Genomic DNA, 57,671 nt, shown 5'->3' on the forward strand with positions numbered 1-57,671 from the left:
GCGCAACGCCCGGCGGCCGTGCCGCGCCTGCGCCGGGCGACGTGCTCGCGGCTGCGCAAGCGCTCGCCGGCGTAGGCGCCTGGGCCGCATGGCTGCGCCTGCTGCCAGCCCTGCCGCCCCGCGGCGCGCTGGCGTTGCTCGCAGCGCTTCCGCCTGCGGCACGCTGCGGGCTGCTGCGCGCACCCGCGAGCGTCCGCGAAGGGCTGCTTGCGCTGTGCGGCACGCCTGACAGCGCGCAGCAGCCCCACGCGGACGAAGTGCCCGCCCCGGTGCGCACCGCTCATGCGCTCCTCGCGGGCACGCTCGCGCTGCTCGCCGGGCGGCAGAACCTGGCGCGTGAATGGGCCGAATCGGCCCAACTCACTGCGCGGCAATCTGCCGCCACAGGTTGCCAGGCGACAGCCATCCCGCCGGGCCTGCAAACCCTGCTGCGCCTGACAGCACCCGGCGCAGCCTCTGCTGATGAATACACCAACCAGTGCAACATGTTACTGGTACACCTATAATTTTTACTAATCCCTAATCCCTAATCCCTAATCACTAATTTCTGATTTCTAGTCACTAGTCCTCAACCCCTGTATATCCCCACATATTCCCGCAATAGCCCATCCGATTGAAATTGCAAAAGCAACGGAGCTACAGGTAATCGGAGCATTCCCGAACCGTGTATTGTTCCGTTGCCACTAATTAATGGGTTTAGCCCTCAAGCCCGCAATTTTCCACTCTGAACTTAACTCAACGTAACCCAATTCGTCTCAACCTTTGCATATCACCGCTCGAAAACAGCGGATCGGCGTGCCGTACATGTCAGACCAGATGGCATCGTCCGGCTCTACCACATTCAGCTTATCTTCAATGGTTAATCCGGTGACAGCCATGATCGTCTCCAGTAGATCAGGGCGCATCTCGGGTACATCGAAGGTGGCGATCAACTGTCCGTTTGGCTTCAGCACCCGGGCGAATTCACGAAATGCCCGCAGCATTGTGCCCGTATCCAGATGCTCCAGTACAGAGATACAAAATACCCGATCAAACTTACCCGACTCATACGGAAGCTGGGCCAGATCAGCCTTTGCACGGTGCAATCGGGCGAGAGTTGATTCTGGCAGATCCTGAGCAGCCTGCTCGCCAAAATCAGAAACAATATCCAGCCTGATCGCTTCTTCAGACAAAATGCGTTCATCCCAGTCGCAGGCATGAACCTCGCGGCAGTGTTCGGCAAGCCAGAATTTGAACGGATGGGAGATGCCGCAGGCTGCATCAAGGACCACATCGTCCGGACGTGCAAACCACCGGGCCCATTCATATTCGTAGGGACGGCTCCACCATGCCGGATGCAGCGGGAAGACCAATGTGTCCGTTTTAGGGTCACTTTGCCGAATGTATCTTGATTCCATGAATTCCGTTGCCTTGGGCATATCCATCATCCCCGAATTCCCTCCTTTAATCCTGTCTCTGCCAAAAAAGATTCCAACACCGTGCTCCACCGGCTCCGCCACCGGGCAAGATCATAGGACAGTGCAGTCTCTCGCGCATAGATTCCCAGTCGTTCTCGCTCGGCCCGATCCTGTACAAGACGTACCAGTGCAGCGGTTAGTTCCTGCTCACCAGGAGGTACCAGTAGCCCATTAAAACCATCCTGAATCAGATCATTTAACCCACCAACATTGGAGGCAATTACCGGAAGTCCACAGCTCATCGCTTCCAGACAGGCATAGGAGGTGCCTTCCGAGAACACGGTTGGAATTACGGCGATATCTGCCTGATGGTAGGCCTCCCGAATATCCCGGAAATCATACGTGCGCTGGTTAATTCGCTCCGCATGTGGATGAGTACGATGCCAGTAACGAAAGACTCTCCCGACCGTACTGCCTTCGACCAGTTCCCCGGCAAATTCAACCTCCAGATCCGGGAAGGCTCCAAGTAGTTTATCTGCTGCCAGCATCATTGGAATAATACCCCGTTCCATGCTGATGCGGCGTGGATAGATAATGCGAATTGGGCGGGGTGAGGTCACATGAGCATCAATAGCTTTCTTTTCAACCTGCCCTTGAATCGGACCATTAACCTGATGCTCAGCATCTGCTTCTGTTAGAATATCTGTAGCCCAATCCTTTGAATTTCGGTGGTTATGAGCAAACCTATACGTTTCGCCATCTGCCTCGACTTCTTCCAGTTTCGATAACTGCAAATGGAGATCTACCGTTTCCTTCCCCTCTGGTTCTTGATCGCTATCTGTATCCCCACCTCCATCTCCGTTAGCCTTACCACTGTTCGCTCCAGCACAACTCGTTCCGCCCTGGCCTTCTACAGTTTGCACTCCTGATATAACTGCACCAACATTTTCTTCATGACTCGCCAGATCATTCTTCCATGCGACAAGCCATTCGTCTTCCTGTTCTTGCTCAAAGGTTCGCGTTGGTGGGGCAGGTGTGAAATAGGACGTATCCACTGCGTTGGGAATCAGGACAACCTGTCTTGGGTCGGTATAGGTGCATGCAGCCCGGCAAAAGGTCTGGAAATGAGAATCCACGGATACAATGCGCACGAGTCCGTCCAGAGCCAGTTGAATATGTTCCGCCACTTGTTGTTTGGTCTCCAGTGGAAGTCCGGGACGATCCCAGTTAATGCCGTGACAGATGCCAAGACTGCCGGGTTTATAGGTGATGGGTTGCCACAGACAGCTGGCATAGATCACTGGGCCACGCGCTGCTGCTGCCATCCGATCAAAGGCTTCCGGTACATTATCCATGTCGTACGAATAACCAAATACGTCAATCTGCTCCGTCCGAGTCTGGAATGCTTCAAAATAGGACAGTTGATGAACCTCGGGAATATGCCCGAGTCCACGGATGACACTGCACAGATCCAAAATATATCGTTCCAGCCCACCGCCAAATACTCGACCAAATTCCCGGTTATACCCGTCGGTGAAGCTATGCGTCAGGATACTCACCACGCCCATCTCACGGTCCCTCCTTCCAGGGAATCAGCCGAGGTTCCGGATCAAGGATCGACTCGTAATGTGCAAGATTGCCCCACTCACCGCTAGGATCAATGCGCTTGTAACGCAAATATTTACGAACCCGGTCCTCCAGACTGCCTGCCCAGCCGAGATGCTGAACCTTCAGTTCCGTACTGACTCCAGGCAATACAGTGCAGGACAAGGGAAGACGGGGAACGTGATGATTCTGTTGTGGATAAAAATAAGGATATCCAGGCATATACCGTACAAGTGAAGCGGTATGCCGCTTGTGCAGACACCAGAGATCATCTTCCCGGTAGTGGGTCCGGCCACCCCACATATCGTAGAATCGAAATGCAAACCAGTCCGCATACTCCTGATTAATCAGAGTGCGTATGGCTTTCTTGGCCTCTGTGCTATACAGCTCATCCGCATCAACCGAGAGCAACCAGTCGGGACGTGTTCCTGCTGCCGCTTGCCATAAGGTGTTGCGAAGCCGCCATTCCTCGGCGAACAGCGGTTTCTCCAATACTTCCAGACGGACCACCTTTGGATAGGCTTTGCATAGATCCGGGGTTCCGTCTGTGCTGGCATCGTCCACAATCACGATCTCATCCACGAACTCACTCAGATCATGCAATACTTCTTCAAGGTATCGGCCGCGTTCATTGCGAACCTGGAGCATAGCGGTCAGCTTGTTGCCTTTGCTTTTGCGAACCCGACGAATGGAGAAGGGCTCTTTGAATACACTTGTTTCCTCTTGTGTTATAGCAGCATTCTGTTCTTCTTGACCTTGTGTGTCGCCCCAGTGATGCACTTGGCTTCGGATGTCCTGCGTTGGTTGCGCATGATCCGGGGTGTGATCTCCATTTTCCAATGCGTCTGTATGTGTTCGATCGACTGTTTCGGTTGGCGTGTAGGTGGTTTCGGTTCGGATATCCCTGTGCACCATTGGCCCATTCAACTGTTGTCTACGCTTCTTTGGGTCCAGCATCATGGCACCTCCCCAAGCAATTGCTGTACAGCATGATCCAACAACTCCAGCTCGACAATCCGGGCGAGGGCATCTTCATCCTCCAGTGCCATTTCGAGAAAATGTCTGACTGCGCCGTGTCTTTCCCCTCTTAGAGCCAGCGCGCTGCCGGATAATTGCTGATAATCCCGGCGACTGGCATCATCCTGAATATCGACTGCATGCAGGAGCGCCAGTGCCTCTTCCACACGTCCTGTCTCCTGATAAATGCGGAATTTCCAATGTCTCGCGGTTTCTCCGCCCAGTTCGTCCAGGATGCGTAGCGCGGTTCCGTAATCATCATTAATACGCAATAATTCCGCTCGTACAAGTTGATCTTCTCCAGCCTCAAACCAGCGACATAACTGTTCATAATGATGCCGTTCCTGTTCATCGGCTGCACTAATTCCGTACACCCGTAGGGCGTCCTCCAACTGTCCGGCCCGGGCATGAATGGCAGACAAGAATCGATAGTGGGAGATCACACAGTCACTTCGGGCATTCATGACTGCATGGGTGAAGGCCTCTTGCAACGAATGGACGGCCCGCGGATCTTCAAGCAAGTACTCATAGGCTGCCAGCAAAAAGGATATCGTCTCATGTGCACCTGCTTTGGCACGAAGCTGACGGTAGAAGTCGGCACGTACACTGCTTTGAAGCAGGGTGACGCTATCCGGAGTGCCTGACAGGATCTGCCGCAGCGCATGCAGGAAGAACAGTTCGTAGTCGCGGAGAGGGACTTCGAGATCATCCTTTTGCATCGTACCCGCAGGTGCAGGGTCTTCGCCGCCCAGCCAGATAACACGTACGCCTTGGAATAACAGCTTCATATAACGTGTTTCGGAGGATGTACCTACCAGATCGGCAATACCGACCAGTTTGGAAATACTGCTCTCCCATAGCGGAGATTCTGCTTCGTTTCCAGCAGGCTCAGGGAGCAGGGCAATACATAGCTCAGGCTCAAGCGAAGCTGCAGCCATTAGCCAGTAGGGATGGGCGACCACGGCTACGGTGCGAGGTTCCAGTAATAGCTGCTCTGCCTCAGGGAGGGAGATGACGGTGATGACCGGAGGTACATCCTCTGTTTGCGTCAGGCTGCTGACATAATAGACATCTCCCTCGATCGACAGCAGCGCAGCAATATCGGGATAGGGAAAGGATGACCAGCCTCCTTTGCGAGGGAAGAGAACATATCGGACAGGGGGCTGTGCCGTAGTAGCCTCATCCGGGCTGACTTCAGGGGCTGTATCCGGTAACGGCGCAGGATTTTCCATGAATTGTTCACCTCACCTTGACTGTAATATGGAGCGTCATTCTCTCTGCATGTGCTTCATGCTTTCAATTCATATGTAAAGCCCTCACGGCACTTTGCATGATATGCCTGAGACTAACATATGGGCATTCCGTCCCAAACATGAGTATCTTCCATGAATAGATGAAGTTGGCAGGCTGTGATAATAGGCTGAATTTTATCTTTTGTGTGACCAGGATCACTTTTTTTTGCTCTAGAGACGAAGATTGTGATAATTCTCACATGTATAAAATAGGTAATCTGGCACAATACGTTCATCAACGTATTTGGCGGACAGACAGCGAAGGTGCAGCTTCAATGCCAAATACGCATACTGCGAAGTGAACAGAAAGAAGGGGTAACGGTATGGATCCGATTATGTTATCGCGTATCCAATATGCACTTACAACGATTTTCCATTTCTTTTTTGTCCCGCTATCCATCGGTCTTGTACTGTTGGTTGCGATTATGGAGACGTTGTACGTTGTTAAGGGTAAGGAGATTTACAAAACGATGGCGAAGTTCTGGGGCAAACTGTTCCTGATTAACTTTGCCGTCGGGGTAGTCACAGGTATTCTGCAAGAGTTCCAGTTCGGCATGAACTGGTCCGAGTACTCTCGGTTTGTGGGGGACGTGTTCGGTGCGCCACTGGCTGTTGAAGCGTTACTGGCTTTTTTTATGGAGTCTACATTTATTGGATTGTGGATATTCGGATGGGATCGTTTGTCCAAAAAAGTGCATCTGGCCTGCATCTGGCTGGTGTTTGTCGGCACATTCCTGTCTGCGCTGTGGATTCTGGCAGCCAATTCATTTATGCAACATCCTGTCGGGTTTGAGATTAACAACGGCCGAGCCGAGATGAATGATTTCTTTGCACTCATTACGAATGGTCAGCTTCTCGTCGAATTCCCACATACAATCTTTGGGGCATTGATGACAGGGGCTTTCGTTGTAACCGGGATTAGTGCCTACAAATTGATGAAAAAGCAGGATGTGGAGATCTTCCGCAAGTCGTTTAATATCGCGATCATTATCGCTCTTGTTTCCTCATTTGGGGTAGCTTTCTCCGGACATTTCCAGGCGCAATATCTGGTGGAGACACAGCCGATGAAGATGGCAGCCAGTGAAGGCACATGGACAACGACAGAAGATCCGGCGCCATGGACGGTGGTCGCTTTTATCGATCCGGATAAACAGGAGAGTACGGGTGAGATCAAAATCCCTGGATTGCTCAGTTACCTGTCCTACAGCAAGTTCTCCGGTAGTGTCAAAGGCATGAAGGAGCTTCAAGCTGAGTATGAACAGACGTATGGACCGGGGGACTATATCCCGCCAGTACGGACAACGTTCTGGAGTTTCCGTATCATGATTGCAGCGGGTGGTTTGATGATTGCACTGGCGCTATACGGTACGTTCCTAGCCATGCGTAAGAAGCTGGAGGTCGCTGGAAAGTGGTTTATGCGTCTGATGGTATTCGCCATATCTTTGCCGTTTATCGCTAATACGTCTGGTTGGATCATGACCGAGGTTGGCAGGCAGCCGTGGACGGTATTTGGTTATATGACAACCGAAGCCGGGGTCTCACCAAACGTTTCCGCAGGAATGATCCTGTTCTCGACCATCGCTTTTACCGCCGCGTATACGGTTCTCGGAATCGTGATGGTATACCTGTTCGTACGTGAGATCAAGGCAGGGCCGTTTGCGGTCGAGAAGCCAGAAGATCACGATGAATCGGCCGATCCGTTCGGCGTGGATGGAGGTTATTCCGTTGTCACTAAGTGAGTTGTGGTTTTTGCTGATTGCCGTATTGTTTGTTGGTTTCTTCTTTTTGGAAGGTTTTGATTTTGGTGTGGGGATGTCTACAGGTATTATCGCCAAAACAGATCGTGAACGCCGGACCCTGATCAACTCGATCGGTCCGTTCTGGGATGGTAATGAAGTATGGCTGATTACGGCAGGGGGCGCGATGTTTGCCGCCTTCCCGCACTGGTATGCGACGTTGTTCAGCGGTTTTTACCTGCCACTTGTGGTGGTGTTGCTCGCCTTGATTGGTCGCGGTGTTGCTTTTGAATTCCGCAGTAAAATGAAACAGCAGCGCTGGCGCAAAACGTGGGACATTATCATTGTTGTCTCCAGTGCGCTCTTGCCGTTCCTGTTCGGAGTGGTCTTTGCCACGCTGATGAAGGGTCTGCCCATTGATGGGGAGATGCAGTTGCGTGCAGGATTCCTCGATATTGTTAATCCGTACACTGTGATTGGTGGCTTGAGCGTAACCCTGTTGTGTCTGGTTCATGGATTGCTGTTTGCCTCACTACGGACAGTCGGTGATCTCAGAGAGCGTGCCTTGAAGACAGCGCAAAAATTGATGCTGCCGCTGGCTGCACTACTCGCTGTTTACGCGTTAATGACGTATTTCATGACGGATGTATTCACCGTACGCGGCTGGGCTCTTTGGATCATGGTTGTACTTGGCGCAGTCTCGCTTGCACTTGCGGCATACTTTGTTCGTCAGGAACGTGAAGGCTGGGCTTTTGGTATGACTGGGGCAGTGATTGCAATTGCCTTTGCCTCGGTATTTATCGGACTGTTCCCAAGAGTGATGGTGAGTTCCTTTGGAGCGGCATATGACCTGACTGTATACAACGCCGCATCCGGCGCTTATTCATTGAAAGTAATGACAATTGTAGCTTGCACATTGCTGCCGTTTGTTCTCGGTTATCAGATCTGGAGTTATTATATCTTCCGCAAACGTCTGAACGAGCAGCACCACCTGGAGTACTGATATGGGACGGGGGCTGCTGAAGCTGCCGGGCATCCGGCCTGTACTCGCGCTGGCATCAGCGCTGGTACTGTTGCAGGCGATGACGATCATAATGCAAGCCAAATGGCTGGCACAGGCCATCACGGCATTGTTTGAAGGTTCATCCATAACGGAGCAGTACCCGGTACTGCTGTTGTTCCTGGCTGCTTTTGCCGCCCGCTACGCCCTATCCTTCTGGTTACAACTCGTGACTTCACGATATGCGGAGAAGACAGGGACTGATCTGCGCAGACAGATGGTGGAGCAGTGGTTCAGACTTGGACCGCGTTATGCCAAGACGGAGGGCACAGGGCATCTGGTTACGCTGGCACGTGAGGGAACAGCTCAATACAAGACGTATCTCGAACTATTCATTCCTCGCATGTTGGGCATAGGATTCACACCCATCGTCATTCTGCTGTATGTGTTCAAGCTGGATCTGATGTCCGGGGTTATTCTGATGCTGACACTACCGATCCTGATCGTGTTCATGATTCTGATTGGTTTGGCTGCGCAGCGCAAGATAGACGGACAATTCAGATCCTACAAAGCACTCGCCAACCATTTTGTTGATACCCTGCGTGGGCTGGAGACGCTAAAAACATTGGGACAGAGCAAAACACACGAAGGGTCCATTCTGCGGGTCAGTCAGCGGTATCGGAAGGCGACGATGTCTACCCTGCGCATGGCTTTTCTCTCTTCGTTTGCACTCGACTTCTTCACGATGCTGTCCGTTGCTTCCGTAGCAGTTGGTCTGGGATTACGTCTGACGGAGGGGCATATGGTGCTCGGCCCTGCGCTGACGGTACTGATTCTGGCACCCGAATATTTCCTGCCTGTACGTATGCTCGGCGCTGATTATCATGCCACATTGGACGGTAAGGAAGCCGGAGCAGCCATTAATCAGGTAATTGAACGGGGGAAAGCCGCTGAACAGAAACAGAAAGAAGCCTATGCAAATGTTGTTGCACATCCGGTTACGGCAGAGGACGAGGCTGGATCTACACCATCATTATCTTTGGGTAAAAGGAAAGCTGCTACTTCAGCCATACGCGTCGTGTTGAACGATAAAATGGCTGCGGGGCATCTTGCTCCTGCTTCTATTTCTACTACTCCTGAGCTTGTTTCTTCCTCTTCCTCAGTGTTCTCTTGGAATGAGAATAGCAGATTGGCTCTAACGGATATACAGGTACGGCATGATGATGAAGGTCCTTATTCGCTAAAGGATGTCACATTTCAGATTACAGGTCTCGGCAAAATCGGTATTATTGGCGCCAGCGGAGCAGGCAAGTCCACGTTGATTGATGTGTTGGCTGGTTTCCAATTGCCTACGTCGGGTCAAGTTTTGGCTAACGGACAGCCAGTTACATCGGATATGCTCGAATCCTGGCGAAGACAGACGGCAGCTATCCCGCAGCATCCGTATATCTTTAGTGGAAGTCTGGCAGATAACGTTCGTTTCTACATGCCGGAGGCTTCGGATGCGGAGGTGGCTAAGGTCATTAGCGCAGCTGGATTAACCAAGCTACTGTCCTCATTATCCGGTGGGCTGCATGAGCCTATTGGGGCTGGCGGCAGACAGCTCAGTGGTGGGCAGGAGCAACGGGTGGCGCTGGCAAGAGCCCTGCTTAGTAAACGGAACATCCTGCTGCTTGATGAACCGACAGCTCATCTGGATGTGGAAACAGAGTATGAACTGAAACAGACGATGCTGCCGCTGTTTGAAGGCAAACTTGTATTTTTGGCTACCCATCGCCTGCACTGGATGCCGCATATGGATCGAATTATTGTCATGGATGGCGGCACAGTGGCAGAGACGGGAACACATCAGGAATTACTGGCACGACAAGGTGTATATTATCAGATGATTCAGGCCCAGATGGAGGCGATATAAAATGAAGTCCGGATATGAACATATGGAGAACGTCCGTAACGGAAAAGAGAAAAATAGCTGGATCGCTCCGTATGTGGCACAGTACCGGTGGAGATTCATTGCAGTCATTGCACTAGGCACTTGTGCTGCACTGTGTGCGGTACTGCTGCTGTTTACCTCCGGATTTCTGATCTCCAAGTCTGCGCTGCGTCCTGAAAATATTCTGATGGTGTATGTACCTATTGTTGGGGTACGTGCATTTGGGATATTCCGCGCTGTCTTTCGATATATCGAGCGATTGGCAGGACATGATGCCGTACTGCGCGTATTGGCCGATCAACGGGTGAAGCTATATCGCATTCTGGAGCCACAGGCCCTGTTCCTGCGCTCTCGTATGCAGACAGGAGATGTGCTTGGAGCACTCGCCGATGATGTGGAGCGGTTGCAGGATATCTATCTGCGCACCGTTTTTCCCGCCGTCACCGCGCTTGTGATGTACGGTGGGGCTGTGATCGCCTTTGGCAGTGTGGATCTGGGGTTTTCGCTGTGGATGGGCTTGTATATGTTATTTCTCGTTGCCGTGTTACCTGCGATCTCCCTGAAAGTGACGTGGAAATGGCGTGTGCGGCTGAAAAAGGAAAACAGCAGGTTGTATACCCGTCTGACTGACGGTGTGCTTGGACTGGGAGATTGGCTTGCAAGTGGACGAGCAGCGGAATTTGTTCAGCAGCAGGAAGAGGCGGAAGAACAGGTCGACGCGGTTCGCCGCAAGTTGCGGCGCTGGACACGCTGGCGTGATCTGATGGCTCAGTGTGTCATTGGCCTGATGGTAGTATCGGTTACGTTATGGGCTGGCAACGCCGCTTCTGTAGGGCAATTACCTGCCGTGATGATTGCTGCTTTTGTATTGGTGTTATTTCCGCTTACGGAATCACTTCTGCCTGTAGGGGATGCTGTGGAACATCTTCCACAGTACCGGGAATCGTTGGACCGCTTGAAACAGCTGGAAGGGAAAGCGGATCTTCCGGGGCAGAGTGGAGCGAACGATGTTGGCGGAACGGGCGACTCGATCTCTGTAGTAAAAAACGGCCACGTGATGGCTGGACAGACATCGGAGTCCTTGCCAGCCGCGAGTGATATCCCGGACAGACGAATTCGTCTTCGCATTCCGCCCAAACTCAGAGCAGACATCGAGATTAATCACGTAAGTTACCGTTATGTAGCGGATGATTCCTACGCCGTACAGGACGTAATCCTTCATCTGCCACAAGGCAAACGATTAGCTATTCTTGGACGAAGCGGCGGCGGCAAATCAACCTTGTTGAAACTGATTCAGGGGGCTTTGCTTCCGTCTACGGGGAAAGTTCTAATTAATAATATGCCTGTGCAGACCCTGGGTGAGAGTGTCACTGATGTTATCGCGGTGCTGAATCAGAGTCCTCACCTGTTCGACACCACGGTGGCGAATAATTTGCGGATTGGTCGTCCACATGCAACGGATGAGGAGATTCGTCAGGTGGCCGCGCAAGTAGGGTTATCCGGTCTGATCGAATCTTTGCCGCAGGGATATGATACGCCAATGCTGGAGACGGGGCTGCGTTTCTCCGGTGGGGAAAGGCAACGGATCGCTCTGGCCCGGGTACTGCTTCGGGAGACACCTGTTATTATATTGGATGAACCAACCGTAGGGCTTGATCCGGTGACGGAACGCGAACTGATGCGGACTATCCTGGACAGCTTGCAAGGCAAAACGATGATCTGGGTCACCCATCACCTGATTGGCGCGGAACAGATGGACGAACTTATTTTTATGGAAAATGGACAGATTGCCATGCAGGGTTCTCACGAACAATTGCTGGCTGGGGAAGAGCGATACCGCCGTCTCATTGAACTTGATCGGCCGGGGTGGTCTGACTTGCAGACAGTAGAGGGCAGGCTGCCTACTGCCGCTTCCAGATAGCAGGAACTTTCTCGGCAAATGGGAGCGACTAGCGTGTCTCAGGTTCATTAAAACAAAATAACACAAACAAGGGATGTCCTAAGTCATATTCATGACTTATGGGATATCCCCTTTTCGCTTCCTGGTGTGGACTATATAAATTGAACTAAAGAATATTTACACTTGCCACTCCGATGACTGAACAACCTTCTGATCGCTGTTATCCCCAGATTTTTTATATTCGGCTTTACATAGGAGAAAATCTGGTGATAAAGGCGAAGTTTAGCTTACGAAGTAGCTTTCTTTCAGAAAGCTTTTAGCTCCGCTTCTTCAGGTTATTTCTGTCCTCTACGTTCTCGTGTAAATGTTTAGTTCAATTTATATAGTATGAAAAATTCGCTATGTCCAGGATGTGAAGTGATCTGTAGCAGCCAGTCCCAAAGACTTATCGCTCAGATTTCCTGTGCCAGCAGCATGGCTGTGCCACAGGATTGGCGCACAACCAGTTCCGGTTCCACTTTAATGCAGCGATTATCCATTTGTTTGTTCATCAGATCAAACAGAATCATGGCAGCAAGGCGTCCAATTTTATCCGTATCCTGCTTGACGGTTGTTAGCGGTGGATCGGTATAACGGCAGGCTTCGATGTCGTCACAACCTGCCACAGCTATATCTTCTGGAATGCGTAACCCCACTTCCTTAAAGGCGCGAATAGCTCCAAAGGCAAGTAGATCTGTGGCTGCAAACACGGCACGTGGCAGAGTTTTGCAGGCGAGCATTTTTTTGGCCGCTTCGTATCCATCCGCTGCGGCATAATCTTTGCTGTATACAACCCACTCGGGCTTTTCATCAAGACTAAACTGATTTAGTGAACGTTTGAAAGCCATCTCTCTCTGTTGCATCACAAGAGATGCGCGCTCCAGCCCGATAAAACCAACATCTCGATAACCGTTCATATAAAATTGTTCTACAACTTTGGTTGAGATCTTATCGTTATCGGACATGATGTAACAGGAGCTTTGTCCTGTTAGCTCGATATCTATTCCGATACAAGGAATTGGGCTGGCATCCAGATCGAATATGCTGCTCTCGACCTCATCCCCCGCAATAATAATACAGCCATCCACTTGAAAATACTTGGATCTCGCCAAGTAGTCCTCACCCTGATCCAGAAACTTCTCATTCGAGAAGAAGAGTAGATCGTATCCAAGCAAGCCAATTTGTTTCTTAAACGCATTGATAACCTGTACGAAGAAAGGGTGGCTGAAATCCACGTTCAGCTTCCCTGCAAACACAACGCCAACGAGGCTGGATTTTTTGGTCGCCAGTGTTTTGGCTGAAGAAGATGGACGATAGCCTGTCTCTTCCATAATTTTAAGCACGCGCTGGCGCGTTTCCTCGCTAATATCTGGATAGTTATTGATAATCTTGGACACCGTGGCTACAGACACGCCTGCTAAACTCGCTATCGTTTTGATATTCATAAACATCCCTCGGATTCCTAAACTAGTTTCGCAAACTGGGGCTGTATCGGTTTTTTCGCTTTCTTGCAAGTATTTTATGCTACATAGACCGGAGAGTCAACAGAAGAAAGGGGGGAATCACACTTGAAATAATATGCATCCATAGGTTTGAAGTGATCAAGGAGGTTTGTAACGAAAGTAAGGACGAATTTTAGCTCGTAATCTTAATTGTTTTACAGATTTTGAGTCCATTTAAAGGAATATCGGGTTATCTGGGGCTGTACATGAAATTAAGTCATGTGCTTGTTTCGTAACTTTCGTAAAGGTTAACTTGATTACAACGTATATAGCAATAAATAAAGCTTTTATCAGGCGGGTTGGAGCATGGGAATCAAAAAAACAAAATGACTATTTACAAAATAAAGATCTGAAGTCATAATAAGGGTGAAATTAACGAAACTAATTTCGTAGATTTAATTCAAAAATTTGGGGGACAACGAAAATGAAGAAAAAGACTTTAGCCATTGCGCTTGTAACCGCTTTATTATTTGTGCTCGCCGCTTGTAGTAGTAGCTCTTCGGAAGAAGGAACTCAGGCTACAGACAGCAGCAAAAAAGTTACCTTGAAGATCATTCACTGGCAGCAAGAGAATATTAACAACTACATCAAAGAGTTTAATACGAAATTTGAAGCGAAATATCCGGACGTAAAGGTAGAATATACTACGGTTCCGGCAGACGCGACTTACGATCAGTTGATGCAAACACGGATGAACGCCGGAAGTAATGGGGACGTAGATATCATTCCACTCAAATCAAGCTTTGTAGGCGCTCCGCAGGAATGGTCCAGTGGTGCTGCTGATCCGATGTGGAAGCAATGGATCGATGCCGGGTTAATCAGTGATCTGTCTGATCAATCTTTTATAAAAAACTACAATGAAGCGGATGTACAGAACGCAATGACGTATAACGATAAGGTGTACGGTGTAAACATGGGCAAGGTGGCATTCACAGGACTGTTCTACAATAAGGAACTCTTCGCAAAATATAATCTGGAGATCCCTACAACCTGGGATGAATTGCAACATGTTATCAAAGTGTTCAAAGACAATGGTGTCGAAGCGCTGGGTCTGGCGGGTAAAGATGTATGGCCAATAGGTCTTGCGGTGCAAGGGCTTCAGGCCTCTATTCATGATGATCAGCTTGCTTATATCAAAGGTCTATGGACTGGTGAAACCAAGCTGACTGATCCGGTTCAACTTGAAGTCTTGCAGAAATCTCAGGATCTGATGAACAATGCAATGCCTGGTTTCATGGGTATTGACTACGGAACATTGCCCAGTTTGTTCGCTACAGGCAAGGTGGCTATGATTGCTGACGGCACTTGGGATGCAACAACAATTCAAACGGCCAACCCTGATCTGAAGTTTGGGTATTTCCCAATTCCAGGTAGCAATGATGCAGCCAAGAACAAAAATCTGGCGGGCAAATACGATATGACCTGGATGGTGGTGGATAACTCACCGAACAAGGATTACGCAATGAAATGGCTTGATATGTTATCGGAGAAAGAGAACTACACGGAATTTGTGAATGCAGCCGGCTTCCTGCCAACACAGCCTGATGTGGAGATGACAAGTGAGTTTATCCAAGGCATTCAGCCTTACCTTAAGGACTTTAAACTTTCTTGGGATCAGTTGTTCATTAACCGTCAGAATGTAGGACAGTACATTTCTGAGGCCAGCGTTCACGCAGAGATGCTCAAGCCAGCCGGACCGATTGCAACACCGGAAGAGCTTGCGGGTAAATCCCAAGCGGACTGGGATGCTGCTGCTCCAAAGTAATTCATAATCATTCATATTCATGGCACAAGTTGGCCGCATGCGCCGGAATAGCGCTCGGGTCTGAGCCTTCAGGCCAGACAAGGCTGTTATTCCGGTTTTCTTATGTCTTAGTTTTACCCCATGAAAGGTGTGAGGACGATGTATCCGTTTGGGAAAGGTAAGGCAAGACTGATTCCTTATCTGTATTTGAGCATTCCGTTGTTACTTTATGTTGTGTTTGGCTTCGGTCCATCACTTGTGACGATACTGTTTTCGTTTACAGATGCTACTGGTGTTCGGGGCCAGGAATGGAGCTTTATCGGCTTTGAAAACTATAAAACATTTTTTGGTGCATCCAATGCCGGAGATCGGCTGGATGCTATTGGGCGATCCTTGTACTTTGCATTTGCTGTGGTTGTCATCCAGAATGCGGTGGGTTTGTTCATGGCGATCTTGATCAACAAGAAGCTTAGAGGCGACAAATTGTACCGTGCGGTATTCTTTTTGCCGGTTGTATTGGGGGTTACGGTGTCCGGACTGATCTGGCAACTCGTTGCGAATCCGCTGGGTGGCCCAGCCCAGTCGCTTCTCAACTTTTTTGGTACCAGCTCCAACTTTTTTGGTGATTATAATATCGCCTTTGAACTGATTATTTTCGTTCAGATCTGGATGTACATGGGGTATTCCATGACGATCTTTCTTGCAGGTCTGCAATCCATTCCGAGCGATCTGTATGAGGCGGGTTACATGGATGGTGCTTCGGGGTGGAAAGCATTTACGAACATTACATTCCCCATGATTGCTCCTGCATTCACGGTTAACATGCTCTTGTCTATCATAGGGGCATTGCAAACCTTTGATATTATCTATGTACTTACAGGCGGCAAGTTCAATACAACGACGCTTGCGTTTGATGTTTATGCTACGGCATTTGGCACAGGAACGGCTGATTACGGTTTGGCTTCTGCTGTCGCGATGATTCAGTTCCTCTTTGTATTTACCATATCGATGGTCGCTTTATTTTACCTTCGCAGAAGAGAGGTGGAAGCGTAATGAAACAGAGCCAAACGTCCAGATTGGTCAGCTACGTTATCGTTCTGCTCATGCTTGCGTTGTACGTTTTCCCTCTATTCTATCTGTTCAATGTATCCATGAAGACACAGACAGAGTATCTGCTCGATCCTGTAGCTCTTACTGAAGGGATCCGGCTTGAGAACTTTTCCGAAGCATGGAACAAAGGGAACTTCTCTCAGTATATGTGGAACAGTGTGCTCTATACAGGGATGTCCACCCTGCTGACGTTGATTTTATCTATATTTGCTGCATTCCCGCTCGCACGCAGATATGTTAAATTCAGCACACTCATTTATATTTTCTTTCTGATTTCCATGTACCTTCCCAACCCGCTCATTCCGCAGTTTTCCCTGATCAATAATCTGGGTCTTTACAACACCCAAATCGGGTACATCTTATTGAAGACGACAGGTACGGGCATTGCCTTTCTCATGTTTGTGGGTTATATCAAATCAATATCGCGTGAACTGGATGAGGCGGCAGCCATGGACGGGAGTGGATATACACGTTATCTGTTCACTATCCTTGTTCCGTTAATGAAACCGATCCTGGCAACAGGTATTATTCTTACCGCGATTGGTGTATGGAACGATATTATCGGGCCGACCATTTATTTATCTGATCCGAATTATCAGCCGGTAACCAAAGGACTCTTTACATTTTATGGACAGTACATGAACAACTGGCCGCTGCTCGCGTGTGGCATTCTGATTGTTACCTTGCCACTGGTTGTCCTGTATGTTGCTTTGCAACGGTTCATTGTGGGAGGCGCTATGGCAGGGGCTGTTAAATCGTAAGTTAGAATCACTCCGCTTTAACTGAAAGTGCCTCTTAAAGGAGGAGTTACGCAGGCATCAGGGATAGTGGGCCTATACAGAATGTAGTACGAAAAAAAGGGCAAGCGATCCATAAAACATCATAAGAAAGCCACCCTCAACGCAATGAAGGTGGCTTCTATTATTTTCATCGTTATTTTGGTTTTATAACTCCACTAACATCAGAATAATGGAGGATAGACATAGACATGTGCTGACTAGATACAGCACACCCACCACCTGATTTTGATTCAATCCGGCACGCAGCAACCGATAATGAGCTTGACTTGCATCGGCCTGATAGATCGCTTTACCTTGAATGAAACGTTTGATAACGACAAAGATGTTGTCGAAGATCGGTACACCCAGCGCCAGAATCGGAATGAAGATGGACAACATGGTTGCTTGTTTGAATGCACCGTCCAGAGCGATAACCGCCAGAATGAAGCCAAGGAACGTAGCGCCTGCATCCCCCATGAACACTTTGGCAGGAGCTTTGTTGTACTTCAGATAACCAATCGTCACCCCGACCAGAATGATCGACATGAGTGCGGAATCACTTTGACCTTTGGCAAGCGCCACGATGAACAGGGTAATTGCCGAGATGGCCGATAATCCGCCAGCGAGTCCGTCCATGCCGTCCGAGAAGTTGATGACTGTTGTCACCCCGAAGATCCACAGGATCGTGAGAATGAATTGCAGCCAGATTGGAAGCATGACATATTCCGCGTTGAAGGGATTCACGAATCCGGTGAACGCAATGCCAGAAGCAAATACGAGTACTGCCGCAGAGACTTGTACGAGCATTTTGGGCAGGGCAGGAAAATCTTTGCCTTTTGTTTTGTACCAGTCGTCGATGGTACCAATCGTTAGCAGAAGCATACCACCAGCGACCAGAGCCGCTGTTTCCCATGTGATTTCTTTCGTCAGAGCAATGTATGTCAGGAAAAATCCAGTAAATATCGCGTAACTCGCCGTGAGCGGGATAGGTTGCCTGTGCAGCTTACGCTCCACATCTTCCCGAGGCTTGTCCACAAAATCGAGTCGGTGAGCCAGTCGACCAAGCGGCGGAATGAGCAGAACCACGACAGCAAAAGACACTATAAAAGCCAGTATGTATACCATAAACTCGCTTGTTTCACTCCCATCTACCAATTTCCCCTTATTATACGAGTTAAACAGGAAATCTGTCGATGTCATTATTGTAACCAGACGTACGCAAAGGTGAGCAAAAGTTCAGGTTTTATTGTATTTGAGGAAGATAGGAGCCGAAATAATGTTTTACGGCTTCTGCATGATATCCATCATCACCTTGCCAGGTTGCTGCAAAGACAAAATCGCTGGAACCACCTTTGCCTTTTCTCGGTTTATCTCCAGGAACCAGTATGCCGGCTGCCGCCCAGATTTCTAACAGGGCATCGCGCTCCTGTTTGCTGGAAGGGAAGAGATCCTTCCACTTTTTCTCGAGGGAACGTGCACTGTCCTTGGGGTCTTCCGTCTGCGCTGCTTCAAGCAGGTTGACCAGGATGGCTTGGTCTTCAGGAGTTACTTCATAGTTCGCATCGTTGTCCTGAAGCAGTAATTCCAGATCCATCAGGCAATAGATAAGCCACCCGTGACGCACGCCGCCCCACTTGATCCGTTCAAAGTTCAGGACGTTTAAGTCGACGTTGGAATATTCCTTGTCTGACTGCAAACGCAGGAAGTTACAATCTCCACAGGCACTGGTGTTAGGGTAGAGGGCAGGGCGTTCCGCATAGGTGTGTAAAGGTATGTTCGATGTTAAGGCCCAGCTGGATAATGCGCTGCGTAGATAGACTTTTTTGGTGGACAGACTATGTAAAAAGGCCGAAATCACCCGTTCCTTGAACGAGTCATCCTGATGCATGTCGTACAGACGCTGGACAATCTCGTCATGCGTGATCGTGAGTGGATCGAACATAACGCTTTTGCTTTTGGCATATTCAAATTCCTCCCCGGAGAAGGGGACAGAGGTTGTTTTCCAGCCCCCACCTCCCCAGAAGGTGCTCAGCAATATCTTTGCCGCTTTTTTGTCCATATGGTTAGCCTCCTTATATGGGAATTGCGATCATGATTAATGTGATTTGTATATCTCAAACCTGCTTACTTTAATGTGCGTATTCCTCGGTTGTATTCAGAATCATCTCGACGAGGCCTGGAAAACGTGTGTTTAGCTCTTCCTTTCGTAGGGAGTAAAAGTGCTGTTTACCTTCAATGCGTGGCTGGATCACGCCAGCTTCACGTAAAATTTTGATGTGATGGGACAACGTGGATTTGGAAATATGGTCTACTTCAAAGGCGGAACAATTTTTCTCGCCTGAGCTGGCCAGACAGTGTGCAATTTTCATGCGGATCGGATCACCCAATGCATTGCAGACCGTGGTCAGCTTCAGTTCCGAAGCCATAGGTATCGTTGGAGTTCTCATATTTATGACGTTAGCATATTCGGCCACACCTTTCAATGTTTGAAAAATTTCAAACTATCTCTTGCAGGCAGTATAAGAAGTATGATACATTTCTTTTCAGTTAGTTCGAAAATATTCGAACTGAAAGATTGGAAAACGGCTTTTCATTCTAGGAGGAATATAAATGAGTACTATAAGTACCACTACACTGTTGAACAACTATTTCCGTTTATTTGATGCTTCACGTACAGACGAGCGCGCCATGAAGGATTTATTGTCCCTGTTTACACCGGACGCAGAAATTGTGCTTAACGGCACCAGTCGAACAGGGTTTGAAGGTTTTATGAAGGCTTTCTACGAATACAATAAGGATGTAAAACATATGTGGGACGGGTGGGTGCAACAGCCTGACGGCAGCTACCAAACCAACTGGGCGGTATGCGGACAAGCGGCAGACGGAACGGTATATGCCAAAGCAGGCATTGATATCGCGCGTGTAAATGATGCGGGACAGATCGTGTATCTGGAAAATGTACAGGCCGATCAGAATGCGTTCAGCAAGTATAATCAGTAATAGCGGAGTATTAATAAGTGAAATTGAAGTTTTTAAGAAACGAAGCTCTACAGTCTTTCACAAGCTGTGGGGCTTTTTATGTGTATATGAAAAAGACCCTCCCGCATGTTCTAAACATGGCGGAACGGTCATCATGAACGTTCATAAAACGTAGTCATTAGAGTCGGATGTTAGTTTGAGCCAGAGGCAGCTTAGGAGATGGTGACTTGCTGCTTGGAAACGATGTTCTTTCAATTCTAACGAATCTGAGAGGCGCTATTGGAGGATATTTGGCAAAATTAATTTTCTAACGAACCACAGACACGTTAATAGGCTACATATTAGGTTCCAGAGCAGTTTTGTGCCCATGTAAGCCGATATAAGGTGTCTCAGGTTCGTTAGATTTTGAAAACATGCTATAAACCTCATATAAGACGTCTACGATTCGTTAGCGATTCCATGTTCAACGTTTTGACCCTCCAACGTGTAACATCCTAGGCTAGTAACCCTCAAATCTCCAACTCTCAGAACCTTAACCGTCCCATCCTCCGGTCACCCTGCATGCCATCCCACGCCTTCCCTACCCTTGCATCGTCTTATTCTGAAAAGCAGCGATATCCGCATACTCTTCTTCAAACTTGCGGGAGATGCGGATGAAGATCGGCAGCAGTTCACGGTACACGCGGACACTGTCCGGGTCTGGTTGATGCCGATGTGTCGATCCGATCATGCCGGAGACGGCACTCAGGGAATCGATTCGGCCAAGGGCGTATAGGCCCAGTACGGCTGCGCCGAGACAGGAGCTTTCAATACTTTCGGGGATGATGACATCCTGATCGAAAATATCGGCCATCATCTGCCGCCACAACTCAGAGCGGGCGAAGCCGCCTGTGGCCTGGATTTTTTTCGGACGACCGATCTTTTCTTCAATCGCCAGCATGACCGTGTACAGGTTGAACAATACACCTTCGAGCGCAGCGCGAATCATATGTTCCTTCTTATGATGCAGCGTCAGACCGAAGAATGAGCCGCGTGCGTTCGGATTCCAGAGCGGAGCCCGCTCACCTGTCATGTACGGATGGAACAAGAGACCTTCCGAACCCGGAGGTACATTTTCCGCAACACGAGTGAGTACTTCATACGGATCGATGCCAAGTCGCTTGGCCGTTTCTACCTCGGAAGCTGCAAACTCGTCCCGAATCCAGCGGAAAATAACACCGCCATTGTTAACCGGTCCACCAATCACCCAGGCGTCCTCCGTGAGTGCATAACAGAAGAAGCGTCCTTTTGGATCAGTCACCGGTTTATCTACGACTGTACGAATCGCTCCACTGGTACCAATGGTCACGGCCACAACACCTGGATCAATGGCATTCACGCCCAGATTGGAGAGCACGCCATCACTTGCACCGATGACAAACGGTGTGGTGACCGCAATGCCCATCTCCTTGGCGTACTCCGGGTGCAATCCCTGTTTCAGCACATGTGTGGTCGGTACTAATCGGGACAAATTTTCCGAGGTAATGCCCGCCACATGGAGTGCTTCTGCATCCCAGTCGAGTTTTTCCAGATTCATAAGCCCGGTGGCTGAGGCCATCGAGTGGTCGATGACGTATTCAGAAAATAGTTTATAGAAAACATATTCTTTCATGGATATGAATTTGTACGTCTGTCTGAACAGTTCCGGTTGATCCCGGGTGAGCCACATGATCTTGGTGAGAGGGGACATCGGATGAATCGGCGTACCTGTTCTCAGATAGATTTCGTGACCATTCATCTCCGATTTGAGTACTTCCGTCCACTCTGTACTGCGATTATCTGCCCAAGTCATGGCCCGCATCAGCGGTGTGCCCTGTTGATCGACTGGCAGAATGCTGTGCATGGCCGAACTGAAGGATACAAACAGGATGTCCTCTGGCTTCACTCCCGCTTTGGACGTGGCCTGTTTAACGGATTCGATGACTGCTTTGAAAATATCTTCCGCATCCTGCTCCGCAATCGCAGGTGTGGGGGTGTGCAGCGGATAATCGGCACTGCCTTGTGCCACAATGGTTCCGTTCTGTTCGAACAAGACGGCCTTGGTGGAGGTTGTGCCGATATCTACGCCGATCATATAGGGTGAAGAAGCCATTTTGTCATCCCTCTTTCTTAAATATATAAGTGAATGAATGCTGTTACACGTTAACACTTCGGGTACAGAAAGCCTTCCAATCGCCGTTATCCCCAAATTTCTTTGATTCCCTCTTCAAAGGGAGAAATTTGGTTATAAATGCGAACATTTCATTTCTTCAGGCCCTTTCTGTCCCCTTCGTGCACGTGGCGCTATTCATCCAACTTATATGGCATCTGTTATTTCATCTATAGATAAGAATATCAGACTTGAGGGATGGATCAAAATGCCACAACCTTAGTCCTTCACTGCCCCCGCGGCAATATCTGAAATAAATTGACGGCTGATGAACAGGAACATAACGATGAGTGGAATGACGGCAAGCAACGTACCAGCGATGACCATCGCATAGTCTGTGTTATACAACCCGTTTAATTGAGATAACGCAATCTGCAACGTATATTTTCGTTCATCCGTCAGGACGATCAAAGGCCACAGATAATCATTCCATACGCCGATAAAGGTGAACGCGCCGAGGAAAGCAAAGGCAGGTCGCAGAATTGGCAGTGCCACGTTCCAATAGAGGCGGAAGAAATTACAGCCGTCGATGCGGCCTGCATCCAGCAGATCGTTCGGAATCGACTCTGTTGCATACTGGCGAATCCAGAAGATGCCAAAGGCGTTCACCATGCCTGGAATAATGAGGGCTTTGAAGGAACCGACCCAGCCGAACGTAGCCATGAGTACGAAGGAAGGCACCAGCGACAGCTGGGAAGGTACCATCATGGTCGCGAGCAGCAAGATGAAGAGCCACTTTTTGCCGGGAAATTCAAACTTCGCAAACGCAAACCCCGCCAGTGAGTCAAAAAACAGTACAAGAATAGTCACGAGGCCCGACACAAACAACGTATTCAGAAAGGCGCCCCAGAAGTCAATCTGCTGTAAAACCCGCGTAATATTATTCCACAATTCGCCCCCGAACCAGAGCTGCGGTGGAAACTTGTAGATATCGGACGTTGTCCGGGTAGACATTACAATCAGCCAATAGAACGGGAACATGGATATGAGCATGCCCCCGATAAGACCGGTATACAACACCAGCGATTTGAGGTGTTTGGACGCCATAAGCGCTCCCCCTTGTCACATCAGGATGATTTGCCTTGAACAAGCTTCCAGTTCACAATCGAGAACAGGGCGATAATGAGGAACATGCCCCAACCAACGGCAGCGCCATATCCGAAGTAATTGTTAATGAAGGATTCACGGTAGAGATACAATACAATCGTCATGCCTGCTGCACCCGCGCCACCATCATTACCTACCAACACTTGAGGCTCGGTGAACAGTTGCATACCCCCGATCGTTGATGTAATGACCGTGAACAGGATCACAGGACGCAGCATCGGAATTGTAATTCTGAAAAAGGACTGTATCGCTGATGCGCCATCAATCTTGGCCGCTTCGTATAATGTCTGCGGAATACTCTGAAGTCCGGCGAGGTAGATGACGGCGTTATATCCAGTCCAGCGCCAGACCACCATGGAGGAGATTGCGACTTTAATGCCCCATGGTGCATTAAGCCACTCCACAACCGGTAGCCCGACCGACTGCAACAGATAATTGAGAAAGCCATAATTGTTGGCAAATAAGGCACCGAAGATAATGGCTACCGCCACGATGGATGTGACGTTTGGCAGGAAATAACCGACCCGAAACAGGGTACGGAACTTCACAAATGGTGCATGCAGCAAAAAGGCAATAATCAGGGCGAAGAAGAGCATTGGAATCGTTGAATAGATCCAGATCATGAACGTGTTGCCCACGGCTTGCCAGAACTCGGCATCGGTCAGCATGTATTTGAAGTTGTTGAACCCGTTGTACGTCATGACACCGATGCCATCCCATTTATGAAAAGCCAGATAGAGTGAGAACCCGATTGGGAACAAGCCAAATACCGCAAACAGAATATAAAACGGCGATATCGCAACATAGAGTGCACGATGTTCCCATATTCTCGCCCATAGTGACTTCTGCCGATCCAGATCAGGTCTTGCATTTCCGGGATCGGGAGTAAGACGAGGTTCAGTTACAGCCATATGAATTCCTCCTTTGCGGATAACGAAACCACACGTTCTTCAGGTTAACGCTGCAATTCCCGCTCGACGCGGTGTACCGTATCCGTCCAGACTTGCTCTGGATCGGCATTTTGCTTCGCGACATCATTCAGCCGCCGGGTGATAATGTTGTGTACGGATGGGTATCGTTCGCCAAAGAAAGCATCCGGCACATCCTGCGCCGACTCGGCAAATACAGGCCCTGTCGCCTGTCCACCGAAGAAAGGTTCTTTTTCTTTCATGGCGGGGTCATCAAACACACCTGGTGCAGAAGGGAACAGGTTCAATGTCTGATATTGCTCCAATTGATTTTCGGGACTTTGCAGCCAGCGAACCAGTTCAAAGGCTTCCTGAGGATGTTCACTCGACTTCAGGATGGACAGGAATGATCCCCCGTTATTGCCATCTCCCCCCGGTGCCCGAGCAACCCGCCACTTCCCGGATGTATCCGGAGCGGCTTCTTGAAGAACTTGTTTCATCCAGACAGCACCTACGAAAGAGGCGATTTCACCATTATTCATCGCGGCGTTCCAGCCCGGAGTCCAGCCATCTGCATTGGCAAGCAGTCCCTTCTCTTTAAAAGCAACGGCCGTATCCCAGCTCTTGCCCACAGTAGGGGAATCCATGCCGATAAAGGACCCGTCTGGCCGGAAATAACGCTCCGCGGACTGTGATATGACTTGGTTGTAAACGGTTGCAATATTATCGGTTAGAAAAACCTTGCCTCCGAATTTTTCCTTGAGCTGTTCTCCGGCAGCAGCATATGCATCCCAGCTGTTGATCTGGCGTGTAACGTCTTCGGGATTAGATGGCAGTCCGGCCTCCTTGAACAGATCTTCTCGGTAGAAGAGGGCCGTTGGCCCCGTATCCATCGGGAAACCGATCATCTGTCCACTTGGCGTAACACCTTGCTTCCATTTCCACGGGAGATATTGATCTTCAATATCTCCTGCACCGAGATCATATAGATTATAGAAACGGTCCTCACTGGGGAATAGCTCCATGATCCAGTCATTCAATGCTACAATGTCTGGTTCACCTGAGCGTGCAGCGAGTGTTGTTTTGAGCTTTGCCTTGAAATCACCGCCGATTTTCTGAGCTGTCAGTTCGATATTGGGGAACTTTTCCTTAGCCCTGGCAATCAACTTATCATCGATGGAACGATTCCAGTACCATAATGTAAGCGCTACCTTTTTGTTGCTCGCTGAATCGTCCTGTCCGGGCCAGATGGAGCATCCGCTTATGAGCAGGACGCAGACCATCAGTATGGCTGTCCAGCATGTTCTTTTCCGGCGGATCATGTGTATTACCCCCTCATCGTTAAGTTCGAGGCATGAAGTGCTTTGGACTACAACATTAGTGTATGAGCAGTTTATAAACTCATACCCAATATTCTTGAATTGAAACACAAATTTGTGACAAATGCTACCATAAATTTTATCAGTTACTGTAAAAATAAAAGTTACTTGACACATTATAATTTTTATTCTAAACTAACTTACATAAAGTAACTAATGATGATGAGAATAATATAGATACGTACTATATAACATCCAAGTGATCCAAATTCACTCTGGATGCGAATCAATCAACATACAAGTTGGCCTAAACAGGAGGAACGACAATGATCAATTCACATATTATTCAACTGCTTGCCCCCAAAATTCAGACTTTTCCGAGTGGAAAAGAGTTCATATACCTGGTGGGACCAATCAAGCTCCCGGTTAACCTCGATGGGGAGACCAAGACATTCCAGTGGTACAGCTGGATGAAGTCAGACAAAGCGATGGAGAGCGGGGAGTTGATTGAATCCCTTGCTGCTGCTGAACTGGCAGAGCGTCAACAATCCAGTGTTCTGGTATATGGTGACTTTGCTGACGCGCAAGAAGCACTGATCCGGATGCACAGCATCTGTCATACAGGCGACATCTTTGGCAGCAAACGCTGTGATTGTGGCTTCCAATTGGAGCAATCCATGAAAATGATCGCCGCTCACGGAGCGGGTGCACTGTTCTATCTTGCGAACCATGAGGGACGTGGCATTGGTCTGTTCAGCAAAGCCATGGCGTACATTTTGCAAGAAGAAGGTCTGGATACGGTAGATGCGAACTTGCAACTCGGATTCACGGACGATGCTCGTAATTATGACGACGCGATTGCTGTATTGCGTGCGCTTCGCTCCGCACCGGTTACATTGATCACCAACAATCCACGGAAGCTGGCTGCCTTGCAGGAAGCGGGATTGAATGTGGGCGGACGTGTACCACTGTGGGGAGATCGCTCTGCATTCAACGAGAAATATCTGCAAACCAAAGTGAACCGTTCCGGTCACTTGGCTGAAAGTGATGGATGGGCTGGGGCAGAGACGCTGCTTCCGCATGCGCAGGCTTAATCATTATTAATAGACGTAATCGATTAGTTGATTAGTCGTTGGTGTACTCTCCGTTATGGAGAAGTACAGCAGCGGCTTTTTTTATATTGATGATGATGTGGCTAATCAGGTTTTCTTGATTCATGGAATGGCTTGCCGTTCCCACAGTGCGGATTATACAATATAGTCATCTGATGAATGCGGGAGGAACGAAGGTGCCATTTGAGGGACAACGTATATTGCCGGCTGCAAAGAGCATGAAGCAGTTTGAAGCGATGATTGAAGGCCCTTATACCTATGGGGTGATGCTGGAAACTCATATTGCTCAGCTTCAGAGTGTAATGGACGAGGCGCGGCGGTATGACAAAAAGATACTTTTGCATGCAGATCTGGTCCAAGGATTAAAAAACGATGAGTATGCGGCAGAGTATCTGTGTCAGCATATTCGCCCGGCAGGACTGATTTCTACGCGAGCGAGTGTCATTCAGAAGGCAAAGCAGAAAGGCATTACAGCAATTCAACGTATTTTTCTGCTGGATACCCATGCACTGGAGAAAAGTTATCTGTTGCTGGCCAAAACCCAACCTGATTATATTGAAGTACTACCTGGCGTTATTCCGCATATTATTGCGGAAGTATCTGTGCGTACGGGTATCCCTATTATTGCAGGAGGATTGATTCGATCACCGGAAGAGGTTGAACTTGCGCTTGGCGTCGGGGCTACGGCAGTGACCACATCCAACGCAGATCTGATCCGACACTTTGGGAAATCGCTTACACCGTAAAAAGAACCCACAACAGGAGGTTATCTGTATGGAAAAATATATATTGGCTCTGGATCAGGGAACAACAAGCTCCCGAGCTATTCTGTTTAACCGTGGCGGAGAGATTGTGCACATTGCACAGCAGGAATTCCCGCAATATTTCCCCAAACCAGGCTGGGTAGAGCAGAATGCCAACGAAATCTGGAGCTCCATTCTTGCCGTGATGGCTTCATGTCTGGCAGAGAGCGGAATCAAACCTGTTCAAATTGCTGGAATTGGAATTACGAATCAACGGGAGACGGTCGTGGTATGGGACAAAGAAACAGGCAGACCCATCTATAATGCTGTGGTATGGCAATCCAGACAGACCGCAGATATCTGTGAAGAATTGAAGACACAGGGACTCGGGGACCTTTTCCGCCGCAAAACAGGATTACTGATCGATCCCTACTTCTCGGGAACAAAGGTGAAGTGGATTCTGGATCATGTCCCTGGTGCCCGGGAGCGGGCAGAGAAGGGTGAAGTGCTGTTTGGCACGATTGATAGCTGGCTGATCTGGAAACTGAGCGGGGGGACACATGTCACGGATATATCCAATGCCTCACGTACCCTGATCTATAACATCTATGATCTGCAATGGGATGACGAATTGTTGGATATACTCGACATTCCCAAGGCCATGCTGCCAGAAGTGCGAGGTTCATCCGAGGTGTATGCACACACAACAGACTATCATTTCTTCGGTCATCGGATTCCGATTGCGGGAGCAGCAGGAGATCAGCAGGCAGCGATGTTTGGTCAGGGCTGTTACACCAAGGGCAGTATGAAAAATACATATGGTACCGGTTGTTTCATGCTTATGAATACGGGAGAGAACCCGGTACAATCCAATCACGGACTGATTACGACGATTGCCTGGGGCATGAATGGCAAGATTGAATATGCACTCGAAGGCAGCATTTTTGTTGCAGGTTCAGCGGTTCAGTGGCTGCGTGATGGATTAAGAATGCTTCGCTCTTCAAAAGACAGCGAGGATTACGCCTCACGTGTGCCTTCGACAGACGGCGTTTATATGGTGCCTGCATTTGTGGGACTGGGCAGTCCGTATTGGGATAGTGAGGTTAAGGGTGCGGTGTTTGGCCTGACCCGAGGCACGACGAAGGAACACTTTATCCGTGCTACGCTTGAAGCGTTGGCGTATCAGACCAAAGATGTATTGGAGGCAATGGAATCCGACTCGGGTATTCCCGTGCATGCTCTGCGTGTGGATGGAGGAGCAGCGGCGAATGATTTTCTCATGCAATTCCAGAGTGATATTCTGGGCATTCCTGTCGAACGCCCAACGGTGAATGAAACGACTGCATTGGGTGCAGCTTATCTGGCAGGATTGGCGGTTGGCTATTGGACGAACGCGGATGAATTGACCGATCATGAAAATACAGAGCGTGTCTTCCAGCCTGTTATGGCTGAGCAACAACGAACAGAACTGTATGCAGGCTGGAAGCGTGCAGTGAACGCAGCGATGGCTTTTAAATAAAAGAAGTGAATATTCCTTGGTGTGGGTATTTGTACTTTTTAACTAAACATATGTTATAAATGATATTTACTGGTGGAAAATGATGCATGATTTACAGGGTTATTCTTCCTGGATGAGGCAAAATATATAACCACTATAAGGAAAAAAATATGGTTAGTGGATTCATTTGAAATTCCATCCTCTGGCAGAACAACTTTTTGAATTTTTTTTGAATAATGTGTCATTTCAGGACTTCACGCCGTCAAAAATCTGTGATAGGATAAAGGCACAAGTTAAAAAATGATGTCTGGAGATCGGGAGGGACCACGTACCGCTCAGCAATTGCTGAGCGAATGACGTGGTCCTTTTTTTGTTTTTTTACGGAAACATTAAGGAAATTAATGGGAGGTTTAAGAATGACAGCAACGTTCTCGTCAGCACACCGGACCGAATATTTGCAAAACATGGCGAATGTACATTTTGACGTATTAATTATTGGTGGTGGGATTACAGGCGCAGGGATTGCATTGGACGCGGCTTCCCGTGGATTGAAGACAGCGCTTGTAGAAATGCAGGATTTTGCAGCAGGTACATCCAGTCGATCGACCAAACTTGTCCATGGCGGATTGCGATATTTGAAGCAATATGAAGTGAAGATGGTTGCTGAGGTAGGACGGGAGCGGGCTGTCGTTTATGAGAATGGGCCACATGTGACAACACCGGAACCGATGTTGTTACCGATCTATACGGCAGGCACGTTCGGCCGCTTCAGCACATCCATTGGACTGATGGTGTATGATCGGCTCGCCGGGGTGAAGCGTAGTGAACGACGCCAAATGTTGAGTGCTGGAGCGGTGTCAGATAGTGAACCTTTATTACGCAAACAGGGGTTGTTGGGTGGTGGACTCTATGTGGAGTACCGGACTGATGATGCCAGGCTCACCATTGAAGTCATGAAAGAAGCTGTCAAACGTGGGGCACAGGCAGTGAACTACGTCAAGGCGAAAGGGTTCCTGAAGGAGAATGGCAAGATTACAGGTATCGAAGCTATGGATCAGATCGATGGGCAGACCTATACGCTGAAAGCAAGCAAGGTGATCAACGCTTCTGGTCCATGGGTGGACGGTCTGCGGGAATTGGATGGTTCGCGTCAGGGGAAAACGCTGCAGATGACCAAAGGCATTCATTTGGTCTTTGATGGTGAACGATTCCCATTGAGGCAGGCAGTTTATTTTGATACACCAGATGGTCGAATGGTATTTGCTGTCCCACGTGATGGCAAAACCTATGTAGGCACAACCGACACTGTATATCAGGACGATCCTGCACACCCGCAAATTTCCGAGTCGGATCGCGATTATGTGATTGATGCAGTTAATGGCATGTTTCCAGATGTACACATTGGTACCGGGGACGTGGAATCCGGATGGGCGGGTGTGCGTCCACTAATTCATGAGGAAGGCAAGAATCCTTCCGAAATTTCACGTAAAGATGAAGTCTGGGTATCCGAATCCAATCTGATTACGATTGCCGGGGGCAAGTTAACCGGATACCGTAAAATGGCCGAGATGGTCGTTGATCTGGTCGCACGCCAGATGGAGCAGGAGAGAGGACATTCCATAGGCCCTTGCGTAACCAAGAAGATGCCCATCTCCGGCGGTGATGTAGGGGGTTCGGCTGGATTTGTATCGTATGCAGAGCGCAAGATTAAGGACGGTGTCGCCCTTGGGCTTGCTCGACCTGCTGCTGAGCGGCTGGTTCGCACGTATGGTTCCAATGTGGAGGCACTGTATGAGCGGATGCCCGATCCACGCACGAAGTCCGAGCTTCATGGCATGCCACAGGAGCTATTGCTGATGTTACGTTACGCGATTGATGAAGAGATGGCTGTAACCCCGTCTGACTTTTTGGTACGAAGAACAGGTGATTTATTCTTCCGCATTGACGAAGTTCGTCGCTATAAAGCAGCGGTTATCTCGTATATGGCAGGTCGTTTGAACTGGTCTGAAGAGCAAGAGGTTAAGCATACACAGGAACTGGATCAGCTGTTGCTGGAAGCATCCGGCAAAATCTGAGGCAGGATTTCAAGGTCGAGAGTCGAATGGAACATGTAAGCGTGTAACATAGAGAGGGGATTACATCCATGACACTACAGATCGGAATCATTGGAACAGGCTGGTTCAGTAAGGTGCACGCGGATATTCTCGCACGGATGGAAGGTGTTCGTGTTGCGAGTGTCTGTGGAACATCGCTCGAAAAGGCAGAGGCTATGGCCTCCGTCTATGATGCTGTTGGTTACGGGGAACTTGAACATATGCTGGATGGTGAGAAGCTGGATGCGGTGTATATCTGTGTGCCTCCGATGTCTCACGGATCGATTGAGTCGGAATTACTCCGCCGCGGTATTCCATTCCTGGTGGAGAAACCTTTAAGCACCGGAATGGACGTTCCGCGTCAGGTATTGGATCAGGTGCAAAAGAGCGGATTGTTAACCTCTGTCGGTTACCATTTCCGTTATCAGGAGGCTGCGCAGGTCCTGCAGCAAGCGATGAAAGAACAGACGGTCGGCATGGCTCTTGGCCGGTGGATGGGCGGAATGCCAGGGGTTGCCTGGTGGCGGCGTCAGGATGGTTCAGGAGGACAATTTGTAGAGCAGACGACACATATTGTAGACTTGCTTCGGTATTGTGCAGGAGAAGTTACGGAGGTATATGCTGTAGCAGCTCAGCGAAGCATGCATGAGAAGCATGAGCATGTCACCGTTGCTGATGTGGCGAATGTGACGCTCAAGCTGGAAAGTGGAGCGATTGCCAGTATCGCCAATACATGTCTGTTGCCAGACGGAGAGGGCGGCGCAGGGCTTCAGTTCTACACGGATGCCGGCGTGTGGGATTGGACGCCGGAACGTTTGCTTCTGCCAAGTGCCGCAACACATGCGATGGCAGGCCTGGAGATTCCGGCAGGACATAATCCATATGAGCGTGAGAATGAAGCGTTCATTCATGCCCTGCGTACGGGAGACCGTTCACAGATCCTGTCCGATTATGCGGATGCCTGCCGTACACAGGAGATTACAACGGCGGCCTTGGCATCGGCAGATTCCGGTCTGCCGGTACAGCTTAAGCCTTCAAAGCATCTTTCTCATTAAATGGTTGAAGGTAATATAAATACGCCTGAATCAGGGAATGATCCGCAGATCAGCCTGATTCAGGCGTATTTGTGTTGAGTAGAGAGTATTGAGCAGCAATTCAACTACTCGGATTTCTGCTGTTTCAACCAGTCGGAAGACCAACTGTAGATCTGATCAATGACAGGTTCAATGGCTCTGCCTTTAGGTGTTAATTCATACTCTACACGGGGAGGTATCTCGGGAAACATATGCCGGGTTACGATACCTTCCGTCTCCATTTCCTTCAATCGCTCCGATAAAAGTCGTCCACTGATCGCCATCTCTGCTTCAAGCTCCGTAAACCGCTTGGGTCCGGACAACAGTTGGTACATGATTAACAGTACCCACTTCTTGCCTATGATGTCTATGGCTTGAGTGATCATACAGGGACTTGGTGCTTTTACTTTTTTCAGTTTCAACGTGTTCACCTCGATTCATGATTATTTTCTTCGCAGGTTGTATATGAAAGGACATGGTTTCTGCCGCTTTAAGAATATAGGACATCCAAGTAAATGAGGGTTACTACAAAATATACTGTAACATACCTTTTGTATGTATTATACATCATACAGTGAAAAATTACTTGAAGAAATTATATTATTATTATATACTAACTTCACAAAAGTAAGTTGGTGATAAATAATACGTATAATATGAACGCGTACTATTCTGAAAATTGAACTGGGCTGAACGGTTGAAAACAGAGTGACCTTTGGGAACTTTTACATAGATTCTTTTTTTACAATGTGCAGCAAAAATAATCATTACATAGTAGGAACATATAATTTGTTACAGGAGGATCTACATATGAACAAGATTTTGGGTTACGTTTTTCTGGTTGTGTTAGCAGGTGTCTTCGTCATGACGGGGTTTAACAAGATTAGTGGGGCAGATATGATAATTCAGACATTCGAAAGTTTCTCTTATCCGACATGGACGATGTATCTGCTGGGCGCTGCGGAGTTGCTTAGTGCTGTAGGACTGCTGATTCCACGTACTCGCATCCTGGCTTCTGGCATACTGACATTCATTCTGATTGGGGCCGTGGGAAGTCATCTGATCTATGCACAATACGCTGCTGTTCCGTTCCCGGCTGTGTTGTTGGTAGCTAACATCATTGTTCTGGTGGTGGGCATGCGCAGATTGGAAGCGGAAGAAGAAGGCCAGATGGACGCGATTCAGGTGTAAGTTAAAGATAAGAGGGAACGTTATTGGGCTATTTACCGAGGAAAAGGTATTCCTGTCAAAAGGAATGTAAACCTGGATGCCTATGCAGAAGATGACCACTGCCAGTGAGCGGTGGTCATCTTTTTTATGAAAGACTTCGCGTGGCACGTTTAACGATTCGCTGCGTATGTTTGGTATCCGACTGCTGAGTCCAAGTGGCACAGACCTGCCGCACCCACTCTGGATTCGTCTTGCTGGCGTCGTTCAGCCAGTTACTTACCGAATCCTGCACATACTTATGGGCATCGGATTTCACCGCGTCAAGCAAGGGAAGGGCCATGGCCGGATTTTCTTTTAACTCCTGAATATGCTTGGCCCAGACGCCACGAGGTCTGATTGATTCTATGGCAAATCGACGGATCAGTGGATCAGGGTCAACGCTCCATGGGATTAACTGTTGCAAGGCTGAGGATAATTCGGCAGAGATGGACTCCCGTACAGCCATCCAGGCGATTTCTCTTACACCAAAGTGATGATCTGCTGCAAAGGGCCGAATATGCTCCAACTTTTCAGTCAGGTTCAGACCGGAATCCAGCCCAATGATATAAGCCGCCCAGCAGCGAACACTGTCTGAACGATGCTCTGCAATGGAACGAAAGAGACACGTTTGTTCATTCATTGTTAGACGTTTCAACAGATTAAGCCATTGCATGGCTATGGCCGGGATGATTTTCATGATCCGCTGCTCATCCATCTGTGTTAACTGCTCTGTAATTGCACTGGTTTCGGCATCCATTCCCCATTCATGGGTAACCTTCTCAAAAAGAGAAACATGATCTACAGCCAGCCATTCGGTCAGATTGACCGATTCGATATGTCCTGCTTGTAGCCAATTGCGGATATGCTCCGGGATTTCCGTTGCTTTACGGGCACCTTTGCGAAGAAGAATGTCTTCAGGGATAAATAGATCTGGCTTAGCATCCAACAGTATATTCCTCCTTGGTTGTATAACATCATGAGTTATACAGTACAACTTGCTGGAGAACAGGGATGTAAGGCATCTTACAAGTGGGTAGTGATTTTCCCGAGGGTGGCGATTTCGTCACGATGAAGGGAGACTGATTTGAATCCGGTACGAATACGGCCAGTTTTTGCCAAGTCTTGCATGACAATCGTAACCGATTCCCGTGTAGCTCCCGCCATCCAGGCAATCTCCTGATGGGTAAGCGCGAGTTGAATCCGGCAGTACTCATTCTCTTCGATCCATCCCATCTGTTCAGCCAGTCGGAAGAGATTATGTATCACCTTTTCATGCAGGTTTCCGAGTGCAAGCGTCTGTGTCAACTCGCTCATTCGTTTGATCCGCTCGCTTAGTACGTTCATCAGTCTCATCATAAATTCCGGATGTTCAATCAGAAAATGTTCAAAACGTTGTTTGTTCATCAGGCAAATATCACACTCCTCCATCGTTTCGATATAAACGGCACGTGTTCCGAGTGAGATTCCGTTCATTTCTCCAAACACGTTACCTTCCGTCAAAATATCGAGAGTGAACTGCTTGCCCTCCGGATTTAATGTATATAAACGAACCTTTCCCCTTTTTACAAAATAGAATCCTTCTGTAAACGTATCCGGTGTCTGGATCTGTCTGTTTTTGGGTATGGTCGTAATAGAAGTCATCTCATCCATTTCAATCAGGTCTGCCTCTGACAAGGAGGACATGAGGTCAAATTGTGATAAATACAGAATTTTATCCATAGAACTCCTTTCCATTACGATATGAATATAAAAAAAGAAGAACCCAAGATAAACAACGGGTTCTCTTGCAGCGGGACTTCCTGAATTGGAAGGTCTTCTGACTATAAATGATCCAATACCATTCTGATTATAGTAACTTTTTTAATTGAGAGACGCGTCCTTGGCTGATGCCAAGCTTTTCCGCAATTTGCTGTTGAGCCAAACCAGGATTCTGTTCAACAATCTCTTTCATCTGTTGCAGCATGCGCGCCGTTTTCGGCCGCAGATCCGGATATTCTTGGTTGTCAGCTGTGGTCCCTTCTTCCCTAGCGGGAGATGAGACTGAGGCGGATTTGGAAGCAGGACGCTCCACGGGTGCAGGAGCCTGTTTGTTCTGAGGTACGAACCAGTCGGGAGAGTCATCCGGGTGTTTTAATTGAATTGCACAAGTCCGGCAGATGAATTGTTCTTTGAAATACATTTCCGTATCTACATCACCGCAAAAAATACATAATGTTGATTTGTACTTTCTTAAAATCAACTCTTTCCCTTCAATGAAAAACTCAAGCGGATCGCCGATATGGATTTCCATCGTATCCCGCATTTCTTTGGGAAGGACAATTCGTCCAAGACGGTCCAGAGATCTCTTCATTCCGGTTCTTTTCATCGCATCTCCCCCGCAATATTCTCAATTAAAACCTGTCCTTATTGTAAGGAAGAAAGGGCTTTAATACAACAATAATATTTCAAAAAAGTGGGATAATTCCATCTATTATGGGAAAATAAGTTTGGAGAGGATGGGTGCAACGGCTAAAGTGAACAATGCAGCGAGCACCATGGAGATGCTGGAGATGGTACCTGTCAGGGAACTTAGTTCAAATGCCTTGGATGTCCCTGTGCCATGGGCACCGGTTCCAAACAGTGTGCCTCGTGCAATCTCCCCATCGATGCGCAGCATTTTGACGATCGAAGGCCCCATAATAACACCAAGCAGACCAGTCATAATAACAAAAACAGCCGTCACTGCGGGTATGCCACCGATTGTAGCGGATACATTCATAGCAATGGGTGTAGTAATCGATCTTGGGATCAGACTATGAATGAGACCGGAATCCAGACGCAACCATTTGGCGAGCAGGGCAGAAGAGAGCACTGCAACGACTGATCCGGTCATGACACTGAAGACAATCTCGGAAATATGTTTTTTGAGCACATGGAAAAAGGTGTAGAGCGGTACGGCAAAAGCCACGGTGGCCGGTTGGAGAAGCAGACTCAGCCATTTGCCGCCACTGCTATACGTGGCATAATCCGTTCCGGTTGCAAGCAATATGCCAACAACAAGCAGCGGCGTAATGAGCAGTGGAGACATATATACTTTCGGGAGATTACGATACATTCGTTTGGCGACCCCATAGATACCGACGGTTAACAACAGGCAGAGAAATCCAATCATCCGGTGTGACGCCCCTTTCGTTTGGCAATTCGTGTAGCAACCAGGCCTGTGCAGGACATGACCAGGAAAGTACTAAGTAGTACGATGAATAAAATCTGCAGTCCGTCATGCTCCAGCATGGGCATATAGTTCATAATGCCAACGGCTGACGGGATAAAAAATAACAATAGTTCACCGAGCAGCCAGGCCGCTCCAACTTCAATCCAGCGCAGCTTCACGACACGGGTCTGAAGCAGAATGAATAACACGACCATACCGAGTATCGAACCCGGTACAGGAAGGTGGAGAGTACGGGCCAGCAGGTCCATGAGCAGTGAAAAAACCATTAAGAGCGCAACCTGTGCAATACCAAGGCCCCATTTCTTCACTTCAATCCCTCCTTGTATAATCAACGTAATCGTTTAAGTTATTATGAAAATGAATGGAAACGTTGCTTGAATCAATTTCATAACTCACTAAAAGTGAATTTATGTAACTAGATATAGACAAATTGAATCGTTTTGATCTATATCTAGCCCTGATTGAAGCAGCCAAAGGTATTATGAAAATGATTCATTTGATATCATAAATTTTACATGGCATTCTTTCATGAGTAAAATGCATATTAAGAATGTTTACTATTCCATTTATCTATGAGAGGTGGGAATCAACCAATGGATATCCGCCATTTGCAATATTTTTTAGAAGTTGCCCGGCAGCAGAGCTTCACAAAAGCCGCCGAAGTTCTGTATATCACCCAGCCTACAATCAGCAAGACCGTCAAGAGTCTTGAAGAGGAATTGGGTATCACGCTACTGGACCGTTATGGCAAAAAGGTGGAACTAACCGATGCAGGTCATGTGTTTTTTCGGCAGGCACTTGAGATTGAAAAATCATTCCGCAGTCTTTCGTCCGAATTGGACGATCTGATGAACTTGAAGAAAGGCCATCTGCGGATTGGCTTGCCGCCGATGGTGGGCTCCAGCTTTTTCCCCATGATCATTGGTGAATTTCACAAAGCCTACCCGCAGGTGACCATTCAGCTGTTTGAGGATGGTGCCAAAAAAGTGGAGGCCGATGTGATCAGTGGTGCGCTGGATATTGGCGTTGCCGTACTGCCAACCGTGGATGAACTGTTGGATCATTTTGTGTTTGTCAAAGAGAAGCTGAATCTGCTTGTGCACCCTTCACATCCACTTGCGGGGAAAGAGTCGGTTGCGCTGCATGAACTGGAAAATGACGCTTTTGTATTGTTTCGGGAAGATTTTGCATTGCATGACCGGATTATTGTGGCCTGTCAGGAGGCCGGGTTCCAACCCCGGGTGGTATATGAGAGCTCTCAGTGGGATCTGCTCAGCGCGATGGTTGCCGCCAATCTGGGTGTAGCCTTATTGCCGGAGACGATCTGTCGTGAGGTGGACCATATGCGCGTGCGTATTATACCTGTGGTGGAACCGGTGATTCCATGGCAGCTCGGGATGATCTGGCGGAAAGATCGTTATTTGTCTTTTGCCACGAGAGAGTGGATTGGATTCACACAGTCGATGCTGGGTGAGTAAGGAAGCGATTGGAAGGTTATTCTGTCATTGTTGTGCCTAGTGTAAATATTCTTTTGTTGACCCCGGATCGTTGTTACAATGGAAGCATAATAATGTGGAGGTGTACGAACATGAAACTGCGGGTATCCGCTGTACAATACCAATTGCATACAATCAGCTCGTTTGAGCAGTTCGCCGCTCAGGCTGAGCATTACATACGGACAGCGAGTGAATACGGAACCGAATTTGTGCTGTTCCCTGAATTTTTCACAACGCAATTAATGTCCATTGGGGACGAACAAGGCAATGCACTGACGATTGAGGATCTGCCAAACTTTACGGAGCAATATGAACAACTGTTCACGTCACTTGCTGCCAAGTATGGCATGCACGTCATCGGGGGAACCCACGTCATTCGCCGTGAAGGGAAACTGTATAATACAGCCCACATGTTCTACCCGGATGGTCGCATCGTGCGCCAGGACAAGATTCACATTACACCAACCGAAGTTCAGGAATGGAATATGGCTCCCGGAGATGGACTTGAGGTGTTCGACACCGATAAAGGCCGTATTGCCATGCTGACCTGTTACGATATTGAATTTCCGGAAATTGTACGGATGGCCAAAGCCAAAGGCGCTGACGTGATTTTCTGTCCCTCCTGCACGGACGATCGTCACGGATTCTACCGTGTGCGTTATACGAGTCATGCCCGCGCGGTGGAGAATCAGGTGTATGTTGTGTTAACCGGAACAGTGGGTAACCTGCCGACCGTTGACTTCATGCGTGCCAACTATGGACAGGCTGCCATTATTACGCCGAATGATATCCCGTTTCCGCCACGTGGCATTCTGGCCGAGGGTGAGATTAACAACGATATGATTGTGACCGCCGATCTGGATCTGGATTTGTTGTATGAGGTGCGTGAACGTGGATCAGTAACGACCTGGCGTGACCGCCGTACTGATCTATATACCGATTGGGAGTAGGCAACCTTATAGAGGTTGTTCAAAAAGCCCGCTTTTGATTACGAAGGATGCCTAGTGGCATCATCAGCATCGAATATGGAATTCAGCCGAAATGTCCGTTGCTCACGTAGTCTTCCCTACGCTCCGCTACTCCATTTCTAGCTTCATCCCATCTTCTCGGTACTGAAAACCGACCTTTTTGAACACATAATTAAAACCGAAGCAAAACAGAGTTTTGGAGTTCATTTGTCAGTGGAAAGGGGTGACCCGGCAACATGTATACCAAAGAAATGCTGATTACCGACCCTGAGCGAAGTGGCAAAAGGGTAAAAGCAGTCGTTCGCAATTATGTTACAGCCGACTTTGAGGAACTCATTCGCATTCAGGCGGAGAGTTTCCCTCCTCCTTATCCGGAAGAGCTGCTCTGGAGTCACGAGCAGCTCACCAGTCATGTGCAGCATTACCCGGAGGGTGCCATCTGTATTGAAGTCGATGGAGAATTGGCTGGCTCAATGACCTCGCTACGGATGCAGTGGGACCCTGCACATCCAGCAAGTCATACCTGGGCCGAAGTAACAGATGACGGTTATATTCGTAACCACCAGCCGGATGGCAACACGCTGTATATTGTCGATCTCTGTGTTCGTCCAAAGTACCGCAAATGGGGACTGGCTCAGCTTATGATGCAGGCGATGTACCACCTTGTCATCGCTCAGGGGATGGATCGGTTACTAGGTGCTGGTAGAATGCCCGGTTATCATCTGGTTGCAGACCAACTGTCTGCGCAGGAATATCTGGATCAGGTAGCAGCGGGAGAGAGGCGTGACCCGGTGATATCGTTCCTGCTTCGCTGTGGCCGCATGCCTGTTGGTGTGACCGCAGACTATCTGGACGATGAGGAATCCTGTAATTATGCTGCCCTGATGGAGTGGCGGAATCCGTTCAAATAAAAAAACAAATGAAATACATCATTCAATTGAGGGGGTATTTATTCATGGAATTCACGCGTATTACATCCATTAAAGATCCATTGTTTGCTCAAATGCACAAGTTGATGCAGGAGATTTTCCCGCGGGAAGAAGTGCTGGACTTCCCCCTGTGGGAAGAACCGCTGGAAGATCCGGGTATTCGGGTGTTCGTGGCTGTGCATGAGGGACAGGTTGTTGGGGCGACAGAGTACCGTTATTACGAGGACTGGAACGTAGCCATGACGGACTTTACGATTATTGGGCGCGAAGGACTGGGGATCGGCAGTTTCCTGGCGAATCACCGCAAGCGTGATCTACAAAAGCTGGCTGCAGCAAAAGGGAAAGAATTGTTCGGCATGTTTGCCGAAATCTATAACCCTTATCTGAGTCAGGATCACGAGTTTGGTGGCATCAAGCCGATGGACCCGTATGTACGTCGCGAAGTATTGTCCCATCTGGGATACCAGCGTCTGGACTTCCCGTATGTTCATCCATCCTGGCAAGGGGACGGCGAAGCGGTTGGCGGATTGGATCTGTGCTTCATGCCAGGCGATGAGTCGCTTGGTGAACTGCCAGCAAGTCTGGTGGCTGATTTCCTGAATCGTTATTATGCGGTGTTACCAAACAAACCGCAGGAATGGCTTGCCATGGTAGAGCAATTGACTACTCGTAAGTCTGTTGCATTATTGCCGTTGTAATCATATGAAAGACCCGAGCCTGGACTAACAGGGTTCGGGTCTTTTTTTTGTTTATTTTTCAGAATAAACAAGATGTATTTTCTTTCGTATGGGATATGTTACCATAAATATGGATGATATGTGTTTCTATTCATTTTTATTAAGGAGGGGATTAGATGAGAAAAAGCAGAATCTTATTGATATGGATGCTCGCTTTATTTTTAACAGCCTGCAGTTCGAGTGACGATGCTTCCCTACCAGATGTACAGGAGAGGGAACGCAAGGATGTCATAAATACCGAACAAATGCGGAAGGAAAATGAACTGCTGCAGGAGCAAGTACGGAACAACCAGAAGGAAAAAGATGCAAAAGACGCAAAAGAGCAAGAAGAAGTAGTAAGTTTAAGAGAAACGATGAACATAACGTTTAAACTGATGGCGGCGATGCGATCCAATAACTATACATATCTTGAATCGGTGTCTTCTCCGAACATAGAAATTTCGCGGCAGAACAATATCATTATTTCGAAACTGGAACAGGGGGATTACGAAGTCCCTTTTATGCATAACGTTAGCCTGAATAATTTGGAGTACCGTGGATTTAATCCTCTGGATTCAGATCGTGTCATTTTACATATGGCTATAGTATGGTCTGATGGAAACGGTGCATTGGATTTCTATTTCATTCGTTCTGAGGAAGGCAACTGGCTCTTTGATGGTCTGCTCACGAATGGATAGGCCACTAGTCTGGTTCCGTAATATAAATAGCGACCGTTCTCTCTATGGTAAAGAGGAAGGTCGCCGCATGGATGAGTTCGAGTGAAAAGATTCAATTATTGTGTAGTCTTTCGATCCGGTAGCTGGCTTAGATAACTGTTGGACAAGTGTGCAAGATCCAATGCTCGATCATATTGTTCCTTTGTTATAAACCGTGAAGAAGACTGCCCATTGTTATTGGGTGTGGTGAATGCTGAAGGTACTTTGTCCGCCGAAATCATCGGCGCTTCTTCTAAAGAAACATCTATCTGCTGTTGCCCTTCATCCTGTCTGCCCGCATCAGCTAGGGAGTAATGCGTCCCATCCCCGTATCCTTTCGCAGGTATGAAGAGAGAAGCATCGTTTAGTACCGACCCGGAAGGAAGGTAATAGCGCTCGGGTAGAAGATTTCCGCCTTCACGCAGCAAATCCTGTCCGAAGTGTAATTGGTCCTTCAGCGATACTCCGGTGAGTCCGGCAATCGTTGGCAGAATGTCCACCTGGCCTCCGATCTGTTCCAGTTGTACACCCGGGGTAACGCCCGGGGCCGAGATAATGAGTGGAATATTAATCATATCTGCTGATATGTATTCCCGACCATACAACTCTTTCATAAGGACTTTGTCATCCCGATCCAGTGAGTAGATGGGAAGCCCCAGGTGATCCCCGTACAAGACGAACAAGCTATTTTCCCATAATCCCCGTTCCTTCAATCCAGCAATCAACTGTCCAACCGCCTGATCGGCATAATGCTGTGATATCAGATAATCACCGGGCAACGTATCCTTGTAACGCTCTGGCAGAGTCAGCTTCACCTTGTTTTTAGGCAAAGTGTAAGGGTGGTGGGCTGACATGGAGATGATATGGGCATAGAAGGGATCACCCGAAGACTGCATGGATTCCAGCTTATCCAGTGTTTTGGAATACAGTACTTCATCCGAGGCTGAAAAGGCGATAGAGTCCTGTGTGCCGAAATAATCAATATCATAATACTGGTCGAATCCAAGTGCCTTATATAACTGATCCCGATTCCAGAAACGAACACCATTTGTATGGAATGTGGCTGTCTGATATCCGTTTGCTGACATCAACTTGGGTAGACTCGGCAGAGCTTTATCCGCATATACAGTTGTTGCTGCCCCGTTCGGCGGGGTGTAGAACGATGTGTTCACAACAAATTCTGCATCCGATGTATTTCCCTGTCCCACTTGTTGATAAAAGTTTGGAAAATACAGGCTCTGTCTAGCCAATTGATTCAGATTAGGGGTAATCTCCTGTCCATCTACCTCTAATCCAATCAGAAAGTTCTGAAACGATTCCAACTGGAGTATAATCACATTGCGTCCGTTCGCGGCACCCCGCTCCACAATCGCAGGAAGTTCAGTCGTTTGCTTCAGTTGGTCGATGTCAGTCTGATCAATGTGAGCGATGGGCACAGGTTTATCAGGTCGATCCAGTATGGTATACGCCTCGTAACCGAGGATGCCCATCTGTTCTGCTTGTGTAAGCTCACTCATGCTGGCCCGATTGGGATAGATGTTGAGCATGCACAGGATCATGGACAGGGTCAGTATGACCGAAGCAACACGTCTTCTGGCACGTCGTTCAAGCGGAATGCGGTTCGGGCGTTCTGTACTCCCGAGCTTGATCCGACGACGAATGAGTATCCCCCCAATGATCAGTACGTCTGCAAAAATAAACAAATAATAGGGATCAAGCAAAGAGAACATGCTGCTCTTGACTGAAGTCACCTGATTCACCTGTGCCAGTGCGTGATAGTTAACGATTACACCATAATATTTGTAGTACATGATGGCTGCAAAGAAAATGCCCGAGAGCAGCAGATTCACGGCAAGGTACATCCACATCCGTCGCTTGGCAGCAAACCACTCAATCAGACAGAAGCCGATCCAGATGAGCGGTAATTCGGTCAGCAGTGGTTTCCAGACAGGGATGTCATCGAAGATAACGATCCAGGCCAGTGAGCTTTTGATCATCATGATGATGGTAAAGAATATAAACGGTCCGCTTAGAAATCGGGTGAGTGAACTGCGTGACAAGGTACCGCCTTCCCTTCCGAAGTTTCATTTAACAAGTATTATCCTATCTCAGCATGGCTGTGTCAAAAATGAGAGCCTTCTACAATTGACGGCAAAAAAACCTCTTCCATGCAGGAAGAGGTTTGAAAAAACATGGGCTATTGCGATAAAAGCCAGGCGTGACCCAATCCGTTATTCTATAGTGTACGTTGTGACGTAAGAAGGTCTGGGGAACATGGTGGGCTTCTGTGCAGTCAGCCCTTCGCTTGTACTGCGGTTACGGTGAGCGTGACTATAAGCTTGGGATTCCTGCCAGTCTTTGAAATGTTCCTCCGACTGCCAGAGTGTAAGTACGACATATGTGTCATCCTTCAGAGGACGAAGCACACGAATACCGACAAAGCCAGGCTCGTCTTCTACCTTGCGGGCACGGTTCTTGAACCGTTCTTCGAAGTCGTTACGACCATCCTCTGTGACAGGGATATTGTTGAGAACAGCGTAACCACCGCCAGTCCAGGAGCCTGCGGCATCGAAAGCTTCATATGCGGCTATTTTATCATCAGACTCAATACTCATCAGGCGTTCTGCGGATTCAATAGCCAGACGCACGTGCTCTTCGCTTCGCAAAGTCAGATGCGGGTATGCAGCAAGTGCATCCAGAATCGGTGAAGGAACCAAATAGATATACATAGAAGCTGCCTCCTTATTTAAATACAATCCATGTAAGTTAAACTATACGTTTACACGAGAACGCAGAGGACAGAAATAACCTGAAGAAGCGAAGCGTGCGCCTTTATCACCGGATTTTCCCCATTAAGGGGGGATCAAAAAAATCTGGGGATAACAGCGATCGGAAGGTTGTTCTGTCATCGGAGTGGCAAGTGTAACATTAACTAGTTCAACTTATATACCTCAACATAGCATATGGGATTGTGCGAGTCCAATCGGTTCACATGTATCGGACAGGTGGGCTAATTCCGAGCTGAGTAGTATAGGTTTGCTGCAATAGAAGATAAACAATGAATGACAAACACTGCAGTAATAATGAAAAAGGAAAGCGATATCCCGTCTAGCATAACTACGAGGATCCATGCCAGAGCAAGACTGATAGTGCTCGTATTCCAGGAGAAGGCTTTTGCTCTCGTGATACAATAGAGGTACCGCTCATCCAGTCCGTTGTGCTTTTTTGCAATCAACCTTGTGAAAAAAATAATGAGTATTGCAAATAACAAACCAGCTACAATTCCACCGATCCCGATCATCCGATTCAGTAATTCAGAACTCAATATTCTCATCTCCTTCAAATATAAATAATTCCTCGATCTGACATCCAAATAATTGGGCAAGCTTGTGAGCAAGCACAAGAGAAGGTTTGTACTTTCCGGATTCCAACGATATGATGGTCTGCCTGGAGACCTTAAGCCGTTGAGACAGTTCTTCCTGTGTGATGTGCATATGTATTCGTTTGTCTCTGATTAGATTTTGCAAGTATATCCTCCCATAAGTAAAGTTCGCTTTACGTAAAGTTAACTTTACTTATGCGACGATGGGATGTCAATCTCTCTTTATAATATTTTCCACTTCTTCGAGGTGGTGCTGTGTCCAAAAGCATATTTCATGATAAAGTATAATCACTACAAACAGAACGGGTGATCGTATGACAACAACAATTCGGATATCGGTTAGACCTTTGGTGGAGTATGTGTACCGCAGTGGCAGCATACGTCCAGGGTTCCGGACCAATGCATCGATGCAGGAGGGAACTCGAATCCATCAGCGGGTACAGAAGGAGTACACAGAAGAGGATCTGAAAGAGATTGTGCTCGAAACTGAGATTCAACATGGGGATCTGACCTATGTGGTGGAGGGACGATGTGACGGGTTAATTCGTCTGGAAGGTCAGTTGACGGTAGATGAGATCAAATCCACTGCGGGCAATCTGGATGATCTGGGAGAAGGCCTTCCAGTGCACTGGGCGCAGGCCATGATGTATGCCTACATGTACGCTGTTCAGCAAGATGAACCACGCATGCAAGTGCAGTTGACGTACGTGCATTCGGTGACCCATGAAGAAAGACGGTTTCGCCGAATGGCAGAACGACAGGAACTGGAGCAGTTTGCGGCAGAAGTGATTGCCGGTTATGCGCCTTATGCAGAGATGATCGCTGCATATGAAGAAAAGCGTGATATCAGTGTGAAAGAGCTGCCGTTTCCTTTTCGCAAATACCGGGAGGGACAGCGGAAGCTGGCAGGAGCCGTGTACAAGACCATTCGTGAAGGCCAGGGATTGATGGCCAAAGCACCAACAGGCATTGGTAAAACGATGTCCGTGCTGTTCCCCACGGTCAAAGCGATTGGCGAAGGCGAAGCAAGCCGATTGTTCTATCTGACCGCGAGGACGACGACACGGGTGGCGGCAGAAGAAGCTTTTGCCCGGATGCAATCGGAAGGATTGAAGATGCATGTGATCAGTCTGACCGCGAAGGACAAGATATGTTTTAAGGAAGAGGAAGCTTGTGATAAGGGGCAGTGCGGCATGTGTGAAGGGTATTATGACCGTATTAACGGGGCCGTGCTGGACATGCTGGAACATGAGACGTTGATGACACGTCCGGTCATCGAGCAGTATGCGCGCAAACATCGGGTGTGTCCGTTTGAGTTTTCACTGGATGCGGCGTATGCAGCCGATGCGGTGATCTGCGATTATAACTATATTTTCGATCCGAGGATCTCTCTGAAAAGAATGTTGGAGGAGCAGAAACGCAAGACGGTGTTACTGGTGGACGAGGCTCATAATCTGGTCGATCGTGGCCGAATGATGTTTTCCGCTGAGCTGGAGAAGGCAGTGTTCCTAGATGTGAAACGGGAGTTCCAGTCGCTGGACAGCAGTGTGCCTGCTGCCAAAGCTATTGTTGACTACACCGGGGCCATTGATAAGTATCTGATTACTCTTCGAAAGAACGGTGGAGAAGAAGGAAAGATCATTCAGCAAGAAGCACCGGAGGAACTGATTGAACGGCTGGAGCCTTTTGTCATGGTCGCGGAGCAATGCCTTGTTGAAGGTGGCTCGGGGAATGCCGAGACGGATCAACTGCTGTTGGATGCCTACTTCACAGCACAGAATTTCCTGCGTATTGCCAAGCTGTATGATGAACGTTTTATTACGTATGCAGAGTGTGTTCGAAGTGAAGTGAGAGTGAAGTTATTCTGTCTCGATCCTTCGGTACTGCTTCGTCAGACGGCCAAAGGATTCCGCTCCCTCATTCATTTCTCGGCTACATTGTCACCCCTTCGTTATTATCGGGATATGCTGGGTGCAGAGGAAGAGGATTATACATTGCAGATTCCATCACCATTTCAGCGCGAACAATTGGATGTGAGACTCCTGCCCTTATCCGTGCGTTATAAGGATCGGGAGCAATCCCGGCGACCCATTGCGGAGATGCTGCAACAGCTGGTAAGTGAATGGCCGCGTAGCAATCTCATGGTGTTCTTCCCGTCCTATCCTTATATGCGCGAGATCTATGAAACCTATGCACAGCTTCCGAATGAAGCAGATACGGTCATACAAAAGCAAGGCATGAACGAACTGGAACGGGAGCAGTTTCTTGATGGATTCCAGCCCAATCCTGAACGAACACGATTGGTATTTGCCGTCATGGGTGGTGTATTCTCGGAGGGTGTCGATCTGCCGGGAGACCGCTTGAATGGCGTTGTCGTGGTAGGTGCGGGGCTGCCGCAGATTGGGCTGGAGAACAACGTATTACGTGATTACTATGATCGGACAGGACGTAACGGATTCAATTACGCCTATATTTTCCCCGGTATGAACAAGGTGCTGCAGGCGGGTGGACGGCTGATTCGGACAGAGGAAGACAGGGGTGTGTTGGTGCTGGTTGACGATCGTTTTATCCAAGAACCGTATCGTTCCCTGCTGCCCGAGGAGTGGCGGGACTATAAACGAATTTGATAGGATGCATCTCCAAAGCAATTTCAATGGAATTCAGGCAAATGCTGAACCAAGAGTTTAACATTTTTTTCAGATTTCTTTCCTTTATATGATTGAAGGGTAGGGTGAAAGGGTTATAACTTGGTTAGCAACGAACGAACAACGGCGATTACCCTATCCGTTCCGCGGTCCGCTTCGAAAGCAATCAAGGAGGTCGGTTATAATGAAGAGAAATCATACCATGATGCAGTTTTTTGAATGGCACCTGGCTGCAGACGGAGATCATTGGAAGCGACTGGCTGAAATGGCCCCGGAACTGAAAGCTAAAGGCATTGACTCGGTGTGGGTACCACCCGTAACCAAGGCAGTGTCAGCAGAAGATACAGGTTATGGTGTATATGATCTGTACGATCTGGGCGAATTTGATCAAAAGGGTACCGTGCGGACCAAATATGGCACCAAGCAGGAACTGGTGGAAGCCATTGCTGAGTGTCAGAAGAACGGAATTGCCGTCTATGTGGATCTGGTCATGAATCACAAGGCCGGAGCAGATGAGACGGAAGTGTTCAAAGTGATCGAGGTTGATCCCAATGATCGAACAAAGGAAATTTCTGAGCCGTTCGAAATTGAGGGCTGGACAAAATTCACATTCCCGGGTCGCGGCGATCAATACTCCTCCTTTAAGTGGAACTCCGAACATTTCAACGGTACGGACTTTGATGCCAAGGGAGAACGGAGCGGTGTATTCCGCATCGCAGGTGAGAACAAAAACTGGAACCAGAATGTCGATGATGAGTTTGGTAACTACGATTATCTGATGTTCGCCAATATAGATTATAACCACCCGGATGTGCGGCGCGAGATGATCGATTGGGGGAAATGGCTGATTGACACTCTCCAGTGCAGCGGGTTCCGGCTGGATGCAATTAAGCATATCAACCACGAATTCATCAAGGAGTTCGCAGCAGAGATGATCCGCAAACGCGGTCAGGATTTCTACATCGTAGGTGAGTTCTGGAACTCAAACCTGGATGCGTGTCGTGAATTCCTTGATACGGTAGACTATCAGATCGACCTGTTTGATGTGTCTCTTCACTACAAGTTGCATGAGGCTTCGCTTGCAGGCAGAGACTTTGATCTCTCCAAAATTTTTGATGATACCTTGGTGCAGACCCATCCTACCCATGCGGTAACTTTTGTAGATAATCATGACTCCCAACCTCATGAAGCATTGGAATCATGGATTGGAGACTGGTTTAAGCCGAGCGCCTATGCGTTGACGCTATTACGTCGTGATGGTTATCCGGTTGTATTTTACGGAGATTATTATGGCATTGGTGGACCTGAACCTGTGGATGGCAAAAAAGAAATTCTGGACATTCTGCTGTCTGCCCGTTGCAACAAGGCGTATGGAGAGCAAGAAGATTACTTCGATCACGCGAATACGATTGGCTGGGTGCGTCGTGGTGTAGAGGAAATCGAAGGTTCCGGTTGTGCAGTGGTCATCTCCAACGGGGATGACGGTGAGAAGAGAATGTTCGTCGGCGAGCATCGTGCTGGTGAAGTCTGGGTGGATCTGACGAACAGCTGTGATGATCAGATTACCATTGAGGAAGACGGCTGGGCCACCTTCCATGTGTGCGGTGGAGGCGTCTCGGTATGGGCCCTTCCTGAACAGAATGAGGACTGTGCTGACGCTGAGTAACGGCATGTGCCAGGCAGGATAAGAAAAGGTACACGGATTGATATGAAAACAGTATATAGATAGATCGTTATCGTTAAACCATCTGAACAGGAGAGCGAGTATACCTGTGTCCAGGTGGTTTTTTGCATTTGTCTAGGTACAACTAAAACTCCATCCTAACGAACTGAGCGCACCTTATTTGCACTGAATTAGCGTTATTGGAATTCTAACGAATCTCAGTAACCTTATTACTCTCAAAAACGATTGAAATAGCTCCAATTGGAGCAACATCACCAGAATAACGCGTCTGAGATTCGTTAGCTTAACGTGGGTTAAGTGTCGCCGCCATAGGCAAACGAATGAATGCTACAAGTAAAAACATGAAATGGAGAAAGAAACGCTTCGGTTCCACATCTTAATACATGGTACAATAATCCAAATATGGAGTGTTAGAAAATGAAATGAGAAAATCAGATCAGACAATGTAACAATCAAGCGATATTCTTACAGAGGGTTTGAGAAGGAGGGATGACATGAGTCCTAAAAGAGAGTTGAACCGTTTCTTCCTGTTGGTCACGTATTTATTAGTAATAGCCCTGTGTCTAGGAGCTTGCGGTTTGGGGACAAATCAGGGACCAAGGGGCGAACCGAAACGAACCGATAAATATACATATAATTCGGAGCGTAGAGATTTGAATGAACGGGTTACGAAGCGACCAGAATCGTTTCAGGGGCATTCACCAGATAAGTATAGCCTGACAGCAACAGTCGATGTGAGTCATGTATCTGGAGTTGACCGGATTTCTTATGAAATATTGGTAAATGAGGTTCAGGTGCCTATGGTGAATGTTATTCAATCATTCACTCTCCGTCCCGAGATGATGAATCGAATCGATGCCGGAGAGTTATTTCATTCCAATGTGAGCAATACATACGAGATAAGTCTGGAGCCAGATAAGGAACCGCTTGGATTGAGTTTGGGCAGGAATTATATTTTGAAGTCGAAGGTAGAGATCGACAGCAATATCTTCCAGCGTTATGCAGATATGTATATCAAAATTTCTTATGGGCCAAATGATCAGCGAACGGAAGATTATTTTTATATCAAGGCTGAGCCGTCTCCGAGAACGATTGAGTATATGAAGTCATGGGAGAAAGAAAAATAGGAAAAGGCAGCACTCACCAGTTCCATCTGAGGAATCTGAGTAGACGCTGCCGGTTCATCTATTTGAGATAGTAAAATTATTACTTTTCAAAATACTGATTCATCGTATCCCACATTCGATTGAACTCACTTCGTTCCATTGAAAATGCTCCAGGCTTCTCAGGTTTATGATGAGAAGTTGGCTCAAAGTTTAAGTATTCATGGTGTGTAGTACACTCATAGTTTTTGCTGTTTATGAGGAATTCAACTTTATCCTTAAAGGGTCTTTCCAGTAATTTAACCACCATGATGTCTCCACTACTGGTGCTTCTTGCAGGAGAATATATCAGAAAGTAACCTTGTTCTATTCGATATTCCATAGCAATGACCTCCATTAGAATATAGATCGAATACGATAATATCCGATACCCTCGCTCCGTTTACCTACTCCAGTTCAAAGGATTCCAGCGTGCCAACCATCCGCAGATCATGCTCGCGGTTGAACTGTTCCCGTTTGTCCGCATCCGCGTACTCGTCATGATAATGCATTAGTACGGTTTTCTGTCTCACTTCTGCGGGTAACTGCTCCAGATTCTTCAATGACGTATGAGATTTGATCACCAGATCATGCATATGACATTCATGAAAAATCAGCTGCACATCAGCGGCAACTTGCTCCACCCGTTCCTGGTCGAGTGTACTGTCTGCACTGTAATAGAAGTAAGGCTTGGCAAGTAGCCCATTGCTGACCATACCGGGAACATGCTGCGTCCGAAACGTCTCAAACGTCACACCGCCCAGTTCGAATGTGCCTCCATCTGGCAGCGGAACGACATCGTAGTAGTCGCTCATGGTACGTTCACCATCCGTTGTGTAGCGCATGCCGGGGGATAAAATGTTCCAGAGCGGATCTACCAATTGTTCGTGGATGAACAGACGGGGTTTGCGGTCACCCACGATCTGTGCGTAATAACCCAGCATCTGTACACCGTTAATATGATCTTCATGCAGATGGGTAATGAAAACGTTGTGGATATCGGTCATGGGGAATCCATATTCCTTGAGTGCTTTGGCATTGGATTCCGGAAAATCAATGACCAGATGCGTGTCACCGAATTCAGCCAACATACTATTGTGGTGCTGCTCCACGCTGAACATATCTCCTGTGCCGAGAAAAGTAATTTTCAATTCATTTCATCTCCTTGTGTGATCTTCAGATCAGCATCCTTGCGTTAAATCCAGTATACCTTGTTCCCGAATATATGCCTAAATCAACCTTTTTTGATAACGCTATCATTTTATATTGAACTTTGATGATAAACAGTGTAGCGTAAAGATGGGAAGTGAACCCATATGAACGTAAACTCACCTAAAGGGAGCGTGCGAGGCGAATGAAATCTTTTCTGGATGAACAATTTTTGCTGCACAATGAAACGGCGATCAAGTTATATGAGGATTATGCCAAAGACATGCCGATTATTGATTATCATTGCCACCTCAGTCCTCAGGAGATCTACGAGAACAAAACCTTTGGCAATCTTACAGAGGCTTGGTTATACGGTGATCACTATAAGTGGCGGCTCATGCGCGCAAACGGAATTGAAGAGCAATATGTGACCGGCGGCGAAGGAGTGACCGATTACGATCGTTTCCTGGCTTACGCCAAAACGGTACCCATGATGATTGGTAATCCGCTGTACGCCTGGTCTCACTTGGAATTACAGCGATATTTCGGCGTTTACGAAGTATTGAATGAGACAAGCGCCCCTGCCATCTGGGAAAAAGTAAATGCCAAACTGAACAGTGACGGATTCGGTGCACGTGATCTGATTACCAAATCCAATGTCACTGTTGTGTGCACAACCGATGATCCAACCGATTCTCTGGAGTATCATCTGAAGATTCAGGAGATCGAAGGCTTTGATACCGCCGTATTGCCATCCTTCCGTCCGGATAAAGGGCTCGAATTGAACCGGGATACCTTTACAGAATGGGTGGGCAAGCTGTCGCAGGCATCTGGCACCGCCATTTCCGATTATGAATCATTCCTTACTGCGCTGGAGTCCCGGGTGGAATTCTTCCATTCCGTAGGCGGCAGAGTCTCCGACCATGCACTTGATTATGTTCCTTACGGTGTGGCTACCCGAGAGGAAGCAGCTGCCATCTTTGCAAAGGCACTTGCAGGTCAGAAGGTAACTCGTGAGGAAGAGGACAAGTACAAGACGGTAACGCTGACGTTCCTCGGCAAACTGTATGCAGAGCGTGGCTGGGTGATGCAGTTCCACATTAATGCAGCTCGTAACAACAATACGCGGATGTTTGCCAAGCTTGGGCCGGATACCGGTTATGATGCCGTGAATGATACACCGCTATCGTCAGCGATGATTGGATTGCTCGACGCGTTGGAGCAGCAACAGGCATTACCCAAAACGATTCTGTATTCTTTGAATCCAAGGGACAACGAAGTGCTGGCAGCGATCATCGGCAGCTTCCAGGGCGGGGGCATTCCGGGCAAAATCCAGCTTGGCGCAGCATGGTGGTTCAATGATACGAAGGACGGCATGCTTGCCCAGATGAAGGCACTGGCCAATGTTGGTCTGCTCAGCCGATTTGTCGGCATGCTGACCGATTCACGCAGCTTCCTGTCTTACACCCGGCATGAATATTTCCGTCGTCTGGTCTGCAATCTCATTGGTGAATGGGCTGAACAGGGCGAGGCACCGCAGGATCTGGAGCTGCTCGGTCAGATCGTACAGGGCATTGCCTACAACAATGCAAAAGAATATTTCCCGTTTGCCTCAGTGCCTAAAACGGTCTCGGCGTCACAGTCTTGATGATTAACGAGCGTATCTAATCATGCAGGTTATGCAATAAGAATATTTTCTAGTTTCTACTTTTCAATCGTAATAAAAATGCTCCCATTGCTTACCCCGGGTCATCATCCACCGGAGTATAGAATGGGAGCTTTTTTTGTGAATTGGATTCAAGGCATTACATCTATTGACCTTAACACTATTGGGTGTCCGATAATAATTGTGCATATAGAGCAGCAAGCTCTGGAGAAGGAGCTGCACCTATTTCCTGAAGTAAATGTGCTGTATATTGCTCATAATGTTTGATCAGGGCTTCCTTGTTCTTCTGCATGGAAAGTGCTCGGATGAGCAGGATCAGCGATTCTTCGTGCAATTCATTACGATGCAGGAGTTTTTTGAGTAGGCGGATAGCATTACTGGTATCTTTGGCTTCCAGTAGAGCATTACACAACCGCTGGTTTAGTGCGCTATACATAAGTGACAGTCGTTCAACCTCGCTCAAGGACCACGTGTATCCATACTCCCCAAATAAATCACCCACATACATTTGCTCAATCAATAGGGCTTGTTCTATGTCGGCCCCGGATTGAATGACAGATAGCCGCCTACATCCTTCTTCGAAGCGGATAAAATCCACCGTAATATCGGATAAATTCAGAGCGTAATAATGATTGTACGTATGAAGTACTTTTTTCAGTCCATATCCATTAAGTAACTTGCGTAGCTGATAGACTGTTGTGTTGAGGTAGACTTCGGCATTCTTCTGTGGCATGTTTCCGAAAATATCTTCAATGAGACGGGTACGGGATACAAGCCGTCCTTGCTGAATAAGCAGATATGCAAACAATTCAATACTTTTGCTGGATCTCCATTTGGTCTTGGTTCCGTGGTCGCTGTGAATCTCGATTCTGCCCAGAGCATTGAACTCTACCGCTTGCGCTTCAATCGTCGCCACGACTTCTTCCTCAGGTAACTTGTTGCGCGATTCTGCCAGCGCTCTGTGTACTGTTTGGAGGAGCCGATCCTGTTTCACTGGTTTCACCATATAATCAAAGGCAAAGACATCAAATGCAGATAGGGCATATTCTATATGAGACGTTATAAATACAATAGGGGTCTGTTTGCCCTGCTTTCGCAGTCCTTCTGCAAATTCCAGTCCGCTTTCCCGAGGCATATTAATATCGACAAAAATGAGATCTACCTCGTGATCGTGCAGATAAGATGATGCGGCCTGAGTATCCAGAAATGCACCCATGACTTCCACTTCACCGATCTTTGCCAGCATCTTTTTCATAATCAGGTGCATGGCTTTCTCATCGTCTATCAGAATGACCTTCATCTTCATGTATTGTCCTCCACCTGCACGGAATATGGAGAAGTCTCGGTTGCATTAGACTGGGGTGGAAGAGGTACAGAGAAGTAGAAGTTGCTGCCCTGCGAAGGTCTGCTGTCAAACCAGATTTCGCCCCCATTCAGGCGTACAAACTCCCGGCACAGATTCAAGCCAAACCCGATGCCGCGTTCCCCTGCGGTTCCCGTTGCCGATACCGGATACTCATCCTGAAGCAGGGAACGGGCCTGCTCATCTGTAATCCCTTCTCCCGTATCGCTTACGGATACCACAATATGCTGATCCTTTCGTTCGGCGTTCAACGTGATCTGTCCTCCTGGATTAGTGAATTTAATGCTGTTGGATAAAAGGTTTCGAAGAATCAGGTCAAGCATTTCTTTATCCGCATAGACGCACACTCCTGGTGAAATATTCGATACCATTCGAATCTGCTTATTCTCGCTGCGAACACGTAACAAACGTATACTGGTCTCCACAGAATAGTGCAGATCCCGTTCTACCGGATGGAAGACCTGCCCTCCGCCTTGGCTGCGAAACCATTCGAGCAGTCCTTCTACCAGAGCAAACGTATTATGAATCTGGTGCTTCATTTCATGGATAATCTCTTCATGATCAGCATTGGATTCTTGTATTTCTTCCTCAAGCAAGTCCATCAGATTAACCAGTACGGCTACAGGATCACGAATATCGTGAGCCACGACATTGAACATTCGGTCTTTGAACGTGTTGAGCTCACTTAACTGTTGGGCGTTGTCGCGAAGTTTCTTCTCGGCCTGTACGGCTTCAGTCACATCATTAAGCAGTAGCATCTTGCCAATGGGTTTACCACTTTGATGCTGAACAAGAGAAAGATGAACGTTATAGATTCTGCCACTTGGGTCGTTGGAGAGTTGAATTTTGCAGTCATCATTAAGCGGTTCCTGTTCAAGCAGCTTTGCTAGAAGCTGTGGGTATTGTGCGAGTACCTGACTTGCATGCTGGCCCAAGCTTTTGGGATGAAGAGGCTCAATGATACGCCGGGCAGAACGGTTGTAGCTGGTCAACACATGGTCCAGATCGAACACTATAACAGCATCCTGTATAGATTCGAATACCTTTTGGTATGCCAGCGGAGCCAGACGAAGCATATTGAACTGGAAGACTCCCCATGTGTAGAAGATGCCCGATATAACAAATCCAAATGGAGAAAAATCAAGGGGTGAATGAAAGATGTTACTTAGGTAAATTAGTGAGAAAATGAATGGTCCACAGGAGCCAATAATCATAAATATGATTTGTTTTTTCATAGGGGGTGTGGCACGAAGCAACATCTGTACCAGGAAAAAAACAGAAATAAAGAAAAGTGCATAGGAAAACACAACATGAACAGAAAATAAAGGTCCTCTCTCAAGAGACACAAGCGGGAATCCCCAGGATGTATCGATCGTCATATTTTTATAAAAGAGGTGATGCCACTCGTTGGTATTATGTGTGATAAACGTAAAAGAAGGTACAAGTAGCAACAGAACCACATTGCGTGTACGCACCCATGATTCACGTCCTGTGTAATGCAGCACCATAAGGAAGTAGAACACTGGTCCGAGCAGAATTCCAATATATTCAATCCGAAGCCAGAATCGAATATGGTCCAGTTGTTGACTAATAATCTCGAAGCCATAGCCGAATGTATAAAAAGAACTGACAAGCATCCCCAGTCCGTAACTGAAGGCTATGGGTGAGTTTCTTCTTTTGTAGGAGAGGTAAGCGAGCATTAATGTGCAGCAGGTTGCAGCCATCAGCAATGCAGATAAATACATATTAGGGTTCATGGATGGGCCGCCTCAATCTAAGTAATATTCATGCAAGATATGCCTCCTATGTTATCAGAATAAGGATTAAAAACATACGTGTTTGAGAGGGGATATTCACATTTATTTTTGGGATCAAAAAGGAAGCTTCCATCGATGGTTGAATCTGTTGAAAAAACCCACCAAGACCTGGGAACAGGCTTGGCAGGCTGCAATTAATTCATCATATTATAGGGATTGCAGAAGTGCTTCAAATTCAGAATTGGTCTGGAGTACTCGCAAAATAATAGTCAGTGCTTCTGCACGGGAAGCGGAGTTCGAAGGATGGAATTCTCCATTCCGATCTCCTTGAATAATTCCGGCTGCTGCCGCTTGCTGGAGTTGATCTTTATTCCAGGTTTGCTCCAGATCGGAGAAAGCAGGTGCTTCTGCGGTTGGTACTTTGCTCAGATCCATAATGCGCGAGATGATGGCGATGATCTCAGAACGTTTGATCTCTTGATTCGGTCTGAATGTACCGTCCGGGTAACCGGACAACACACCCTTGCTTTGCAGAGAGCGAATGGAAGATTCAGCCCAGTGACCTGATACGTCGCTTATTGTATTGCCTTGGTTGCTCGACAGATCAAATACTTTGGCGATCAGGGTTGCGAACTCGGCACGGGTGATACTGGCATTTGGATGGAACGAGCCATCGGCATAACCAGTTACGACACCCAGCTTCACGAATGTAGTTACAGTTGATCCTGCCCAGTGCGTGGTTGTATCCGTTAATTGAACAGTCGCAGGATTGGACTGTGCTGCTTTAATCTTCTGGGTGAAGCTGGTCGTAAAGCTATCCATATTAAGAACAAGGCTGTTGAACGTAGGTCCAGGTACTACATCTGTTCCGGGTGTTGGCTGAGGACTCGGATCGGAGGGTGTCACGGGCGTTGGTGCAGGTGTAGGAACTGGTGTGGGAGCTGCTGGTGAGCCTGAACCACCACTTGAATTACCTCCAGAGTTACCACCTGTATTGCCTCCGTTACTTCCGTTGTTAATCGTGGTAATCACAACGGTTTTGGTTCCGAATACGCCTGAAAGATCTGCTGCCTCGGCTTTAACCAGAACGGTTCCTGCTGAAGTTCCAGTTAGTTTTCCGTTTGCATCAATGGTCGCTTTACCTGTTCCGTCTTGCACTGTCCAGACTACAGAAGGATTCTTGGCATCGGCTGGAAGGACAATTGCCGTCAGCGGAATGGACTGACCTGCTTGCACAGAATTGCTTCCGCTGATGGTAATGGAATTCACGAGAATAGGAGGCGGTGTGATCGTGACTTGAACACTGCCGACAACTCCACTACCATCTGTAGCAGCCGCCTGAGCCAGAACGGTTCCCGGGTCTCCGGCGGTAAGTACGCCTGTAGTCGGATCGATCGTGGCAGTTCCGGTTTGATCCGAGACAGACCAGATCACGGCAGAATTAATCGCGTTAGAAGGTGAGATTGCAGCATTTAGAGCCAACGTTTCACCGGTAAGTACAGAATAGACATCGTCCGGGGTGGTTATTTTCACATCGGTAACAATGGATAGTAAGTTATCATTA

At 48.0% G+C, this 57,671-nt stretch carries 51 protein-coding genes (1 of these 51 running past the window's edge); 24 read left to right on the top strand and 27 right to left on the bottom strand.

The window, feature by feature from the left end:
• A partial coding sequence (locus QVE09_RS14740) for a hypothetical protein (protein WP_315937384.1) occupies window positions 1-506 on the top strand: 506 nt, incomplete at its 5' end.
• A 249-nt stretch (window positions 507-755) separates the two neighbouring features.
• Here the strand turns inward: QVE09_RS14740 and QVE09_RS14745 are convergent.
• The 4 genes from QVE09_RS14745 to QVE09_RS14760 are packed head-to-tail and all read right to left on the bottom strand — an operon-like array spanning window position 756 to window position 5,251.
• Window positions 756-1,427, bottom strand: a complete 672-nt coding sequence (locus QVE09_RS14745; RefSeq protein WP_315937385.1) for a class I SAM-dependent methyltransferase — start codon at window positions 1,425-1,427, stop codon at window positions 756-758.
• The gene (locus QVE09_RS14750) at window positions 1,424-2,965 is read right to left on the bottom strand and encodes a glycosyltransferase family 4 protein (protein ID WP_315937386.1); all 1,542 of its coding nucleotides are present in this window, start codon (window positions 2,963-2,965) and stop codon (window positions 1,424-1,426) included. Before QVE09_RS14750 ends, QVE09_RS14745 begins: the two co-directional genes overlap by 4 nt.
• A 1-nt stretch (window position 2,966) precedes the next feature.
• Entirely contained in the window at window positions 2,967-3,962 is a 996-nt protein-coding gene (locus tag QVE09_RS14755; RefSeq protein ID WP_315937387.1) for a glycosyltransferase, read from the bottom strand.
• Window positions 3,959-5,251 (bottom strand): tetratricopeptide repeat protein, encoded by a 1,293-nt coding sequence (locus QVE09_RS14760; protein ID WP_315937388.1) that lies wholly within the window; start codon window positions 5,249-5,251, stop codon window positions 3,959-3,961. Before QVE09_RS14760 ends, QVE09_RS14755 begins: the two co-directional genes overlap by 4 nt.
• A gap of 383 nt (window positions 5,252-5,634) precedes the next feature.
• On the opposite strand from QVE09_RS14760, the gene QVE09_RS14765 reads away from it, so the two are divergent.
• From QVE09_RS14765 to cydC, 4 genes are read left to right on the top strand one after another with little or no spacing between them, the layout of a single operon-like run.
• On the top strand, window positions 5,635-7,050 hold the full coding sequence (locus QVE09_RS14765; protein ID WP_315937389.1) for a cytochrome ubiquinol oxidase subunit I: 1,416 nt from the start codon (window positions 5,635-5,637) through the stop codon (window positions 7,048-7,050).
• Window positions 6,995-8,050: a cytochrome d ubiquinol oxidase subunit II gene (gene cydB, locus QVE09_RS14770; RefSeq protein ID WP_315937390.1), complete on the top strand. Its 1,056-nt coding sequence runs from the start codon at window positions 6,995-6,997 to the stop codon at window positions 8,048-8,050. Before QVE09_RS14765 ends, cydB begins: the two co-directional genes overlap by 56 nt.
• 1 nt (window position 8,051) lies before the next feature.
• Window positions 8,052-9,962: a thiol reductant ABC exporter subunit CydD gene (cydD, locus tag QVE09_RS14775; protein WP_315937391.1), complete on the top strand. Its 1,911-nt coding sequence runs from the start codon at window positions 8,052-8,054 to the stop codon at window positions 9,960-9,962.
• Window position 9,963: 1 nt separating this feature from the next.
• Complete coding sequence (cydC, locus tag QVE09_RS14780; protein WP_315937392.1) at window positions 9,964-11,901, top strand: thiol reductant ABC exporter subunit CydC; 1,938 nt, start codon at window positions 9,964-9,966, stop codon at window positions 11,899-11,901.
• Window positions 11,902-12,332: 431 nt separating this feature from the next.
• On the opposite strand, the gene QVE09_RS14785 is transcribed toward cydC, so the two are convergent.
• Window positions 12,333-13,364: a LacI family DNA-binding transcriptional regulator gene (locus QVE09_RS14785; RefSeq protein WP_036667984.1), complete on the bottom strand. Its 1,032-nt coding sequence runs from the start codon at window positions 13,362-13,364 to the stop codon at window positions 12,333-12,335.
• Between the two features lie 481 nt (window positions 13,365-13,845).
• Here QVE09_RS14785 and QVE09_RS14790 point away from each other — a divergent pair, with 481 nt between their 5' ends.
• From QVE09_RS14790 to QVE09_RS14800, 3 genes are all read left to right on the top strand, one after another.
• A complete protein-coding gene (locus tag QVE09_RS14790; RefSeq protein WP_315937393.1) occupies window positions 13,846-15,186 on the top strand; it encodes an ABC transporter substrate-binding protein in 1,341 nt (446 codons plus the stop codon).
• 138 nt (window positions 15,187-15,324) lie between these two features.
• Window positions 15,325-16,218: a carbohydrate ABC transporter permease gene (locus tag QVE09_RS14795; protein WP_315937394.1), complete on the top strand. Its 894-nt coding sequence runs from the start codon at window positions 15,325-15,327 to the stop codon at window positions 16,216-16,218.
• Complete coding sequence (locus QVE09_RS14800; RefSeq protein WP_315937395.1) at window positions 16,218-17,036, top strand: carbohydrate ABC transporter permease; 819 nt, start codon at window positions 16,218-16,220, stop codon at window positions 17,034-17,036. The genes QVE09_RS14795 and QVE09_RS14800 overlap by 1 nt, the downstream gene beginning before the upstream one ends.
• 183 nt (window positions 17,037-17,219) lie before the next feature.
• On the opposite strand, the gene QVE09_RS14805 is transcribed toward QVE09_RS14800, so the two are convergent.
• The 3 genes from QVE09_RS14805 to QVE09_RS14815 form a co-directional block, all read right to left on the bottom strand.
• On the bottom strand, window positions 17,220-18,179 hold the full coding sequence (locus tag QVE09_RS14805; protein WP_315937699.1) for an MraY family glycosyltransferase: 960 nt from the start codon (window positions 18,177-18,179) through the stop codon (window positions 17,220-17,222).
• A 118-nt stretch (window positions 18,180-18,297) separates the two neighbouring features.
• Window positions 18,298-19,113 (bottom strand): hypothetical protein, encoded by an 816-nt coding sequence (locus QVE09_RS14810; RefSeq protein WP_315937396.1) that lies wholly within the window; start codon window positions 19,111-19,113, stop codon window positions 18,298-18,300.
• Window positions 19,114-19,183: 70 nt separating this feature from the next.
• Window positions 19,184-19,501: an ArsR/SmtB family transcription factor gene (locus tag QVE09_RS14815; protein WP_315937397.1), complete on the bottom strand. Its 318-nt coding sequence runs from the start codon at window positions 19,499-19,501 to the stop codon at window positions 19,184-19,186.
• 163 nt (window positions 19,502-19,664) lie between these two features.
• Between QVE09_RS14815 and QVE09_RS14820 the strand changes: the two genes are divergently transcribed.
• A complete protein-coding gene (locus QVE09_RS14820) occupies window positions 19,665-20,054 on the top strand; it encodes a nuclear transport factor 2 family protein (RefSeq protein ID WP_315937398.1) in 390 nt (129 codons plus the stop codon).
• 559 nt (window positions 20,055-20,613) lie between these two features.
• On the opposite strand, the gene gntK is transcribed toward QVE09_RS14820, so the two are convergent.
• From gntK to QVE09_RS14840, 4 genes are all read right to left on the bottom strand, one after another.
• Window positions 20,614-22,164: a gluconokinase gene (gene gntK / locus QVE09_RS14825; RefSeq protein WP_315937399.1), complete on the bottom strand. Its 1,551-nt coding sequence runs from the start codon at window positions 22,162-22,164 to the stop codon at window positions 20,614-20,616.
• Between the two features lie 276 nt (window positions 22,165-22,440).
• On the bottom strand, window positions 22,441-23,268 hold the full coding sequence (locus QVE09_RS14830; RefSeq protein WP_091035913.1) for a carbohydrate ABC transporter permease: 828 nt from the start codon (window positions 23,266-23,268) through the stop codon (window positions 22,441-22,443).
• A 20-nt stretch (window positions 23,269-23,288) separates the two neighbouring features.
• A complete protein-coding gene (locus QVE09_RS14835; protein ID WP_315937400.1) occupies window positions 23,289-24,239 on the bottom strand; it encodes a carbohydrate ABC transporter permease in 951 nt (316 codons plus the stop codon).
• Between the two features lie 44 nt (window positions 24,240-24,283).
• Window positions 24,284-25,558 (bottom strand): ABC transporter substrate-binding protein, encoded by a 1,275-nt coding sequence (locus QVE09_RS14840; RefSeq protein WP_315937401.1) that lies wholly within the window; start codon window positions 25,556-25,558, stop codon window positions 24,284-24,286.
• Window positions 25,559-25,881: 323 nt separating this feature from the next.
• Between QVE09_RS14840 and QVE09_RS14845 the strand changes: the two genes are divergently transcribed.
• The 5 genes from QVE09_RS14845 to QVE09_RS14865 all read left to right on the top strand — a co-directional run bounded on the left by QVE09_RS14845 (window position 25,882) and on the right by QVE09_RS14865 (window position 32,056).
• The gene (locus QVE09_RS14845; protein WP_315937402.1) at window positions 25,882-26,649 is read left to right on the top strand and encodes a GTP cyclohydrolase II; all 768 of its coding nucleotides are present in this window, start codon (window positions 25,882-25,884) and stop codon (window positions 26,647-26,649) included.
• A gap of 194 nt (window positions 26,650-26,843) precedes the next feature.
• Complete coding sequence (locus QVE09_RS14850) at window positions 26,844-27,413, top strand: glycerol-3-phosphate responsive antiterminator (protein WP_315937403.1); 570 nt, start codon at window positions 26,844-26,846, stop codon at window positions 27,411-27,413.
• A gap of 28 nt (window positions 27,414-27,441) precedes the next feature.
• On the top strand, window positions 27,442-28,929 hold the full coding sequence (glpK, locus tag QVE09_RS14855) for a glycerol kinase GlpK (RefSeq protein ID WP_315937404.1): 1,488 nt from the start codon (window positions 27,442-27,444) through the stop codon (window positions 28,927-28,929).
• 395 nt (window positions 28,930-29,324) lie between these two features.
• Entirely contained in the window at window positions 29,325-30,983 is a 1,659-nt protein-coding gene (locus QVE09_RS14860; protein WP_315937405.1) for a glycerol-3-phosphate dehydrogenase/oxidase, read from the top strand.
• A 68-nt stretch (window positions 30,984-31,051) separates the two neighbouring features.
• Window positions 31,052-32,056: a Gfo/Idh/MocA family protein gene (locus tag QVE09_RS14865; protein ID WP_315937406.1), complete on the top strand. Its 1,005-nt coding sequence runs from the start codon at window positions 31,052-31,054 to the stop codon at window positions 32,054-32,056.
• Window positions 32,057-32,160: 104 nt separating this feature from the next.
• Here QVE09_RS14865 and QVE09_RS14870 read toward each other — a convergent pair whose 3' ends face one another.
• On the bottom strand, window positions 32,161-32,460 hold the full coding sequence (locus tag QVE09_RS14870) for a winged helix-turn-helix transcriptional regulator (protein ID WP_026081419.1): 300 nt from the start codon (window positions 32,458-32,460) through the stop codon (window positions 32,161-32,163).
• A 424-nt stretch (window positions 32,461-32,884) separates the two neighbouring features.
• On the opposite strand from QVE09_RS14870, the gene QVE09_RS14875 reads away from it, so the two are divergent.
• Complete coding sequence (locus QVE09_RS14875; RefSeq protein ID WP_315937407.1) at window positions 32,885-33,265, top strand: DoxX family protein; 381 nt, start codon at window positions 32,885-32,887, stop codon at window positions 33,263-33,265.
• Window positions 33,266-33,389: 124 nt separating this feature from the next.
• Here QVE09_RS14875 and QVE09_RS14880 read toward each other — a convergent pair whose 3' ends face one another.
• The 5 genes from QVE09_RS14880 to QVE09_RS14900 all read right to left on the bottom strand — a co-directional run bounded on the left by QVE09_RS14880 (window position 33,390) and on the right by QVE09_RS14900 (window position 36,802).
• The gene (locus QVE09_RS14880; protein ID WP_315937408.1) at window positions 33,390-34,229 is read right to left on the bottom strand and encodes a DNA alkylation repair protein; all 840 of its coding nucleotides are present in this window, start codon (window positions 34,227-34,229) and stop codon (window positions 33,390-33,392) included.
• Between the two features lie 77 nt (window positions 34,230-34,306).
• Entirely contained in the window at window positions 34,307-35,002 is a 696-nt protein-coding gene (locus tag QVE09_RS14885) for a Crp/Fnr family transcriptional regulator (RefSeq protein ID WP_315937409.1), read from the bottom strand.
• Between the two features lie 127 nt (window positions 35,003-35,129).
• Window positions 35,130-35,648 carry an AbrB/MazE/SpoVT family DNA-binding domain-containing protein gene (locus QVE09_RS14890; protein ID WP_076209663.1) on the bottom strand — a complete coding sequence of 173 codons (519 nt, stop codon included), beginning with the start codon at window positions 35,646-35,648 and terminating at the stop codon, window positions 35,130-35,132.
• A 105-nt stretch (window positions 35,649-35,753) separates the two neighbouring features.
• Window positions 35,754-36,434: an LrgB family protein gene (locus QVE09_RS14895; RefSeq protein ID WP_315937410.1), complete on the bottom strand. Its 681-nt coding sequence runs from the start codon at window positions 36,432-36,434 to the stop codon at window positions 35,754-35,756.
• A complete protein-coding gene (locus QVE09_RS14900; protein WP_307541481.1) occupies window positions 36,431-36,802 on the bottom strand; it encodes a CidA/LrgA family protein in 372 nt (123 codons plus the stop codon). Before QVE09_RS14900 ends, QVE09_RS14895 begins: the two co-directional genes overlap by 4 nt.
• 285 nt (window positions 36,803-37,087) lie before the next feature.
• On the opposite strand from QVE09_RS14900, the gene cidR reads away from it, so the two are divergent.
• The 5 genes from cidR to QVE09_RS14925 all read left to right on the top strand — a co-directional run bounded on the left by cidR (window position 37,088) and on the right by QVE09_RS14925 (window position 41,301).
• Window positions 37,088-37,972 (top strand): cidABC operon transcriptional activator CidR, encoded by an 885-nt coding sequence (cidR, locus tag QVE09_RS14905; RefSeq protein ID WP_315937411.1) that lies wholly within the window; start codon window positions 37,088-37,090, stop codon window positions 37,970-37,972.
• 110 nt (window positions 37,973-38,082) lie between these two features.
• Window positions 38,083-38,940, top strand: coding sequence for a carbon-nitrogen hydrolase family protein (locus QVE09_RS14910; protein ID WP_315937412.1), 858 nt, complete (start codon window positions 38,083-38,085; stop codon window positions 38,938-38,940).
• A gap of 254 nt (window positions 38,941-39,194) precedes the next feature.
• Window positions 39,195-39,869, top strand: coding sequence for a GNAT family N-acetyltransferase (locus tag QVE09_RS14915; protein WP_315937413.1), 675 nt, complete (start codon window positions 39,195-39,197; stop codon window positions 39,867-39,869).
• Window positions 39,870-39,913: 44 nt separating this feature from the next.
• Window positions 39,914-40,585, top strand: coding sequence for a GNAT family N-acetyltransferase (locus QVE09_RS14920; protein ID WP_315937414.1), 672 nt, complete (start codon window positions 39,914-39,916; stop codon window positions 40,583-40,585).
• 155 nt (window positions 40,586-40,740) lie between these two features.
• Window positions 40,741-41,301: a hypothetical protein gene (locus QVE09_RS14925; RefSeq protein WP_315937415.1), complete on the top strand. Its 561-nt coding sequence runs from the start codon at window positions 40,741-40,743 to the stop codon at window positions 41,299-41,301.
• A gap of 95 nt (window positions 41,302-41,396) precedes the next feature.
• Here the strand turns inward: QVE09_RS14925 and QVE09_RS14930 are convergent, their stop codons facing one another.
• The 4 genes from QVE09_RS14930 to QVE09_RS14945 all read right to left on the bottom strand — a co-directional run bounded on the left by QVE09_RS14930 (window position 41,397) and on the right by QVE09_RS14945 (window position 44,846).
• Window positions 41,397-43,319, bottom strand: a complete 1,923-nt coding sequence (locus QVE09_RS14930; RefSeq protein ID WP_397387049.1) for an LTA synthase family protein — start codon at window positions 43,317-43,319, stop codon at window positions 41,397-41,399.
• 231 nt (window positions 43,320-43,550) lie between these two features.
• Complete coding sequence (locus tag QVE09_RS14935) at window positions 43,551-44,048, bottom strand: antibiotic biosynthesis monooxygenase family protein (RefSeq protein ID WP_315937417.1); 498 nt, start codon at window positions 44,046-44,048, stop codon at window positions 43,551-43,553.
• A 281-nt stretch (window positions 44,049-44,329) separates the two neighbouring features.
• Window positions 44,330-44,644: a hypothetical protein gene (locus QVE09_RS14940; protein WP_315937418.1), complete on the bottom strand. Its 315-nt coding sequence runs from the start codon at window positions 44,642-44,644 to the stop codon at window positions 44,330-44,332.
• Window positions 44,634-44,846, bottom strand: a complete 213-nt coding sequence (locus QVE09_RS14945; RefSeq protein ID WP_036612923.1) for a helix-turn-helix transcriptional regulator — start codon at window positions 44,844-44,846, stop codon at window positions 44,634-44,636. Before QVE09_RS14945 ends, QVE09_RS14940 begins: the two co-directional genes overlap by 11 nt.
• Before the next feature lie 169 nt (window positions 44,847-45,015).
• On the opposite strand from QVE09_RS14945, the gene QVE09_RS14950 reads away from it, so the two are divergent.
• From QVE09_RS14950 to QVE09_RS14960, 3 genes are all read left to right on the top strand, one after another.
• Window positions 45,016-47,328: an ATP-dependent DNA helicase gene (locus QVE09_RS14950; RefSeq protein ID WP_315937419.1), complete on the top strand. Its 2,313-nt coding sequence runs from the start codon at window positions 45,016-45,018 to the stop codon at window positions 47,326-47,328.
• Window positions 47,329-47,530: 202 nt separating this feature from the next.
• A complete protein-coding gene (locus QVE09_RS14955) occupies window positions 47,531-49,012 on the top strand; it encodes an alpha-amylase (RefSeq protein WP_315937420.1) in 1,482 nt (493 codons plus the stop codon).
• Window positions 49,013-49,524: 512 nt separating this feature from the next.
• On the top strand, window positions 49,525-50,157 hold the full coding sequence (locus QVE09_RS14960; protein WP_315937421.1) for a hypothetical protein: 633 nt from the start codon (window positions 49,525-49,527) through the stop codon (window positions 50,155-50,157).
• A gap of 79 nt (window positions 50,158-50,236) precedes the next feature.
• Here the strand turns inward: QVE09_RS14960 and QVE09_RS14965 are convergent, their stop codons facing one another.
• Together QVE09_RS14965 and QVE09_RS14970 are read right to left on the bottom strand one after the other, a co-directional pair.
• On the bottom strand, window positions 50,237-50,515 hold the full coding sequence (locus QVE09_RS14965; protein WP_315937422.1) for a hypothetical protein: 279 nt from the start codon (window positions 50,513-50,515) through the stop codon (window positions 50,237-50,239).
• Window positions 50,516-50,579: 64 nt separating this feature from the next.
• Window positions 50,580-51,323: an MBL fold metallo-hydrolase gene (locus QVE09_RS14970; protein WP_315937423.1), complete on the bottom strand. Its 744-nt coding sequence runs from the start codon at window positions 51,321-51,323 to the stop codon at window positions 50,580-50,582.
• A gap of 203 nt (window positions 51,324-51,526) precedes the next feature.
• On the opposite strand from QVE09_RS14970, the gene uxaC reads away from it, so the two are divergent.
• Complete coding sequence (gene uxaC / locus QVE09_RS14975) at window positions 51,527-52,969, top strand: glucuronate isomerase (protein ID WP_315937424.1); 1,443 nt, start codon at window positions 51,527-51,529, stop codon at window positions 52,967-52,969.
• Window positions 52,970-53,147: 178 nt separating this feature from the next.
• Here uxaC and QVE09_RS14980 read toward each other — a convergent pair whose 3' ends face one another.
• The 3 genes from QVE09_RS14980 to QVE09_RS14990 all read right to left on the bottom strand — a co-directional run.
• Window positions 53,148-54,293 (bottom strand): response regulator, encoded by a 1,146-nt coding sequence (locus QVE09_RS14980; protein ID WP_315937425.1) that lies wholly within the window; start codon window positions 54,291-54,293, stop codon window positions 53,148-53,150.
• Window positions 54,290-56,107 carry a sensor histidine kinase gene (locus QVE09_RS14985; RefSeq protein ID WP_315937426.1) on the bottom strand — a complete coding sequence of 606 codons (1,818 nt, stop codon included), beginning with the start codon at window positions 56,105-56,107 and terminating at the stop codon, window positions 54,290-54,292. The genes QVE09_RS14980 and QVE09_RS14985 overlap by 4 nt, the downstream gene beginning before the upstream one ends.
• Window positions 56,108-56,314: 207 nt before the next feature.
• Window positions 56,315-57,671: the 3' portion of an S-layer homology domain-containing protein gene (locus QVE09_RS14990; RefSeq protein WP_315937427.1), read on the bottom strand. 638 nt of this gene lie beyond the right edge of the window; 1,357 of the gene's 1,995 nt are visible here — the last part of the coding sequence; its start codon lies off the right edge, out of view; its stop codon occupies window positions 56,315-56,317.

The organism is Paenibacillus sp. ClWae2A (assembly GCF_032452295.1).
Classification (GTDB): domain Bacteria; phylum Bacillota; class Bacilli; order Paenibacillales; family Paenibacillaceae; genus Paenibacillus.

What these genes read in the sequence shown, in the direction of transcription:
- QVE09_RS14745 (WP_315937385.1), bottom strand. Translation starts at nt 1,427, where the DNA reads ATGATGGATATGCCCAAGGCAACGGAATTCATGGAATCAAGATACATT.
- QVE09_RS14750 (WP_315937386.1), bottom strand. Translation starts at nt 2,965, where the DNA reads ATGGGCGTGGTGAGTATCCTGACGCATAGCTTCACCGACGGGTATAAC.
- QVE09_RS14755 (WP_315937387.1), bottom strand. Translation starts at nt 3,962, where the DNA reads ATGATGCTGGACCCAAAGAAGCGTAGACAACAGTTGAATGGGCCAATG.
- QVE09_RS14760 (WP_315937388.1), bottom strand. Translation starts at nt 5,251, where the DNA reads ATGGAAAATCCTGCGCCGTTACCGGATACAGCCCCTGAAGTCAGCCCG.
- QVE09_RS14765 (WP_315937389.1), top strand. Translation starts at nt 5,635, where the DNA reads ATGGATCCGATTATGTTATCGCGTATCCAATATGCACTTACAACGATT.
- cydB (WP_315937390.1), top strand. Translation starts at nt 6,995, where the DNA reads ATGAATCGGCCGATCCGTTCGGCGTGGATGGAGGTTATTCCGTTGTCA.
- cydD (WP_315937391.1), top strand. Translation starts at nt 8,052, where the DNA reads ATGGGACGGGGGCTGCTGAAGCTGCCGGGCATCCGGCCTGTACTCGCG.
- cydC (WP_315937392.1), top strand. Translation starts at nt 9,964, where the DNA reads ATGAAGTCCGGATATGAACATATGGAGAACGTCCGTAACGGAAAAGAG.
- QVE09_RS14785 (WP_036667984.1), bottom strand. Translation starts at nt 13,364, where the DNA reads ATGAATATCAAAACGATAGCGAGTTTAGCAGGCGTGTCTGTAGCCACG.
- QVE09_RS14790 (WP_315937393.1), top strand. Translation starts at nt 13,846, where the DNA reads ATGAAGAAAAAGACTTTAGCCATTGCGCTTGTAACCGCTTTATTATTT.
- QVE09_RS14795 (WP_315937394.1), top strand. Translation starts at nt 15,325, where the DNA reads ATGTATCCGTTTGGGAAAGGTAAGGCAAGACTGATTCCTTATCTGTAT.
- QVE09_RS14800 (WP_315937395.1), top strand. Translation starts at nt 16,218, where the DNA reads ATGAAACAGAGCCAAACGTCCAGATTGGTCAGCTACGTTATCGTTCTG.
- QVE09_RS14805 (WP_315937699.1), bottom strand. Translation starts at nt 18,179, where the DNA reads ATGGTATACATACTGGCTTTTATAGTGTCTTTTGCTGTCGTGGTTCTG.
- QVE09_RS14810 (WP_315937396.1), bottom strand. Translation starts at nt 19,113, where the DNA reads ATGGACAAAAAAGCGGCAAAGATATTGCTGAGCACCTTCTGGGGAGGT.
- QVE09_RS14815 (WP_315937397.1), bottom strand. Translation starts at nt 19,501, where the DNA reads ATGAGAACTCCAACGATACCTATGGCTTCGGAACTGAAGCTGACCACG.
- QVE09_RS14820 (WP_315937398.1), top strand. Translation starts at nt 19,665, where the DNA reads ATGAGTACTATAAGTACCACTACACTGTTGAACAACTATTTCCGTTTA.
- gntK (WP_315937399.1), bottom strand. Translation starts at nt 22,164, where the DNA reads ATGGCTTCTTCACCCTATATGATCGGCGTAGATATCGGCACAACCTCC.
- QVE09_RS14830 (WP_091035913.1), bottom strand. Translation starts at nt 23,268, where the DNA reads ATGGCGTCCAAACACCTCAAATCGCTGGTGTTGTATACCGGTCTTATC.
- QVE09_RS14835 (WP_315937400.1), bottom strand. Translation starts at nt 24,239, where the DNA reads ATGGCTGTAACTGAACCTCGTCTTACTCCCGATCCCGGAAATGCAAGA.
- QVE09_RS14840 (WP_315937401.1), bottom strand. Translation starts at nt 25,558, where the DNA reads ATGATCCGCCGGAAAAGAACATGCTGGACAGCCATACTGATGGTCTGC.
- QVE09_RS14845 (WP_315937402.1), top strand. Translation starts at nt 25,882, where the DNA reads ATGATCAATTCACATATTATTCAACTGCTTGCCCCCAAAATTCAGACT.
- glpK (WP_315937404.1), top strand. Translation starts at nt 27,442, where the DNA reads ATGGAAAAATATATATTGGCTCTGGATCAGGGAACAACAAGCTCCCGA.
- QVE09_RS14860 (WP_315937405.1), top strand. Translation starts at nt 29,325, where the DNA reads ATGACAGCAACGTTCTCGTCAGCACACCGGACCGAATATTTGCAAAAC.
- QVE09_RS14865 (WP_315937406.1), top strand. Translation starts at nt 31,052, where the DNA reads ATGACACTACAGATCGGAATCATTGGAACAGGCTGGTTCAGTAAGGTG.
- QVE09_RS14870 (WP_026081419.1), bottom strand. Translation starts at nt 32,460, where the DNA reads ATGATCACTCAAGCCATAGACATCATAGGCAAGAAGTGGGTACTGTTA.
- QVE09_RS14875 (WP_315937407.1), top strand. Translation starts at nt 32,885, where the DNA reads ATGAACAAGATTTTGGGTTACGTTTTTCTGGTTGTGTTAGCAGGTGTC.
- QVE09_RS14885 (WP_315937409.1), bottom strand. Translation starts at nt 35,002, where the DNA reads ATGGATAAAATTCTGTATTTATCACAATTTGACCTCATGTCCTCCTTG.
- QVE09_RS14890 (WP_076209663.1), bottom strand. Translation starts at nt 35,648, where the DNA reads ATGAAAAGAACCGGAATGAAGAGATCTCTGGACCGTCTTGGACGAATT.
- QVE09_RS14895 (WP_315937410.1), bottom strand. Translation starts at nt 36,434, where the DNA reads ATGATTGGATTTCTCTGCCTGTTGTTAACCGTCGGTATCTATGGGGTC.
- cidR (WP_315937411.1), top strand. Translation starts at nt 37,088, where the DNA reads ATGGATATCCGCCATTTGCAATATTTTTTAGAAGTTGCCCGGCAGCAG.
- QVE09_RS14910 (WP_315937412.1), top strand. Translation starts at nt 38,083, where the DNA reads ATGAAACTGCGGGTATCCGCTGTACAATACCAATTGCATACAATCAGC.
- QVE09_RS14915 (WP_315937413.1), top strand. Translation starts at nt 39,195, where the DNA reads ATGTATACCAAAGAAATGCTGATTACCGACCCTGAGCGAAGTGGCAAA.
- QVE09_RS14920 (WP_315937414.1), top strand. Translation starts at nt 39,914, where the DNA reads ATGGAATTCACGCGTATTACATCCATTAAAGATCCATTGTTTGCTCAA.
- QVE09_RS14925 (WP_315937415.1), top strand. Translation starts at nt 40,741, where the DNA reads ATGAGAAAAAGCAGAATCTTATTGATATGGATGCTCGCTTTATTTTTA.
- QVE09_RS14930 (WP_397387049.1), bottom strand. Translation starts at nt 43,319, where the DNA reads ATGATGATCAAAAGCTCACTGGCCTGGATCGTTATCTTCGATGACATC.
- QVE09_RS14935 (WP_315937417.1), bottom strand. Translation starts at nt 44,048, where the DNA reads ATGTATATCTATTTGGTTCCTTCACCGATTCTGGATGCACTTGCTGCA.
- QVE09_RS14950 (WP_315937419.1), top strand. Translation starts at nt 45,016, where the DNA reads ATGACAACAACAATTCGGATATCGGTTAGACCTTTGGTGGAGTATGTG.
- QVE09_RS14955 (WP_315937420.1), top strand. Translation starts at nt 47,531, where the DNA reads ATGAAGAGAAATCATACCATGATGCAGTTTTTTGAATGGCACCTGGCT.
- QVE09_RS14960 (WP_315937421.1), top strand. Translation starts at nt 49,525, where the DNA reads ATGAGTCCTAAAAGAGAGTTGAACCGTTTCTTCCTGTTGGTCACGTAT.
- QVE09_RS14965 (WP_315937422.1), bottom strand. Translation starts at nt 50,515, where the DNA reads ATGGAATATCGAATAGAACAAGGTTACTTTCTGATATATTCTCCTGCA.
- uxaC (WP_315937424.1), top strand. Translation starts at nt 51,527, where the DNA reads ATGAAATCTTTTCTGGATGAACAATTTTTGCTGCACAATGAAACGGCG.
- QVE09_RS14980 (WP_315937425.1), bottom strand. Translation starts at nt 54,293, where the DNA reads ATGAAGATGAAGGTCATTCTGATAGACGATGAGAAAGCCATGCACCTG.
- QVE09_RS14985 (WP_315937426.1), bottom strand. Translation starts at nt 56,107, where the DNA reads ATGAACCCTAATATGTATTTATCTGCATTGCTGATGGCTGCAACCTGC.